The sequence below is a fragment of the Bartonella sp. AA83SXKL genome (assembly GCF_042196965.1).
Lineage (GTDB): Bacteria > Pseudomonadota > Alphaproteobacteria > Rhizobiales > Rhizobiaceae > Bartonella.
Genome location: NZ_JBHIRG010000001.1, coordinates 115,344 through 173,014, shown reverse-complemented (window position 1 = coordinate 173,014; position 57,671 = coordinate 115,344). Strand labels below are relative to the sequence as shown.

At 36.9% G+C, this 57,671-nt stretch carries 37 protein-coding genes and 1 pseudogene (2 of these 38 cut by a window edge); 16 read left to right on the top strand and 22 right to left on the bottom strand.

Annotated features, from left to right (window positions below; genetic code table 11):
- The 7 genes from ACFINO_RS00590 to gyrB form a co-directional block, all read right to left on the bottom strand.
- Positions 1-844, bottom strand: the 5' portion of a protein-coding gene (locus tag ACFINO_RS00590; protein WP_375654780.1) for a bifunctional folylpolyglutamate synthase/dihydrofolate synthase. The gene continues 476 nt to the left of window position 1, outside the view; the window shows 844 of its 1,320 coding nt (coding positions 1-844); its start codon is at positions 842-844; its stop codon lies off the left edge, out of view.
- A 4-nt stretch (positions 845-848) separates the two neighbouring features.
- The gene (accD, locus tag ACFINO_RS00585; protein WP_012754464.1) at positions 849-1,769 is read right to left on the bottom strand and encodes an acetyl-CoA carboxylase, carboxyltransferase subunit beta; all 921 of its coding nucleotides are present in this window, start codon (positions 1,767-1,769) and stop codon (positions 849-851) included.
- Positions 1,770-2,675: 906 nt separating this feature from the next.
- The gene (locus ACFINO_RS00580; protein WP_375633662.1) at positions 2,676-3,395 is read right to left on the bottom strand and encodes a sulfate transporter family protein; all 720 of its coding nucleotides are present in this window, start codon (positions 3,393-3,395) and stop codon (positions 2,676-2,678) included.
- A gap of 1,887 nt (positions 3,396-5,282) precedes the next feature.
- Positions 5,283-6,704 (bottom strand): bifunctional phosphopantothenoylcysteine decarboxylase/phosphopantothenate--cysteine ligase CoaBC, encoded by a 1,422-nt coding sequence (coaBC, locus tag ACFINO_RS00575; RefSeq protein ID WP_375654778.1) that lies wholly within the window; start codon positions 6,702-6,704, stop codon positions 5,283-5,285.
- Between the two features lie 68 nt (positions 6,705-6,772).
- Positions 6,773-8,359, bottom strand: a complete 1,587-nt coding sequence (gene ubiB / locus ACFINO_RS00570) for a 2-polyprenylphenol 6-hydroxylase (RefSeq protein WP_375633664.1) — start codon at positions 8,357-8,359, stop codon at positions 6,773-6,775.
- 2 nt (positions 8,360-8,361) lie between these two features.
- Positions 8,362-9,144 carry a bifunctional demethylmenaquinone methyltransferase/2-methoxy-6-polyprenyl-1,4-benzoquinol methylase UbiE gene (gene ubiE / locus ACFINO_RS00565; protein WP_375654775.1) on the bottom strand — a complete coding sequence of 261 codons (783 nt, stop codon included), beginning with the start codon at positions 9,142-9,144 and terminating at the stop codon, positions 8,362-8,364.
- 118 nt (positions 9,145-9,262) lie between these two features.
- Positions 9,263-11,695 (bottom strand): DNA topoisomerase (ATP-hydrolyzing) subunit B, encoded by a 2,433-nt coding sequence (gene gyrB / locus ACFINO_RS00560; protein WP_375654773.1) that lies wholly within the window; start codon positions 11,693-11,695, stop codon positions 9,263-9,265.
- Positions 11,696-12,952: 1,257 nt separating this feature from the next.
- Here gyrB and ACFINO_RS00555 point away from each other — a divergent pair.
- Positions 12,953-13,858 carry a transporter substrate-binding domain-containing protein gene (locus ACFINO_RS00555; RefSeq protein ID WP_375654771.1) on the top strand — a complete coding sequence of 302 codons (906 nt, stop codon included), beginning with the start codon at positions 12,953-12,955 and terminating at the stop codon, positions 13,856-13,858.
- Between the two features lie 11 nt (positions 13,859-13,869).
- On the opposite strand, the gene ACFINO_RS00550 is transcribed toward ACFINO_RS00555, so the two are convergent.
- Positions 13,870-15,402: a YifB family Mg chelatase-like AAA ATPase gene (locus tag ACFINO_RS00550; protein WP_375636377.1), complete on the bottom strand. Its 1,533-nt coding sequence runs from the start codon at positions 15,400-15,402 to the stop codon at positions 13,870-13,872.
- A 408-nt stretch (positions 15,403-15,810) separates the two neighbouring features.
- Between ACFINO_RS00550 and ACFINO_RS00545 the strand changes: the two genes are divergently transcribed.
- From ACFINO_RS00545 to ACFINO_RS00535, 3 genes and pseudogenes are all read left to right on the top strand, one after another.
- Positions 15,811-17,775: an autotransporter assembly complex family protein gene (locus tag ACFINO_RS00545; protein ID WP_375654769.1), complete on the top strand. Its 1,965-nt coding sequence runs from the start codon at positions 15,811-15,813 to the stop codon at positions 17,773-17,775.
- Entirely contained in the window at positions 17,775-22,433 is a 4,659-nt protein-coding gene (locus ACFINO_RS00540; protein WP_375654767.1) for a translocation/assembly module TamB domain-containing protein, read from the top strand. Before ACFINO_RS00545 ends, ACFINO_RS00540 begins: the two co-directional genes overlap by 1 nt.
- A 455-nt stretch (positions 22,434-22,888) precedes the next feature.
- Positions 22,889-23,166: pseudogene (locus ACFINO_RS00535) on the top strand (Arm DNA-binding domain-containing protein); the annotation flags it as partial.
- A gap of 1,528 nt (positions 23,167-24,694) precedes the next feature.
- On the opposite strand, the gene ACFINO_RS00530 reads toward ACFINO_RS00535, so the two are convergent.
- The gene (locus tag ACFINO_RS00530) at positions 24,695-26,461 is read right to left on the bottom strand and encodes an ABC transporter ATP-binding protein (protein WP_375654765.1); all 1,767 of its coding nucleotides are present in this window, start codon (positions 26,459-26,461) and stop codon (positions 24,695-24,697) included.
- 597 nt (positions 26,462-27,058) lie between these two features.
- On the bottom strand, positions 27,059-27,577 hold the full coding sequence (infC, locus tag ACFINO_RS00525) for a translation initiation factor IF-3 (RefSeq protein ID WP_375617486.1): 519 nt from the start codon (positions 27,575-27,577) through the stop codon (positions 27,059-27,061).
- A gap of 196 nt (positions 27,578-27,773) precedes the next feature.
- On the opposite strand from infC, the gene ACFINO_RS00520 reads away from it, so the two are divergent.
- The 3 genes from ACFINO_RS00520 to dapE all read left to right on the top strand — a co-directional run bounded on the left by ACFINO_RS00520 (position 27,774) and on the right by dapE (position 30,726).
- Complete coding sequence (locus ACFINO_RS00520) at positions 27,774-28,553, top strand: alpha/beta hydrolase (RefSeq protein WP_375612802.1); 780 nt, start codon at positions 27,774-27,776, stop codon at positions 28,551-28,553.
- Between the two features lie 31 nt (positions 28,554-28,584).
- Entirely contained in the window at positions 28,585-29,331 is a 747-nt protein-coding gene (locus ACFINO_RS00515) for a M48 family metallopeptidase (RefSeq protein ID WP_375611379.1), read from the top strand.
- A 222-nt stretch (positions 29,332-29,553) separates the two neighbouring features.
- A complete protein-coding gene (gene dapE / locus ACFINO_RS00510) occupies positions 29,554-30,726 on the top strand; it encodes a succinyl-diaminopimelate desuccinylase (RefSeq protein WP_375617489.1) in 1,173 nt (390 codons plus the stop codon).
- A 1,624-nt stretch (positions 30,727-32,350) separates the two neighbouring features.
- Here dapE and hemW read toward each other — a convergent pair.
- Complete coding sequence (gene hemW / locus ACFINO_RS00505; protein ID WP_375633670.1) at positions 32,351-33,550, bottom strand: radical SAM family heme chaperone HemW; 1,200 nt, start codon at positions 33,548-33,550, stop codon at positions 32,351-32,353.
- Complete coding sequence (rdgB, locus tag ACFINO_RS00500) at positions 33,547-34,194, bottom strand: RdgB/HAM1 family non-canonical purine NTP pyrophosphatase (RefSeq protein ID WP_375654762.1); 648 nt, start codon at positions 34,192-34,194, stop codon at positions 33,547-33,549. Before rdgB ends, hemW begins: the two co-directional genes overlap by 4 nt.
- Before the next feature lie 514 nt (positions 34,195-34,708).
- Here rdgB and hrcA point away from each other — a divergent pair.
- Positions 34,709-35,779, top strand: coding sequence for a heat-inducible transcriptional repressor HrcA (gene hrcA / locus ACFINO_RS00495; RefSeq protein WP_375633672.1), 1,071 nt, complete (start codon positions 34,709-34,711; stop codon positions 35,777-35,779).
- 124 nt (positions 35,780-35,903) lie between these two features.
- Positions 35,904-36,566: a nucleotide exchange factor GrpE gene (gene grpE, locus ACFINO_RS00490; RefSeq protein WP_375633673.1), complete on the top strand. Its 663-nt coding sequence runs from the start codon at positions 35,904-35,906 to the stop codon at positions 36,564-36,566.
- A 106-nt stretch (positions 36,567-36,672) separates the two neighbouring features.
- Here grpE and thpR read toward each other — a convergent pair whose 3' ends face one another.
- From thpR to ACFINO_RS00460, 6 genes are all read right to left on the bottom strand, one after another.
- Positions 36,673-37,212 carry an RNA 2',3'-cyclic phosphodiesterase gene (gene thpR / locus ACFINO_RS00485; RefSeq protein WP_375633674.1) on the bottom strand — a complete coding sequence of 180 codons (540 nt, stop codon included), beginning with the start codon at positions 37,210-37,212 and terminating at the stop codon, positions 36,673-36,675.
- 625 nt (positions 37,213-37,837) lie between these two features.
- Entirely contained in the window at positions 37,838-38,131 is a 294-nt protein-coding gene (locus tag ACFINO_RS00480; RefSeq protein WP_012754483.1) for an HPr family phosphocarrier protein, read from the bottom strand.
- Positions 38,132-38,148: 17 nt separating this feature from the next.
- Positions 38,149-38,547: a PTS sugar transporter subunit IIA gene (locus tag ACFINO_RS00475; RefSeq protein ID WP_375606142.1), complete on the bottom strand. Its 399-nt coding sequence runs from the start codon at positions 38,545-38,547 to the stop codon at positions 38,149-38,151.
- Positions 38,548-38,683: 136 nt separating this feature from the next.
- Positions 38,684-39,148, bottom strand: a complete 465-nt coding sequence (locus tag ACFINO_RS00470; RefSeq protein WP_375612806.1) for an HPr kinase/phosphatase C-terminal domain-containing protein — start codon at positions 39,146-39,148, stop codon at positions 38,684-38,686.
- Positions 39,149-39,171: 23 nt separating this feature from the next.
- Positions 39,172-40,956 carry a stimulus-sensing domain-containing protein gene (locus ACFINO_RS00465; RefSeq protein ID WP_375636362.1) on the bottom strand — a complete coding sequence of 595 codons (1,785 nt, stop codon included), beginning with the start codon at positions 40,954-40,956 and terminating at the stop codon, positions 39,172-39,174.
- A gap of 39 nt (positions 40,957-40,995) precedes the next feature.
- Positions 40,996-41,718: a response regulator transcription factor gene (locus ACFINO_RS00460; RefSeq protein WP_005774392.1), complete on the bottom strand. Its 723-nt coding sequence runs from the start codon at positions 41,716-41,718 to the stop codon at positions 40,996-40,998.
- A 386-nt stretch (positions 41,719-42,104) separates the two neighbouring features.
- On the opposite strand from ACFINO_RS00460, the gene lysM reads away from it, so the two are divergent.
- The gene (gene lysM / locus ACFINO_RS00455; RefSeq protein WP_375606145.1) at positions 42,105-42,560 is read left to right on the top strand and encodes a peptidoglycan-binding protein LysM; all 456 of its coding nucleotides are present in this window, start codon (positions 42,105-42,107) and stop codon (positions 42,558-42,560) included.
- Between the two features lie 110 nt (positions 42,561-42,670).
- On the opposite strand, the gene ACFINO_RS00450 is transcribed toward lysM, so the two are convergent.
- Entirely contained in the window at positions 42,671-43,225 is a 555-nt protein-coding gene (locus ACFINO_RS00450; RefSeq protein ID WP_375633676.1) for a copper chaperone PCu(A)C, read from the bottom strand.
- 959 nt (positions 43,226-44,184) lie between these two features.
- Between ACFINO_RS00450 and dnaK the strand changes: the two genes are divergently transcribed.
- From dnaK to lepA, 5 genes are all read left to right on the top strand, one after another.
- Entirely contained in the window at positions 44,185-46,077 is a 1,893-nt protein-coding gene (gene dnaK / locus ACFINO_RS00445) for a molecular chaperone DnaK (protein ID WP_273790233.1), read from the top strand.
- 158 nt (positions 46,078-46,235) lie between these two features.
- On the top strand, positions 46,236-47,378 hold the full coding sequence (dnaJ, locus tag ACFINO_RS00440) for a molecular chaperone DnaJ (RefSeq protein ID WP_375611466.1): 1,143 nt from the start codon (positions 46,236-46,238) through the stop codon (positions 47,376-47,378).
- A gap of 1,730 nt (positions 47,379-49,108) precedes the next feature.
- Entirely contained in the window at positions 49,109-50,014 is a 906-nt protein-coding gene (argB, locus tag ACFINO_RS00435) for an acetylglutamate kinase (RefSeq protein WP_375654871.1), read from the top strand.
- A gap of 32 nt (positions 50,015-50,046) precedes the next feature.
- On the top strand, positions 50,047-50,961 hold the full coding sequence (locus ACFINO_RS00430) for a DMT family transporter (RefSeq protein WP_375611392.1): 915 nt from the start codon (positions 50,047-50,049) through the stop codon (positions 50,959-50,961).
- A gap of 1,199 nt (positions 50,962-52,160) precedes the next feature.
- The gene (lepA, locus tag ACFINO_RS00425) at positions 52,161-53,966 is read left to right on the top strand and encodes a translation elongation factor 4 (protein WP_375633739.1); all 1,806 of its coding nucleotides are present in this window, start codon (positions 52,161-52,163) and stop codon (positions 53,964-53,966) included.
- Between the two features lie 572 nt (positions 53,967-54,538).
- On the opposite strand, the gene dapD is transcribed toward lepA, so the two are convergent.
- Entirely contained in the window at positions 54,539-55,387 is an 849-nt protein-coding gene (gene dapD / locus ACFINO_RS00420) for a 2,3,4,5-tetrahydropyridine-2,6-dicarboxylate N-succinyltransferase (protein ID WP_375654759.1), read from the bottom strand.
- A gap of 106 nt (positions 55,388-55,493) precedes the next feature.
- On the opposite strand from dapD, the gene ACFINO_RS00415 reads away from it, so the two are divergent.
- Positions 55,494-56,357 carry an LOG family protein gene (locus ACFINO_RS00415; RefSeq protein WP_375654757.1) on the top strand — a complete coding sequence of 288 codons (864 nt, stop codon included), beginning with the start codon at positions 55,494-55,496 and terminating at the stop codon, positions 56,355-56,357.
- Between the two features lie 32 nt (positions 56,358-56,389).
- Here ACFINO_RS00415 and truA read toward each other — a convergent pair whose 3' ends face one another.
- Together truA and fmt are read right to left on the bottom strand one after the other, a co-directional pair.
- Positions 56,390-57,133, bottom strand: coding sequence for a tRNA pseudouridine(38-40) synthase TruA (truA, locus tag ACFINO_RS00410; protein WP_375654755.1), 744 nt, complete (start codon positions 57,131-57,133; stop codon positions 56,390-56,392).
- Between the two features lies 1 nt (position 57,134).
- A protein-coding gene (gene fmt / locus ACFINO_RS00405) for a methionyl-tRNA formyltransferase (protein ID WP_375654753.1) crosses the window boundary here: on the bottom strand, positions 57,135-57,671 show its 3' portion. Its footprint extends 393 nt past the window's final position; 537 of the gene's 930 nt are visible here — the last part of the coding sequence; its start codon lies off the right edge, out of view; its stop codon occupies positions 57,135-57,137.

Genomic DNA, 57,671 nt, shown 5'->3' with positions numbered 1-57,671 from the left:
TGGCTTGTTCTGAAAGTTGAAAGCCCGCTTGATAGACTGCTTCAAGAGATGCGCCAGCATTGGCAATTTGGTGGCCTCCAATAAGGTTAGGAAGGGGAAGATCCATGAGACCTTGATTGTTTTGAAAAACCATACGTCCATGTTCTTTATAACTTTGATAATCTTGATCAAATAGAGAATAAGGTGCTTTATTTTTATCGGCAAGGGGTATTAAAGTAGCAAGAGTTTCTTCATAATTTTGCTTCCCGATGACTACTGGAACGTTTGGTTTGATAATTCCCCCCTTTTGAAAAGCGATTTGAGCAATTGTGTTTCCAAGAAAGTTCTCATGATCATAATCGATGGGCATAATAAGCGATACAGCTGGTTTGTTAATGACATTGGTAGCATCAAAACGTCCTCCCAACCCAACTTCTAAAATGACAACATCAGCTGGATGTGTACTAAACAGCATAAAGGCAGCGGCTGTAAAAATTTCAAAAATAGTAATCGGCTCTTGACGATTTACTTTTATAATTTCACGGATTGTCTCAGCCAATTGGTTTTCTGTAACAAGTTGACCACCTCCTTTTTGACCTATCCGGCAGCGTTCATTCCAGTTGACGAGATGAGGTGAGCTATAGACATGAACGCAGTATCCTGCACTTTCTAAAAGAGCACGGCAAATTGCTGAGGCAGATCCTTTGCCATTTGTTCCAGCGATGTGAATAATAGGGGCAAGTTTTAAATGTGGATTACCAAGACGCTCTAAAAGGTGAATAATACGCTCTAAAGAAAGATCAAATTTTTTCGGATAATTTTTTAGTAAATCATCTACCACCTTTTGTATTTGGCTTTGTTGCATAAATTTAAGCTGCTTTTGTTGTAGAAAGCGATGTTTGAGAGTCTGTAGGGGATGGATCGGAAGGGTTAAAAACAGCAGGGCGTTTCATCATCAAACGTAAAAGACGCGCAATCGTTGTTTTCATTTCTAAACGTGATACAACCATATCAATCATACCATGTTCGAGCAGATATTCACTACTTTGAAAACCTTCTGGTAGGGTTTCGCGTATAGTTTGTTGAATCACGCGTGGACCAGCAAAACCAATCATAGCGCCAGGTTCGGCAATGTGAATATCACCAAGCATGGCGTAAGAAGCAGTAACACCACCGGTGGTTGGATTAGTCAGCACAACAATATAGGGAAGTTTTGCTTCTTTCAACATTTCAATCGCTACAGTTGTACGAGGCATTTGCATCAACGAGAGCGTTCCTTCTTGCATGCGTGCGCCACCAGAAGCAGAAAAAAGAACCAGCGGACGCCTTTCGGCAATGGCAGTATCAAAAGCTTTGATAATAGCTTCTCCTGAAGCCATACCGAGTGATCCACCCATAAAGGCGAAATCTTGAACGGTTGCAATGATTGGTAAGCCTTCAATCGTACCACGTGCACTTAAGATATTATCATCAACACCAAGTTTAGAACGATAATCTTTTAACCGGTCAATATAGCGTTTTTCGTCACGAAATTTTAAAGGATCTGTTACAACTTTTGGATTTTCAAGAGCTGTATAAACACCATCATCAAAAAAATGCATGAGACGATTTTTAGCGCTGATACGCATATGATGACCAGAATTGGGAGCTACAAATTGATTAGCTTCCAGATCTTTATGGAAGATCATTTCACCACTGGTAGGATCTTTAATCCATAGATTTTCTGGAATTTCACGGCGCCCCAATATAGAGTTAATTTTAGGACGAACATAATTTGTAATCCAGTTCATCTTTATAACCTTCCTTTAAATATTACACATCTTTCGCATGATTTGAAAGAATATGAATCTAAGCAGTCACATTTGCTTTACCGGTGGAACAAAGGAGTCTATTTAATACTTTTATCAGTGTACGTATAGCTTGTTTTTTAACTTTTTATTTTTTTACTTTGGTATTAAAATTCACTCCTTGCGATGGTTAACAAATCCCTTATTTTTTAATAAAAATGAATATCCAATTAATCACTCGTATCAACGGTTCTGAAGAAAAGAAACCTTATAATATAAGGCGTTAATAAGGCTAAAATAATCCATTTAAAATACTGTATAAGACGACATCATATTAGCGAAACGCTAACATCAGAGCAAGATTTTTTTCAAAAGGTTTTTTTAAAGCGCGTGCTTTTCACAATTAAAATAGAATACCCTCAAAAATGCTATTATATTACTCATTCATGTGCTTGTTTTAAAGACATTTTTCAATAATCTCCAAAACTCTCTTATGACGGTTCTCAGAAGAGCATATACTCTCCATGAATGGTATAAAATACATTATGCTCTTCATTTTTACTGAAATAGAAGGTACAAATCGATACCATCATACTCTTTTCCAGTTTTAATTTGACGATAATGTTTGCATTAAGAGGATTCATATAAAGATATTTCACGCCTTTTTGAAAGTACTTTTATCCGCACACCACCTCCGTTTATGACATATTAACAAACGATTTCAATTGACCTAATATGAATAGGATTAAAATGAAAAAACCTCATAATATTTAGGTTTTTCACTCATGTTGTGAAACGATAAGTTATCATTATAAATCAATATATTGCTTTAATAAAAGATAAAGCATAAAATTTTATATTATGCTTTCTTTGGCTGGCAAGTTTTATTAACCTTAAAGTCAAGGAACACTATTTTTGTGTAATGCGTGCCATGGTCTTTTGGGAAAGCATTTTGTGTAAATATGTCATAAAGGCGGCTGCAAAAAGCGGTGTTGCTAAATTAAGAATTGGAATCGAAACAAAAAGCGCTATCAATAATCCTGCGCCAAAAACCGTTGTGTAATGAGTATGTAAAAAAGCACGGGCATCTTGTTCTGTTCGAAAACGGTAAGCCGCAAACAAGAAATATTCATGACCGAGCAAATAACCATTAATAAGATAAAAAGCAATTAAATTAATACCTGGTATGAAGAATAAAATAAAAGCAATTCCATTACCAAGAAGGCTTAAAATAACAAATTTAAAGGAAATGATAAGAGAACGCTGAAACGGCAAAGCTTGTCCAATAGGCTCGTTTGGGTAATCCTCTTTTTCAATGATTTCAGCAGCAGAGTCAATGAAAAAACCACCAATCATAGCTGAGATCGGTGCAATCAAAAAAGCCAACAAAAGAGCCAAACCAAGATTAAAAATGATAAGCATGCTAAAACCAATCCATCCCGCCCAACTAGGGAGTCCAGGAAGAAATTGAGCAATCCAGGGCCAAAAGTAAGACACAAAAAGTTGGTGCACACATAACCATAAAATGGTGAGAATGAAAAAAGTAACCCCCAATGCTTTCAGTATCATAATACGATATTGCGAGGTCATAAGACGTTGTAAAGCACGATAAGCAGCAGTAAAAATCATAGATTAATAAACTAAGGAAAGAAGCAAAAAAAACAAGAAATATATTTAAAGTATGTACAGTGTAATTTTTTCTTTCTTTGAATTACAAGATTTTTTTCAAGAACATTATAAAAAATGGTTAAGGTTTCTTTGTTAAAAATAAAGTTTGAATAAATAGAAATTTTGATTTTTAAAAACAAAGAAGAATTTAAAAAGTATCTATTGTAGAAGAAATTTTTAGTATTTTTGTACATAGTGTAGATTATTGCGTTTATATGATATATGTAAAAAATTAAGGAATAAGAACTATTTGGGAGAAAAGTTGTTTACTTCTATTTATTCAGTAGAGTTATCTAACTTCGTTTATCTAAGTGTTTAATTGTTTTGCACAATTCCTAAAATTCTGTACTTTTCTACTATTTGGCGGCATGCTTTTGCCTCTCGCTTTCAAAAAAATATTGAGTTCAATGGAATAGGGATAACGTAGTAGCTCCGTAGATATTCTAATTTTGGGCAACAGAATGATTAATATGATAGAAGTGGAAAAAATAAGCTTAGGCGATTGATCGTCCGATCCCATAGAAGAGCAGTTTTTTGAGAAGAAGCAAAGAAAGGGAGAAACCACGGATGCTTAAAAATGATGAGATTTTGAATTTTAAAAGCTATAAGTGCAATGAAGTAAGCATTCATTGAAGCACTTTTCATACAAGTGGTGCACTGTATCAAATAATTTTTAGATAATAACACCACTAATTTATCGAAGAGAATTGATCATTTTTAACTTGAATAAGAATCCCAAATATAGAAATATTCTTTAATTTCAAAGACTCTATTCAACATCAAAAAATTATTTACGTACACATTATAGGCGAGACCAATGTATGGATACAAAGCTTTCAATAAAGGAATAAAAATGCTTCTCATGAAACATCACAATGTGAGGATATCATGGATAAAATTCTAGTTTTTGTGGTCTTGGTATTCTGGAGAGAGGACACACACATTTAATTTTAAAGACCGATCACTGAGAAAAATAATAAAGGCTTCAGTTTCATAAACTTATAGACAGTGGTGCAGTGAATTTTGTCTACACTCTTTATAAGCGTCAGTGTGAGATATGCTTCAAATTGCATTGAGATATTATAATATCATTGATTTATACATTATTTTTCATAGCGAATAAGAGCTCAAAATAAAGTTTTCATATTTTCTCATTAGCTGCTCTCATCATGAAACAATCAAAATCATTTATTTGCATATCATAAATATGACCGATATGTGGATAAAAACATTGAAGAAAGAAAATGCTTTTTATAAATTTTATCCATTACAAGAGCTTTGTCAAAATTGATGGTAGCCAAAGTGAATGATAGCTTGTTTTTTATAAGCTGGCGAGACAGTGGTGCAATAGATCCTACTTTATGAAGGCTAGGGTGAGATAGGATTTTTTAAAAAAACATTTCCCAACGCTCATCACACCCATTTCGCAACAGCGTTTGTGAATGGTATATGAGTAAAGCTCTCGTGAATAATATAAAACTTATAGGGCATCACTAACTTTACGCTTAATAAAAAGAGCACGCTGGCACCATCATCCTCAGTGTTTGTCCGAGACAAGCCCTTGGTTCTTGAGACGGTCCATTATAAGCGCTTTTAGTTCTTTCTGAAACGTTTTGTATTCATACAGTTATCCTTGTTTACAACGTGCAAGAAAATGATTTTTATTGATTCAACATGAGAGAGATTGGGAATGAGAGAATCTTATGATATTTGGGATTCTAATTTAATATGAACAATGCGATATTATCATTATAAACCAGAAATATTATATACTAATTGAGATGGATAGACACCTATTGTCAGTTCTATTTTATAAGGTGTTTTAATATCAACGCGTTTGAAGAGTTCTTATTTGCAAAGGGGTATATTTTCCTCATGAGGAGTAGGTGTTTTGGGGGCAAAAAATGATACAATCACGTTTGCTAATTTTTGCGCTACGTGTTGTTTACTCATATGGGGCCATTGTTCAACTTTTTTTCTACTTACGAGATAAACTTGATTTGTATCAGCGCCCATGACACTTGTACCATCTAGTTGAAGAGAAATATCATTAGCAAGAATGAAATCAGCTCCTTTTTCAACACATTTTTTTTGTGCATTGGCAATGATATCACATGTTTCAGCAGCAAAACCAATGACCAATGAGGGGCGGTTTGGAGCGTGTCCAATCGTTGCTAAAATGTCAGGATTTTCAACCATATGAAGGGATGGTGGTATTTTATGAGCATTCTTTTTAATTTTGTGTAAAGACTGCGTTTGACTGCGCCAGTCACAAACAGCGGCAACAAAGATAGCACCATCAGCAGGCAATGCGGTTTGAACGGCTTGTAACATCTGTTGTGCTGTTTCAACATGAATGGTTTTTACTTCTTGTGGGTCTGCGAGATTAACAGGTCCACAAATAAGTGTTACTTTTGCACCCAAATGTGCAAGAGCGGTTGCGATGGCATGACCTTGTTTACCTGAAGACCGATTAGCAATATAACGCACTGGATCAATTGGTTCATGAGTAGGGCCAGAGGTAACGATGAAATGGCGGTCAGAGAGAGGTTTTTCATGCACATTCAAAAGATTCTCTATGGTAGCGACAATAGTTAAAGGTTCGCTCATGCGTCCATATCCCATCTCGTCACGTTCAGCCATATTTCCGATTTCTGGTCCGATGATATGAACGCCATCTGCGCGCAATTGTGCAACATTGCGAATAGTGGCTGGATGCGTCCACATGGACGGATTCATAGCGGGTGCAATCAAGAGTGGACAGCGTGCCGCTAAAAGAATGCAATTAGCCAGATCATCTCCTATGCCATTGGCTATTTTTGCAATACGGTTGGCTGTAGCAGGAGCTAAAATAATCAGGTCAGCATCACGTGCTAATCGGATATGTCCGATATCGTGTTCTTCTTCGCGTGAAAATAAATCAGTATATACAGTACCACCGCTTAAAGCTTCAGCGACTAAAGGCGTAATAAATTTTTGCGCTGCTTTTGTCATCACAACTTTTAAATGTGCTCCACGTTCTTGTAAACGGCGAATCAAATCAAGTGCTTTATAGGATGCAATACTTCCACCAATAATAAGAAGGAGAGATTTTGATTTCAATGATTGCATTTCAACAGCGCTAGCATGAAGGGGTTGTGTGGTGAGAAGAGAGGGATTGCTTAAAAGGCGCCGGACTTCTTCTTCCATAGAAATACCATTTTGCGCGGCGCGTATGCGCAAAGCTTCTTTGGTTTCAGGAGACAGGTTACGAATGGTAATACTGGCCATAAAATACCTCCAAGAAATAAAATGATTGCAATGATTTCATTGTTGATATTTTTAGCATATTAAGGAGATTAGAAAAGATGAAAAAAGTAAAAAGTAAGACAAGCGCAACAAAGTGCAATGATGAAAAGACTATAACGACCATAACGGTTTCTGTGACTTTGTTCTACAGCAAGTTGTTTGAGGGTAGCATGAGAAAGATTAAAACCTGTTTTTCTCATTTGATTAAAATCTTCTTCTATTTGTTGGAAATTTTGAACCAATTGTGGTGTTTTGCGTGCCAGCGAAAGGAGAGCTTGTGCTCCTTCACTAAAGTCTTTTGCAACGCCTACGGGTCCTAAATTTTTACTAATCCATTCTTTGACAATGGGTTCAGAAGCTTTCCACATATTAAAAGTGGGGTCTAATGTGCGGGCAACACCTTCCACGACAACCATCGTTTTTTGCAGCAATAAAAGTTCAGGTCGCGTTTGCATGTCAAATAATTCAGTGACTTCAAACAATAAAGTGAGCAATTTAGCCATGGAAATGCTTTGTGCTGATTGTCCGTGAATTGGTTCGCCAATAGCGCGGTTGGCTTGCGCAAAGCTTTCAATATTATGGTGTGAAGGAACATAGCCTGCCTCAAAATGGGCACGTGCAACTCGATGGTAATCGCGGGTAATAAAGCCGTAAAGAATTTCAGCAAGGAAATGCTTTTCTTTTTTTCCAAGCCGTCCTGTAATACCTAGATCAACAGCGACAATACATCCTTTTTCATCTACAAATAAATTACCAGGATGCATATCGGCGTGAAAAAAACCATCACGCAGTGTATGACGAAGAAAAGATTGAATAAGCGTAATAGCAAGCGCCTTCAAATCAAATCCTGCTTCTTTGAGTTTGGAAGTTTCGGATATTCTTATACCATCAATCCATTCCATTGTAAGAACATTACGTCCTGTCCGTTCCCAGTCAATACGTGGAACCCGAAAGCCTGTATCATGTTGAATATTTTCAGCCATTTCAGATATAGCTGCTGCTTCTAAGCGTAAATCCATTTCAAGTCGTGTTATTTGTGCTAAAGTATCCACCACACAAACAGGACGAAGCCTTCGAGAGGCAGGGATATAGCGCTCTTGCAAATGAGCAATGAGATAGAATCCTCTAAGATCTTTAGAAAAACGTGCTCTGATATTGGGACGAATAACTTTTACAGCACATTTTTTCTTATGGCCAGTTTCATCACTGTATTCAGCTGGATGAACTTGAGCAATAGAAGCGGCGGCAATGGGGGGATAAAAATTTACGAATAAATCATCAATAGAGCGACCAAGAGAACTTTCAATTTGAGCAATAGCGGCGGTGCAAGAAAATGTTTGGACACGATCTTGTAGTTGTGACAAATCTTCCGCAATATCACGGCCGACAATATCAGGCCTTGTTGCAAGAAATTGACCAAGTTTTATGTAAGAGGGTCCAAGCTTATTAATGGCATATGAAATATTTTCAGATCGCTGTTTCTTTTTTGTTTTGCGTCGTGCTAATGCACTCGCTATACGATGACATAGCGCTGGAAATCCTTGAAGATCATCATGAGGAAGAGCACTTAAAACACCTTCACGTGTTAAAACCCATCCTGCACGCATCAATTGAAAGTAAGGGGAAATTTGCACCATTTTTAAATTTTCCAACCTGAATGCAGCGCTGCAATCGCACCGGTGAGATTGCGGTACGATACCCGCGAAAACCCCGCATGCTTGATCATATGGGAAAAATCATCTTGCTTAGGAAATTTGCGGATAGATTCAACCAAATAACGATAAGCATCGCCATCATTTGCGATAAATTGACCCAGCTTAGGGATAGCATGGAAAGACCAAAGATCATAAATTTTATCGAGCCAAGGCATCTCGACATTTGAAAATTCTAAACATAAGAAACGTCCACCGGGCTTTAAAACACGAAAAGCTTCTCTAAGAGCTTGATCAATATGAGGAACATTGCGAATTCCAAAAGCAATCGTGTAAGCGTCAAAGCTTTGATCTTCAAAAGGTAAATTTTCTGCATTGGCTTCAACAAAATCAATCAGAGGGGCAAGACCATTTTTTTGTGCGCGTTTTTTGCCAACGCTGAGCATTGAGCCATTAATATCAAGCACTGTAGCATGGGCTTTTTGGCGTGAAGCATTAAGAATACGAAAAGCAATATCACCTGTACCGCCAGCGACATCAAGAACTTTCCAATGAGAAAGTGCTGGTGGGGAAAGCCAAGCAATCATGGAATTTTTCCACACACGGTGTAGCCCTAAGGATAAGATATCATTCATCTTGTCATAATTTTCAGCAACAGAATGAAACACATCATCCACCATGAATTGTTTTTGTGTTTCATCTACTCTTGTAAAACCAAAAGAGTGCTCCATGCCACCCTTGGTTCCTACACGTTCTGTTTCAATTGCCATGTATATGATCTTCCTTATTTTTCTTTTATCGTAAATGAAATAGAGAGGGAATGTTCAACTACGAAAAAACAACGTATAAAACTACGACGTTTACACAGCCAAAAACAGAAGAGTACCTTTAGATATCAAGATTGGCAACGCTTAAGGCATTGTCTTGAATAAAAATACGTCTAGGTTCAACTTCATCACCCATGAGACGAGAAAAGAGTGAATCTGCATCGGTTGCATCATTAATTTTTACTTGTAAAAGAGAACGTGCATTGGGATCAAGCGTTGTTTCCCAAAGTTGTTCAGCATTCATTTCCCCAAGACCTTTATAACGTTGAAGAGTAACACCTTTTTTACCGTTTGTAAAAATGCTCTCTAAAAGGCTCATAGGACCAAAAATACGCTCTGTTTTATCTTTGCGACGTAAAAGAACAGGAGGATGATATATGTCGATAAAATTTTGGGAAATGCGATCAATTTGGCGTGCGTCAGTTGAATTTATAAGTCCCACATCAAGCGTAACAACATCTTTAACACCACGCAAAATACGCTCAAAACATAAACTTCCATCTGCTGTATATTGTCCACTCCAACCTTGTTCCATATCATCAGCAATCAGATTAAGGCGGTGTGCTGTAGTATCTGCTATTTTTTGCGCTTTTTCTTGTGTTGCAAAGACTTCAAGATTAAAAGCGCCAGCAATTGCTGCTTGTTCAACAATATTACGGTCATAACGGGTATGAAGACCATTTAAAAGTTGACGTAATATACGAGCATCTTTAGCGAGTTGATACAAATCAGCCCCTGCACGAACTTCTCCCGTTGAAAGCTCAAGCGTTGTTTCTTCTAATCCAGTATCGATCAAGAATTCTTCAAACGCTGCTTCATTTTTAATATATTGGGAAGATTTTCCACGCGACACTTTATAAAGAGGAGGCTGAGCAATATAAAGATGTCCACGTTCAATCAACTCGGGCATTTGTCTAAAAAAGAAAGTGAGCAGCAGAGTACGAATATGGGCTCCATCAACGTCCGCATCCGTCATGATAATAATCTTATGATAACGTAATTTATCCGGTGAAAATTCATCCTTCCCGATAGACGTTCCAAGAGCTGTAATAAGTGTTCCAATCATATCAGATGAGAGCATGCGGTCGAAACGTGCTCGTTCAACATTGAGGATTTTACCACGAAGGGGTAAAATTGCTTGATTTTGACGTGAGCGCCCACTTTTTGCTGAACCGCCAGCCGAATCCCCCTCGACAATAAAGATTTCTGATTTTGCGGGATCTCGTTCTTGGCAATCGGAAAGCTTTCCTGGTAGAGAAGTGATATCAAGCGCCCCTTTTCGTCTTGTGAGTTCACGTGCTTTGCGTGCTGCTTCACGTGCTGTTGCAGCTTCTACCACTTTACTAATGAGAAGTTTTGCTTCATGAGGATGTTCTTCCAGCCATATTGAAAGACCTTCATTGACCAAACTTTCAACAATAGGGCGCACTTCAGAAGAGACTAACTTATCCTTTGTTTGTGAAGAAAATTTTGGATCAGGAACTTTGACAGAAAGAATAGCTGTTAATCCTTCACGGCAGTCATCACCGGTTAAGTTCACTTTTTCTTTTTTAGCAATACCTGAAGATTCAGCATAGCCATTAATTTGGCGTGTAAGGGCACTTCTGAAACCTATCAAATGAGTTCCACCGTCACGCTGAGGGATATTATTGGTAAAACACAAGACCTTCTCATGATAGGAATCATTCCACCATAGAGCAACATCAACGCTTATACCATCCTTTTCACTTGCAATATAAATAGGAGTATCAAGCAGAGCTTTTTTTGATTGATCAATATATTTCACAAACTCTATTAATCCACCTTCATAATGCAATTCAACGGATTTAATATCAGCATGACGCTCGTCAACAAGAAGAATATAAACCCCAGAATTTAGAAAGGCTAATTCCCGTAAGCGGCGCTCCAAAATTTCAAAATCAAACTCAACCATAGTAAAGGTTTCAGAGCTTGGTAAAAATCTAATTTCTGTTCCACTTTCTTGATCGCAATCGCCAATAACTTTTAATGGAGCATCAGCTACCCCATGGGTAAATGATATTTCATGAATTTTACCATTGCGTTTGATTTGCAATTTAAGCCAAACGGATAATGCATTCACAACAGAGACGCCAACACCGTGTAATCCGCCTGAAACTTTATAAGAATTTTGATCAAACTTTCCGCCGGCATGAAGCTGTGTCATAATAACTTCAGCTGCAGAAATACCTTCTGTTGGATGGATATCTGTCGGAATTCCACGTCCATTATCACGAACAGAACAAGAACCATCAGCATGGAGTGTGACGTTTACAAGAGTTGCATGACCGGCTAAAGCTTCATCGATAGCATTGTCTACAACTTCATAGACCATATGATGTAACCCCGATCCATCATCAGTATCACCGATATACATACCAGGACGTTTGCGTACAGCATCAAGACCTTTGAGAACTTTGATAGAAGCGGCATCATAGTTATTGCTTTGTGCTGGTGAGGTTATTTCATCACTCATAAGTTAGTCCATTCCTGTGTTCAATTTACAATATTTTATCCGCTTTTTTTAAAGCTCAATGTTCTGATCAGTTATTTATGGAATAACCACATTAAATATTTACCGTATATCAGATCTAGATTCAATATCTGTCGATATATAATGGAGAGAATGATAAAATGATAGTGTACTGTTATGCTGTAAAACACTAGGGCGGTGATATAAGGCGAATAAACACTTATGACTTATACAAAAAGCTGTTTCATAAACGATGCTATTTACTTTGTTTATTTTTGCATATACGTTCTGTTTCAGAATTAGTTATGCATTTTGTGTTACACTAATAAAGGTCTCACTTGTTTTATCCATAAATCAATTTTTCAATCCTAATTCTACCATATATTTAAAACAAAGATTGCGAGCTCTCTAAGCAGTTCAAACTTTTGTATGTTAGATTGAGGCGAAAATATTATGTATATTGGTTTGTGTCATCTTTAAAATGTGAAAAAAGCTTCATTTGAGGAAAATATAAATGCGTAAATGTAAAAACATGTTTCCACGATCATCTTTATATTCAACTTTACAATTTAAAAAAACGTCTTACGGTGATGTTTTTGAATAATGAGGGTAATGACGCATTATCTTACGCTTTTGTTTCTTGTATTCTCGTGAGGTTGCATCGCTCATTCAAAACAAAACGCCATTGTACTGTTTATTCACGCGCTTTTTTAAGGAGCATCTTTCAATGTTCCCAAACTCATTTTACAACGATATTTGAATAGTATAACGCAAAATACCCTGTGAATACTACAAGATTTATGTCCCCCATCTTTCCCATCGTGACAATAAAGTGCAAATCAGAATCATCATTTTATTTTTCAGCTTTTAAATGTTGGTGCAACCTTAATGTTGAGAAAACCCTCGGCATTTGAGGGGTGTTTTTACTCTTTTCTTCAATAGTATCTATATACTTCCCAGGTTGTGATACGCAAGGAAATGGTCTTAATATTTTAAGGTACGCGGGATATTTTGATAAAATAAAGTGTACCACTAAAGTATATACAGCTTATTTCTTATATTAAAAAATTAAATCGCTTTTCTCTAAAATTACTTTCTTATATATTCATTTTGGAAAATTAACATCAGAAATCTAAGCATTTTCAATGGTTTCAAAAATAGCAAGAATTTTATTTATTAAACGCCAGATATTTTGGTGAAGTGCGTTAGATAATAGTTAAGAAGTGTTGCATCTTAGTTTTGAAAAATGGGGGAGAGATTTTGAAAATAAAAAAATCTATATATGTGAAACATCTTCAATTGCGTTTACAGTACTTTTTATTCAATAATCCATACAATATTTTTATTCGTATTTTATTTGTAGCAGGGGGGGTTCTATTTTCCTCTTACGCAGAAGCTGAAAGTCTGCCTTCTTTTTTTGATTCGCATGAACATTTGGTACAACCTGATACAACGGATATCTTTCGTTTGCGTTTTGTAACAAGTTTTGATTTTCCTCCTTTTAATTTTATTGATCAATCGGGGTATCTTGCAGGTTATAATATCGATTTATTGCGCGCTATTTGCTCAAAATTAAAATTAGAGAAGCTTTGTGAAATAGAAGTGATTCCTTGGAAAGAGCTTGTAGAACATGTTAAAAATGGTGGTGCAGAAGTCATTATTGCGGGTTTAAAAGAAACAAGTAAAACCCAGCAAGATCTTGTTTTTACAAAGTCATATTTGCGCTTTCCAGCGCGATTTGTTGCTTCTCGACGTTTAAATCTCGATGAGCCAATAAGCGATCAATTGATACATTTAACCAGTGGTGTTTTGTCTAAAAGTGTTCACGAAAAACTCTTTCAACATTATTTTCCTAAAGCCAAATGGCAAGGGTTTAAAAAGAGAGAAGAGCTCTATAAAGCATTACAAGAGCGTAAAATTGACCTTATTTTTGATGATGGATTTGCTTTATCATTATGGTTCAAAAAACAAAAATCTGTTGATTGCTGCCATTTTGTTGGGGGGGCATATATGGCGCCACAGTTATTGGGGCAAGGAATGCAGCTTGCTGTTGCAAAAAAGAATGAAAAATTGGTTGATATACTCAATTATGCGCTGAAATCTCTAGAAGAGGATGGTAAACTTACAGAACTTTATTTGCGTTATTTTCCAATAAGTTTTTATTGATGAGTAGTTTTTTAATTAAGGGCTGTTAATCTTTCTGCGCCTAGTCGATAGGAAATAGCTTCTGCGAGATGATAGCGTGAAAGAGTATCTGATCCGTCAAGATCAGCAATTGTGCGTGCAACTTTGAGAATGCGATGATAAGCGCGTGCAGAGAGGTGCATTTTTTCACTCACATCTCGTAAGAGTATAGTCGCACTTTTATCAGGAATGGCAATCTGTTCTATAATTTTGGCAGGGCAATCGCCATTGGTACGAATATGATCAAACCCCATTGTTGAAAAACGTTTAGCTTGAATGGTACGGCACCGTGCGACGCGTTTGGCAACGTCGCAGCTTTTTTCTGATTGTTCTGGTTGCATAAGGTCTATAGCCGTCAAAGCAGGGACATCAATCCGTAAATCAATTCGATCAAGCAGAGGACCAGAAATACGGGACTGATAATCGATTTGACAGCGTATCCCTTTAGGGCAAACATGGTCTTTTTCGCCTGCCATACCACAACGGCAAGGATTCATTGCGGCAATAAGTTGGAAGCGAGCAGGATAGCTAATATGGTGATTAGCGCGGGCGATAACTGACACCCCACTTTCTAAAGGTTGACGAAGAGAATCAAGAACCTGTGGAGAAAATTCAGGCAATTCATCAAGGAATAACACACCATTATGAGCAAGGGAGACCTCTCCTGGTCGTCCTTTAAGCCCTCCACCAATCATTGCGGCCATGGAAGCAGAATGATGTGGGGAACGAAAGGGGCAATGAAGTGAAATGGTATTATGAACCGTTTCTCCTGTAATAGAAGCAATCAGAGAGACATCTAAAAGCTCACGGCTATCAAGAGGTGGCAAAATGGAAGGTAAGCGTTGCGCTAGCATAGATTTTCCAGCACCAGGGGGACCTACAAACAAAAGGTTATGGCGTCCAGCAGCACAAACTTCTAAGGCACGTTTGGCTGTTTTTTGTCCTTTGATTTCGCAAAGATCTGGAAGTCCAGTTTCGATAGTATATTGGCGCGGTTGTGGACGTTTTTGAATTTGGGTTCCTTTGAAATGGTTGACTATAGTGAGCAGAGTTTCTGGGGCAAGAATATTTATTTCTGCATTTGCCCATGCTGCTTCAGGTCCACATTGGAAGGGACAAATCAGTCCTTTATCGAGTGATAAAGCTGTCATGGCAGCTGGTAAAACACCATTAACAGCGGTAAGTGAACCATCCAGTGATAATTCTCCTAAAATGATATAGTCTTGAGCTACTTCGGGAGGGAGGATTCCCATAGCAAGCATTAAGCCTACAGCGATTGGCAAATCATAATGCGATCCCTCTTTAGGCAAATCAGCTGGTGCAAGATTAATCGTAATTCGTTTAGTAGGCATAGAAAGTCCACAAGCGTGGAGGGCTGCTTGTACACGTTCACGGCTTTCTGCAACTGCCTTATCAGCTAATCCAACAATAGCCATTCCTATTTTACCAGACGAAATCATAACCTGTACATCGACAGGGACTGCTTCTAGACCGCGAAAAGCAACAGTTGTAATACGTGCGATCATTTATTTATTTTCCCCCTTTAGACTTGGTAGAGACAATCATATCTATTTATAAAAATCAAGAAGCATCTCTATAGCTTTTTTTATAGAGAGAACTATATACGTGGGCAGTTTTTTAGCATTCCCATGGAAAGTCATTTGTACAAATTTAACCATGATGATATGGGACGCAATAAAACATTTATAATAAGCTAAATAAATATGTTAAGAAAAAAAGAATGAGGCTGTTCGTGTTATACAACAGTGCAGAATTTTATGAAAATATAAGGGGAGGATAACGTTATGTATCGCAGAGTGTTATTTGATGTGATAAAACGTGTAAAATGTGCAAAGTAATTATATTTACCTTTCTTATTTTTATATTATTTAAAGCGTAGTAGATGCAAAGTGTATTATAAGGTATCTGATTTTATGGTATACCAGACAAGAATTTTGTTAAAATCAGGGACTGTGCGCTGTGTATTTATAGGCTTGTGTTTTGCTTTTTCTTTTCCACAGCCACTTGCTGCATTTGATTTTTTCGGCATCCCTCTTTTTGGTCAAAAGAAAACAAATTCTTCTTCACATTATGCCAAAAGTACAGAGAAATTTTATAAAGTTGATGTTGTTGCACCGCCAGGTGCACCATTAGAAGGTATAAAAATAGTTAAATCTGTTTCTTCTCTTGTTGCTGATAAAGAGAAAGCATCCGCCAGTTCTTCTGGTTTGCTCGCCAAGGCGCGTTCAGATTATCGAGCAATTCTTTCTGCTCTTTATGCTGATGGACGCTATGGTGGTGTTATTAGTATTAAAATTAATGGCTTAGAAGTCGCTGATTTAAGTCCGGTAACTCAACTTCCAGCACGGTCTAATATTGTTATTACAATTAATGCTGGTCCACAATATGTTTTTAGTATTGCAAATATTGATAAAGTAGCTCCGTTTGAAAAACGTAAAGCGCATAAAATGCCCACAATTGAAGAATTGGGCTATAAAGTTGGGGCTATTGCTAAATCTGAAACCATTTTGAAAGCAGAAAAATGGGCGATAGAAGGATGGCGGCAACAAGGTTATGCTAAAGCTAAAATTATGAAGAGTGAGGTCGTGGCTGACCATGCTGCGTTGCGTGTTGAAGGACGGATTGTTGTTGCTCCTGGACAAAAGGCTTATTATGGTCCTTTAAGTGTGCGTAATATAAGTAAGAAACCACGTGTAGATTCAGCTTATATCGCGTGGATGACCGGATTGAAACCAGGGCAGATATACGATTCTGATGCGTTAGCTAAGGCAAATGAACGTCTTGCGCGCCTTGGTGTTTTTCGTGCTATCAATATACGTGAGGCTGATACTATTAATCTAGATGGTAGTTTACCGCTTGCACTTGTTGTACAAGAACGTAAACCACGTCGTTTTGGTGTAGGCGGTAGCTATTCAACTTTAGACGGTGCTGGTTTTGAGACTTATTGGATGCATAACAATCTTTTTGGTCATGCAGAGACTCTTAAAATTGAAACAAAAATAAGTGGTGTTGGTAGCAATAAAAAGCAATCATATAATTTTAAAAATTTTGATTATCTTTTTGGTGGCACATTTGTAAAGCCCGGTGTACTCACGCCAGATACAGATTTCAGGTCAGAATTAAAAATACAACAAGATGTTTTAGAAAATTATACGACAAAAGCCATCAAAGGAAAATTAGGTATTACGCATATTTTTAATGGTAATCTATCGGGACAGGCTGCTGTAGAAGTTTCAAATGGTTATTCACGTGATATCTATTTTGGGAGCCGTAATTTTACAACAATCGGTTTCCCTAGCGGTTTGATTTACGATAGTCGTAATAATAAGTTTAATGCAACAAAAGGTTTATATGGTGAAGTTTTCATTGAGCCTTTTTATGAGATGCGTTTTAGCAACTTTGTTGCAAAAGTAACAGCAGAAGGTCGTTCTTATTGGGCGTTGGATGAAGGGGATCGTTTTGTTGTTGCTGCGCGGGCAAAGCTTGGTACAATTCTTGGGAATGATACAGCACAAGTACCCGCAAATACGCTTTTTTTTGCTGGTGGTGGGGGCTCTGTTCGTGGTTATGCTTACCGTAATATTGGTATCAAAACAGAAAATGATGGGGTTGTTGGTGGACGGGCGCTTATTGAGGGGTCAGCAGAATTGCGTGTTTCTTTAAATGATAAAATAGGGTTTGTCAGTTTTCTTGATGGAGGTTTAGTAGGGGAAAAGGCGAATTTTGATTTTTCTCAAAAAATTAAATGGGGAGCCGGTATAGGAGGTCGTTATATGACGGGTCTTGGTCCTTTACGCGTTGATTTAGCCTTTCCTTTAAAGAGAGAGAAGGGTGACCCTCGCATTGGTTTTTATGTAGGTATAGGGCAAGCATTTTAATGAAAAAAGGTGTACGTTTATCAGCTTTCTTCTTTGTATTTTTGTTTTTTTGGGTGGGTGGTTTTGTTTTTGCGCAAAGAGGAGACATTCTTCCCTCTAGCGAAATGAAAACAGATGATCGCTCATGGTTTGTTTCTTTAATTGAACGAAAGCTTTCAGCACCTAATCGTCAAGTTCGTTTACACAATATGCAAGGGACACTGTCTTCTCAAACATCAATTGATACTATTACTGTCAGTGATAAAAAAGGGGTTTGGCTTAAAATTACCAATGCTAAAATGGATTGGAATCGTCTAGCGTTGCTGAGAGGGCGGATGGATATTAACCAGCTTTCGGCAGAACAGGTTACATTTTTACGCAAACCGCAAGGCAATTCTTCTTTTGTTTCTTCCCTTGAGACGGGTAAGTTCTCTTTACCAAAATTGCCGCTTGCTCTTTCTATCAATACGCTTACAGCTCAACATGTGACATTTGAACAGAATCTTTTTGGTTTTTCTGCTGATATGTCCTTAAAAGGCAATTTCACCTTAGCTGGTGGTAATTTTGATGTCGATATAGCGGCGCATCGTTTAGATGCACCGGGTTCTTTTTCTGTTCTCACCAAGATATATGATAGTAATCGTAAAGCTCAAATTGATATTTCTGCTAACGAACCACAAAATGGTATTTTGGCGAATATTTTTAACATTGAACAACGTCCAGCATTAAGTCTCGTCGTGAAAGGTGATGGTACTTTTGATGATTTGGTTATCAAACTTTCTTTAGAGTCCGATCATCATTCTATTTTAGATGGTAATGTTATTCTTGCAAGTGTTCCAGAAGGACAGAGTTTTTCTACGAAATTAGAGGGAACACTGAGCCCTTTAATACCTGTTCAATATCGTAGTCTCTTCGAATCTGATATAACATTAAAAGCAAAGGCAAGAAGAACAAAAGAAGGTGTGACACACCTTGATCAGATGGTTATTCAGAACAAAGCAATGAATGTTATAGCCAATGCTGAAATAACCGCCGATGGATTCTTGCGACGGCTTTTTGTTGATGGCAAAATGGCTCTTGATAACGAAAAGGAGTCTGTTCATTTACCTATATCAGAAGTGCCAAAACCTGCGAATACTCTTGCTTTGAACATTGACTATGGTCGCGAAGGTCAACAATCTTGGAATGGGCGGTTGGTTGTAAATCATTTAAGCAATAAAAATATTTATATTCGCGATGCAATTTTTGATATGGGAGGAGTAAGCGAAAATCTTGATAATGCAGCTTCTCGTCATGTTGGTGTTCAGGTTAAAGGGACGCTTCAAGGGGTTAAAAAGATTAAGGGAGCGTTAGTAGAAAATTTAAGCCAAGCGGTTCATGTGCATTTAGATACGGATATTGTTTCGAACAAACCAATTTTGATTCATGATCTGAGTGTTACGGCTCAGAGTTTTTCTTCTTGGTTAAAAGGGACAATGGAGAATTTTGTTTTTAAAGGCGATCTCGGTTTAAAAGCTCAAACATTAACTCCTTTGGAAGTGTTCAGTAAACAATCACTTTCTGGTAGTACAGATATTAAAGCCAAAGGAACGATCAATTTATTGAGTGGCATTTTTGATCTCCAATTATCAGGAATGGCTGACGATATGAAAATAGGCGTGCAGTCTTTTGATCGTTTATTCAAAGGAAACATCACTCTTTCAGGTGGTGCTACTCGAAATACGAAGGGTTTCATTTTTCGTCATTTTAATTTGAAAAATCAATATACAAACATAAAGGCTAATGGTTATTTTTCAGATGAAAGCGCTAAAATGGATCTATCTGCTGAAATATCTGATTTGTCCAAATTAGATCCAAAGATAAGCGGTGCGCTTACGATTGAAAGTACGGCGAGAGGGCGCAATAGCCATATAAAACTAAATACACGTGCCCATATTGCTGAAGCATTAATCGTAGGGAAGAAACTTCAAAACACAACATTTAACATAGATGTACTTGTAGATAATACAGCACCAGTTACTGCTTTAACGGGGGGGGTAAAAGGTGAAGGAATTTTTGCTAAGAAACCTTTGCATTTATCGGCCTCTTTTAAAGATTCTCATAAAATTCGAAAACTTGAAAATATCGATATTAGAGGGGGAAGTGCAAAAATAACGGGTGATCTTTCTCAACAACTTGGCGGTTTTTTGAAAGGAGCGCTGCATATTGATGCCGATGATATTTCCGTACTTTCAGCGTTATTTTTGCAGGATGGTAGTGGAAAAGTAAAAGGAGATTTTATTTTTGATGAACAAAATGGCAGACAAAAAACCAATGTGAAGGCGCATGTTAACCATTTGAATTTTTCCAAGAATAAAATAAAAAAATTGGCAATAGATGCTGACATATTCGACCCTTTTGGCATGACTCAGTTTGAAGGAGTTATCAATGCAGAACATATTCAAACACCTTTGGTAATGGTCAATCGTTTAAATGCTCACGCCGATAGGAATAATGGACAAACGGTTTTTACTGTCCAGGCGATGTTGCATGATACTCTCAATGCACGGCTTTCTGGTCGTTTAATGGTTGAGGAACTTCCAGAAAGTATAAAACGAGAAGTGCAAATTGAAGCTGTGGACTTAAAACAACACACTTTTCATGCAACATTGCCGAAGCCATCTATAATTTCTTTTGATAAAGATGGAATGACAATCAATGAATTAGGAATTGCAATAAATGGGGGCAACATCATCTTAGCAGGAAATATTCAAGATACCCTGAATTTACAACTTACAATGAATGCCCTTCCTGCTACTTTAGTCAATTTGTGGAAATCCGATCTTGGAGCAGCAGGGAGTGTAACAGGGCAGGTTATGATTCGTGGTCATTTAAAAAAACCTGATATAACTTACGATATAAAAGGTGAGGGACTGACAACCGTTGCTTTTCAAGATAAAAAAATTATGCCTTTTTCTTTTTCTGCTACGGGAAACACTGTAGATCAAAATCTTACTTTGAATGCAAATTTAACAGGAGAAGGAATACAAGCACAAGCTCAGGGGCGTGTATCTCTAGAGAAAAATGCGCTTGATCTTCATATTAATTTGCAAAATTTATCTGCACGTTTGGCGAATGGTTTTATTGCAGGACAAGCGCTTGATGGGACAGTAATAGGTAAAGTTGATATTGATGGAACAATGAAGGATCCATCTGCTCATTTTGAGCTTTCTAGTCAAAATTTAACCGCTATGACGCATAAAGGACCGATGTCAATCAATATAAATGCTCGTGGTTCTTATAAAAAATCGACATTTCATATTGAAAATATGATAGCTACTGGAGATAAAGGATTAGATCTTTCCATCCATGGGCCTGTATCTCTTAATGGTTCAGAGGCAAAATTAAACGTTAAAGGGATAATGCCTCTTGATTTTGTTAATCTCTTATTAGCTAAGCGTGGTGCACATATAACGGGTACAGCAAGAATTGATACAGCTCTTAATGGGTCATTATCAAAGCCACAATTGATAGGAAATATTTCTATAGGCGACGGTAGCTTTTTTGATTCACAAACAAATGTAGGATTGAATAATATAACGATTGAAGGCAAATTGAAAGGTGATCATATCCTTATAGAAAAAGCTTCAGCTTCTTCGTTTGAGGGGGGAGGAATTTCTGCTTCAGGTCGTATCTCTAATGGTCTAGAGACAGATTTGATATTTCATCTTGATAATGCCAATTATAATGATGGTTCTATGATTCTGGCAACATTATCAGGTGAGATGACAATGACAGGTCATTTTTTAAATAGTCTTGTTCTTGGTGGTGATATCATCGTTGAAAAAGCTGAAGTTTTTGTTCCTGATCATTTTAAAAGTGCCAAGTTTCTTGATGTTAGAAATAAGAATTTAACTAAATCGATTCAAACAACACTTGAACGTGCTGATGTTAAGAACACGAACAAAAGCAAAAGCCGTATAGTTACACAAGAATCTTCATCTGTCGTGCTATCAAATATGCGTATTACAGCACGCAATCAATTTTTTGTACGCGGAAAAGGCTTAGATGCTGAACTGGGAGGACGCATTAATCTAGCAGGTCCATTGAATGATGTGCATCCAGTTGGTGAATTTAGAATGATTCGTGGACGTTTTGATATCCTGTCGCAACGTCTTAATTTTGATCAAGGACAAGCGAGTTTTAGTGGTAATCTTAATCCTACGGTTTATTTTGTAACCAACAATAACAGTGGTGATATTCGCGTCGCTGTAACTGTAAGTGGGACGGTTGATAATCTTGATATTAATTTTTCATCACAACCAAATTTGCCTCAGGATGAGATTTTGGCGCGTTTGATTTTTAATCGCTCTCTTAATGAATTATCACCATTTCAGATTGCTCAACTTGCAGCAGCAGCGGCTGATCTTGCAGGTAGTTCTAATACATCTTTGTTGAATACTTTACGAACTAAAATTGGACTTGATGATCTTGATGTTATCGTTAATGAGAAGGGGAATACAGGCTTACGTATTGGACGCTACATACACAATAATATTTATTTGGGCTTTGAAGCAGGGTCTGATGGAACGACGAAAGGGACAATTAATTTAGATATTTCGCGTCATCTCAAAGCTAAAGGTGCCATAGGAAATGAACAAAATTCTAGTATAGGTCTCTTTTATGAAAGAGATTATTAAAGATTGAATTTAAAAAAACAATTTCTTCGTTTTTTGTCTCTCATTTCTAAATCTGAGGAAGAAGAGATAGACTAGAAATCCTATAAAAGAAGAAGCTTTTTGTTGAGGCGTGAAGAGATATATCTGAAATATTCGATTTTTTGTTTATGCTATTCTCTAAAGGGAAAAAATCTTCACGAAAGATAGTATGTTATTTTGCTGCTATATATTTATTTTAGAGAAATACCTTACCTTGTTTTCAAGCCCATATCGTGCTGTTGCCTAAAGAATGGAGTGTGTGCAATATATTGATTTATAAAGATAATTTATTGTTATTCAACTTGAATTAGAACTTTGAATATTATATGATTCTCTCATTACTAATCTCTTTCGTATTGAATCAATCAAAACCATTCGGCTTGCATGCTACAAGCGGAGAATCCTGTGTGGATAAAACTATTAAGAAATGACTAAAAATGCCTCTTATGAATCATCTCGAGAACTAAGAGCTGTCGCAACATTAGGGACTGGCGGAATAGTGTGAATGGTGCCGGCTTGTTACTCCATAAGCGTAAAGATAGGGCAGCTTAATGGATTTATCATTATACAATTCACGGACGTTATCGCGAAATGGGCTTGGGGAAGACTTTGAGAGAGGTTTCTTTAAAACAAGCACGTGAATTTGCAACACAATGGCATTCTGTTTTTATGTGAAGGACATGATTCCATTAAAGAACGTGATAAACAAAAGCGTTAAGCGGAGAATTCATAAGACATCGATTTTATTGTCAAACGCATTTAAAGCAATATTTTTTAATAATAAAAATTACCTATTATTTTAGATTTTTGTTTATTGTGTCTTGAATGAGATCACTTTTCTTATCACGAATAGCTCCGCGAACAGAATACTCCAAAATATAACATTATTGTATTGCAAGTTTATGTATTTGTTTTAAAGCAACATTTCTCAGTGTGCGCTTGAGTCTATTTCATAAGATTGCTTGTGAAATGGTATAAAGTACCTCTTATGAATGGTATAAAATCCACACTACCGTTATTAATAAAGGTATAAGTATTTACTAAAGCTATAAGCCGGCATTATCATTCTATTTTTCAGCTTCTCATGTTGCTGACAATCTTTTCACTTGAAAGTGTAGAGGTATTTTTATTGCTTATCTTAAGAGTTTTTATGCATATACCAATATCTCTTATGACGTACAACAAGCGCTTTTGATTGATTCATCATAAATATAAAGAAAATTTGCAATAAGCAAATTACATCTTATCTTTTGTTTAAGATATAAAATAACAAATTATTATTATAAATCAAAGTATTAAAATGTATATTAAAAGATATTTTTGTAAAAATATTTATCAGAGTTATATGTCGTATTTTTCTATTTTAGCGGTTAAAAGAAAGAGGAATGTCATTTTGCTTTTCATCTGTTTTTTTGCATATTGAAATTATAGCCTTATATAAGCACTAACGTTGTGCATTTATAAACTCTTCAAGCAGTTAAAGTATTGGAGGAATATCATTTTAGTTTCTAAATGTAGAAAAAACAGCAAAGCTTGCTTTAAAGCAAGCTACAACAGTAAAAAAGTTTTATAATAAAACCTCTCTTATTTTTTCAATGTTTTTCTTTTAAACGGAGTGTATCTATAATTTGCAACACAATTTATAATTGTTAGCTTATTCTGTTGTACCATAAAAGACCGACATTTGAGGTGTGGTGATATAAGGTATGTAAGCCTTTTTGACACAGTATTCTGAAAGCACGTGGTGAATATTTAGGGTAAGCCTTGTATAAGTGAATCACATAAGTTGTTATCAAGTGGAATGAGCTCAATAAAAATCTAGATTGTTTACAGATCAGATTGGGTAGAGTCTTTGTCCTTTAAAAGTTGTGTGGAGAAAAGAATTATCAGTGCAGGGATAAACACGGATAAAGGTTGTATTGATCCAGATTCATTATCATCCGCGATAATTTTTTCAAACCTTGATGCTCTCTCTTTCAGGATTCACAACACTTATGAATGTTTCAACACTTATTTTAGGAAGGGAAGGGGTTTTTGAAATTTCATGGTTAAAGTCAATTGCATTCAACAAAATAGCGAGTAAAGTTTTCATTTAAATCCAAGAAGTTTATTTTAAATAAACCATAAATTCTTCGCAAACTTTGATTAAAGTAATGCTTTTTCTTGGTAACAAGTCTTTTTTATAAATGGAGCATTACCTTCTATCCATTTTTTATTTCAAATTTTATTTAAGGATCTAGAAATTAGGAGGTATGTTTTTTGAACTGGATATTATGAAGTTTTTTATAAAACCCATGTTCTTTTGCTAGCAATTCTTTTTGAGTACCTTGTTCAATTAGTTGTCCATTTTGTATGACCACAATTTTATGAGCACGAGCAATCGTTGAAAGGCGATGAGCAATAATGATCGTTGTGCGTCCTTTAGTAAGGTGATGAATAGCTTCATTAATTTGTGCTTCGGTGTGTGAATCGAGCGCACTCGTTGCTTCATCAAGAATCAGAATTTCACTATCGTGAATCATTGCTCTAGCGATAGCGAGTCGTTGTTTTTGCCCCCCTGAAAGATTACAGCCATTATCACCTATCTGTGTATCATAACCATTTGGCAAACTCATAATAAAGTCATGAACATTTGCTGCTTTTGCTGCTTCGATAATTTCGTCATCACTAGCTCCTTCTTTTCCAAGTCCGATATTATATTTAACAGTTCCTTGAAAGAGAAAAGTATCCTGTCCTACATAGGCCATCAGGTTTCTCAGAGAGCGAAATGTTGTGTAGCGAATGTCTTGATCATTAATCAATATGCGTCCTTTTGTGGGGTCATAGAGGCGCATAATAAGGTTGATAAGGGTTGATTTTCCCGAACCGGATGGTCCCACCAATGCTGTCATTTTTCCGGCTTCTATTTCTAGGTTGATGTCTTTCAATATCATTTTGTTATTAGTGTATGCAAAAGAAACATGTTCGAAACGAATAGTTCCTTGCGTTTTATTCAGATCTTTAGCTTCTTTATGTTCTACAACTGTAAGGGGACAATCGAGTATTTCAAACATCGTACGGATATTGACCAAGCCAGATTCAATTTTAACACGTACATTTGCTAGTCTTTTTGCGGGTTCATAAGCTAAAAGTAAAGCAACAATAAAGGACATAAATTCACCTTGAACACCTGCGCGTTGGGTTGCAAGATAACCGGAAAAACAAATAATACCTGCAATGGCAACACCCGTGAGTGTTTCCATAATTGGATTGGTAATAGCTTCGAGTGTTGCAATACTGTTTGTTTGTTTTTCAACATCACAAATGGCTTTGTCCATCCGTTTTTTCATGACTTCTTCTAGTGAAAAGGCCTTGATGATTCGAATACCAACAGCCGTTTCCTGTACGATTTTGATAATTTCACCAAGTGAAAGGAGCTCTTTTTCCATCAAGCTGCGAACGCGTTTTAAAGCCATTCGAACGCCTAAAAAAGCTAGTGGTCCTACGATTAAAGTAATAGAGATTAACACAAAGTTTTGAATGAACATGACAAGCAACAGACCACTAACGGAAAGTAAATCACGTACAAAAGTTGTGATAATAGTATCAATTATATTACGTACGGCTGTCGCATTATGAGTTACACGAACAAGAAGATCAGATGAAGTGTTATTATGATAAAAAGAGACTCCTTGTTCCATAAGTCGTGCAAAAATTTTACGCTGTTGTTCAGCAATAATACTATTGCCTGCTTTGTTTAGAAAGTAAGTTTGGAAAAAAGTTGCAACTCCTTTGAGAATAAAGATAAAAGCAATGAAGCTAGAAATCAAAACAATCATAGGAAAATTTTGTGCATCAATAATCTGATTAACAACATCCCGCATAATCCATGCACTGGTTGCTGTGGTACAAGAAATGATGATCATTGAGAAGATAGCCGCACTATACCAACGCATATGTTTACGAAAATTTTCTCGCAAAAGGCGGATAATAAGATGTTTGTCAAAAGAGGAAATTTGTTTTTTAGCCATGAAGAGCTTCTATATTCTCTCATTATTTTATGCAAGATTGAAACACTCTTAATTAAGAAGCCCCTTAATCTTTTTTACAAAAATAGCTTTTTCTTTCAAGGTTCATCACATCAATTTCACGACGGTGAGAGTGAAGAATGTAGTGCAAAGTTTCTGTGAAAGGTATAACGAAAATTCGTTGTTCATCATTATTTTTAGTTTTCAATAAAAGGTACCGGCGAGTTTCATTATTGTATTTACCAATTTCCATATTGTGATAGTCTTTGGCACTTGAAATAGTTCACAAAAAACATTTCTGCTTTTTTGATAATTTTTATGTATCATCTCCATTTGTGATGTGTAAGCAAACAATTTTGCCGCATTGCATGATACAGAGAGCTTGAAATAAGAAGACCTTACGATGTTTGAGTTTTCTCATTTAATATGCAAAATAATGAATTCTTCTTATAAATCGATCAAGCATTATTAAACTCTTAAAAGGATTTATACACATTTATAAAACCTTAAAAGCACCACAAAAACTCTATGTGGTGCTTCTAAATAATACTATACACATCATTTTGATGAATTGCATGCGAATATTATTCCAATGCAAAACTATTTAGGTGCTATCACCATCATCATTTGCCGGCCTTCAAGCTTTGGCTCCAATTCGATTTTAGCAATTTCACTTGTATCTTCTTTCACACGCTGAAGAAGCTTTAATCCAAGATCTTGGTGAGCCATCTCACGACCACGAAAACGCAAAGTAATCTTTACTTTATCACCATGATCAATAAAGCGATGAACAGCCTTGAGTTTGACTCCATAATCATGGACATCAACATTTGGGCGCATCTTAATCTCTTTGATTTCGATGACTTTTTGCTTCTTACGTGTTTCAGCAGCTTTTTTTTGGGTTTGATATTTTAATTTTCCCAAATCGATGATTTTACATACAGGTGGCTCCGCATTTGGTACAATTTCAACCAAATCAAGTCCCGCATCTGCAGCCATAGCAAGAGCTTCTTGTATCGAAACAACTCCCTGATGTTGTCCCTCATCATTGATAAGCTGAACATGAGGTACCCGAATATCCTGATTTGAACGTGGTCCGTCTTTTTGGGTAGGTGTCATTTTAAACGGTTTACGAATGGTTTATGCTCCTTAAATTTTGATTCAACTACAGTTAATTTAATATACAATTATGTACCTAAAAACAACTATAATTCGTGTTATTTTCATTATTTGATTTATTACTTTTTGGAATGATTTAGATTATAAAAGTTTTTCTCTTAATTTAAAGAAATTGTTTTATGGAGGATAAAGAATCATGGATCAAAATATTCCTTGTCAGTTTTTTTCATTTGAGAACACCGCACTTGCAGTACGCTATCGCAAGGGGCGCCAATCTCCAGGTTTGGTTTGGCTTCCTGGCTATCAATCCGATATGTTAGGAAGTAAGGCAACGTTAGTTGATCAGTTTGCTCAGAAGAATGATTTGTCTTGTTTACGTTTTGATTATTCTGGACATGGAGAATCTGAAGGTGATTTTTTTCAAGGAACAATTTCGCGTTGGGTTAAGGAAAGTTTAGCGACTTTTGAAACCTATTGTGAGGGTCCACAAATTTTGATTGGTTCCTCTATGGGGGGGTGGATTGCGCTAAGGCTTGCAATGATGCTAGCACAGAAAAATAAGAAGCTTGCTGGCATGATATTGATTGCTCCAGCACCTGATTTTACACAAACATTGGTGGAACCAAAATTAGGCCCAGAAGAATGGAAGATTTTGGAGGAGAAAGGCTATATTGAACGACCTGCAGTTGATGATACAGAGCCAATGCCCTTTACAAAAACATTGATTGAAGATGGGCGCGAAAATTGTGTTATGAAAGGATGCATTGATGTTGGGTGTCCAGTCCATATTCTACAAGGGATGGAAGATGAAGATATTCCCTATCAGCATACATTGACTTTACTTGATCATTTACCTCTCCATGATGTAACATTGACACTTGTTCGTGATGCAGATCATCGCTTTTCTCGTCCACAAGATTTAGATTGCCTTGAAACAGTATTGAGATCTTTTATTAATCAGATTAATGCAAAGTAAGGGGTACATTTATTGATGAAGATAAAAATATATGAGCATTTCTAAACAGCATTTTATTTTTTCTGAGCGCTCTGTACCTGTACGGGTGCGGGAAAATAAGTATGCGCGCCGTCTTACCTTACGTATTGATGCCAGAAGTCAGGAGATTTGTGTAACAACACCACCAGCAATAAATCTCTATGCGGTTGAAAATTTTATTGAAAAGCATCGATCTTGGATTGAGGCACGTCTTGCTCATGTACAAATCTCTCATAAAAATGCTTATCTCAAAGAGGGGGCGACAATTCCCTTATTGGGTGTTTCTCATACCATAAAACATAGAGAGGGACGTGGAGTAACAGAAATCATTACAGCAGATGCGGAGCAAGGGCCTGAAATTATTGTTTATGGTCAATTAGAATATCTTCCAAGACGCATTGCTGACGTTTTAAAAAAACAAGCGGCGCTTATTATAACGCCTTTGGTGGCACATTATGCTCATCAGGTAGAGCGTAAAGTCAAATCCATTTGTTATAAAGATACGAGAAGTCGTTGGGGCTCTTGTTCAATAGATAAGCGTCTTTCTTTTTCTTGGCGCCTTATTATGGCGCCAAAAGAAGTTGTGGAATATGTTGTTGCCCATGAAGTTGCTCATCTTGTTGAAATGAATCATGGGCCAAGATTTTGGGCTCTTTGTGAAGAGCTATGTCCTGATAGTAAAACATATCGTGCTTGGTTGAAAGAAAATGCTCCTAGACTGCATGCAATTAATTTTGATTCATATAATTTAGAGGCGTAAAAAACTTTCAAATGAAGGCAATATTTAACGGAACTTTTTGTTGAGTGTTTTGTTGTGTGTGTGCTTGCTCATGTATAATGAGGAAGCCATTGAAGCTCTCAGCACGATTGTTCTCCCCTGCTTGGTTTGCTGAGTGTCTTCAATGTTTTTACTTTATCTTTTTTGTAATTCAGCGTAATAACCCTAAGTTCCGATGACTTATAAAAAATGGGAAGGTTTTTTATGTCTGTTCTTACAGATCCACTTCAGCTATTACAGGCACTTATTCGTTGTCCTTCTGTTACACCTCATGAAGCAGGGGCGTTATCAACTTTGGAACAATTTTTGAAAAAAATGGGATTTCATGTCGAGCGCCCTATTTTTACGGATAAAAATACAGACAATGTTGAAAATCTTTATGCAAAAATGGGAAGTGAAGGACCCCATCTTATGTTTGCGGGTCATACGGATGTCGTACCGCCAGGTGCATTGGAAGATTGGACTTATCCACCTTTTGAAGCTGTCATAGATCAAGGAAAATTATATGGGCGGGGTGCTGTTGATATGAAGGGTGGAATCGCTTGTTTTATTGCGGCTCTAGCGCGAGTTTTTGAGAAACGACCCATTAAAGGAAGGGTAAGCCTTTTAATTACTGGTGATGAAGAGGGGCCTGCTGTTAATGGTACGGTAAAACTTCTCAAATGGGCAGAAAAAAAAGGTGAAAAATGGACTGCGGCTCTTGTGGGGGAACCAACAAGCGTAAAGACTGTTGGTGATATTATCAAAATTGGTCGCCGCGGATCGATTTCTGGTATTATTACCGTGAAGGGTTGCCAAGGTCATGTTGCTTTTCCAGAGCGGGCTGCTAATCCCTTGCCTTTGGCAAGTAAGCTTATTCAAGCATTGACACAAACTGCTTTAGATAAAGGGACAGAGAATTTTCAACCTAGTAATCTAGAGCTAACAAGCATCGATACCGGTAATTTAACAGTCAATATTATCCCAGCGCAGACAACAGTTCGTTTTAATATACGCTACAATGATCTTTGGACAAAAGAAACACTGGTGGAGGAAATTGAAAAGCGTCTTGCTTTGGTGCAATCAAAAAACAATGGTAACCAATATCCCTCTTATCAGCTTGAATGGATTCCAAGTTTAGGGGATGTTTTTTTAACCAAAAATGATAAACTTATTCAAACTTTATCCAATGCTATTAAAAGTGTAACAGGGAATATACCAGAATGTTCCACTTCAGGTGGTAGTTCGGATGCGCGATTTATTAAGGATTATTGCCCAGTGGTTGAATTCGGCTTACCAGGGCAAACGATGCATATGGTAGATGAGTGTGTGTCCCTTGATGCAGTGGAAACGCTTACTACTATTTATGAGCGTTTTATTATTGATTTTTTTTCATAAAGAAAAGATTGCTGGTTCAAAAATACTTTTATCTTGTTGTGCCATAAGATATTACCATTTAAGGTATGGTGATACGAGTTCCGTAAAACTTAATATATTAAGTGGTTTTAGAGTAAGTGATGAATATTCTTAAGTTGGGATTCTTGTCTGTAGAATCTTTAGTTAATTGAATTACATAATTGGAAAGCCAAAAGAGGACTGCTTGAAGAAGCAGAACTATTTAGACCATATTAGATTGAAAATATTCGTTCTTTAAGGTGTAGAAAGGCAGTGCAATCATATATGGAAAACAATGAATATTATATCATCATTGTGTAGTGACAGGTTGAAGCCATGAAGACACACAAAAACATGTTGCTATTGTAAAAAGTTTGTACAACATAAATGCGCTCATTCACAGCTCATGTTTTAATATGGTTTCTGAGCTCTCACAAAAGGTACCTCTTATTTCAATTAGACTCTCTTAGAATAAAGACTATAGGAAAAGCGCTTTAAGTTTATTTTATTTCATATATTTTGCTCTGCTTTTTTTGTCCCCAAGAACTTCCGTTGCAATATCATTACGAGATAGAAGGTGAGCTTATTTAATCAGCTTTAATATTGGTTATGATAAAGGTACACAGAAATTCTTTTGTAGCATCACGTTGACTTCTTTAGCCAAGGATTGTCCTAGTATTATTCTCAATTTTTTAATAAAATAACCTTAAAGGACGCGTATAGATACTCATAAGCATGTACGCATACAAGTGAAATTATATGGGATTAATGTCATTTCGCTCGCTAACAAAGCAATCTCGATTCATATTTGGTATATTTGCCATTTGAGTGCATTATTTGTGTAATAAAGCTCATGATGTTGCTGTTATCTATAAATCAACACCAATCATACAGCCGCGTATCTCAAATAAATATTGGTTCAGTATTTTTTGCGACAACAGCTTTTATATGCCAGAATAGGATAAAAGTATTGTGTATATCTATTTTTTATAATCTCTGAAACAGACATACAACCACAACCTGATTGAGGGAAAATATAAAAGGTATAAAGGTGAAAATCAGCGTGCTTTTTTACTCTCCTTTTTTATTCGGCTTTACGGTTTTCAAAAGTAACTAGAGTAATATCTTTTTAAATAATCAGAGACTGATGCATGGCTTCATGCTTATTTCTCTGGTTCTTTAAATGGTGCCACGATTTCATAAAGAACAATACATTATCGTATTATGCATTCACATACTTGTTTTAAAGAAATTTTCTCAATGTTTATCACATTTATGCCACTACGGTGCTTATGAATAGTGTAGTATAAAATTTTCCGTGAAGCGTATAAAGTCTACAGTGCCTCCTCATCTTTATGTTTATGAAAAATAAAGTTAGAGCACCATACATTTTCTAGCTCAAAATATTGCAATAGCTTTTAGCATTTAAGAGTGTTCATCAGAGGCCTTTTTACTCCTTTTTATAGTTTTTATCCACATGCTTCTCCCTTTTTAAGGTGTAAGCAAATGGCGGTAACTAGCTTGCTATAAATAGTTTTGAAATGAGAGAATCTCACGATATTCTAATCTCACCTTTGCTGTGAAAAATGATAATTATGATTAAAATAAGTATGTTGTTATAAAAACTTTAGTTTGCGAGTTGGCTGATGATGTGATCAAGAACAATACGTCCTTTGGTTGTTGCTTTTAAGCGTTGGTTATCCACCATTTCTATCAATTCTTGGTGTTGTAAATCGATCAGTTTTTCCATTGGAATGCGTTTAGGGCTTAAGGTTTCATAGCGTATAAGTTCTAAGCCTTCGCAAAGGCGTAATCCCATAAGGAGCATTTCATTTGCCTGTTGTTCAGTGGTTAAATGTTCTGTTTCAATACAGCCATGTCCTGTTGTTTCTACCAAATTAAGCCACTGTTCGGGATGCTTTTCATTTATTGTGACATAACGTTCGCGGTTTTCAAGGTGTGATGACAATGTTTTTGAACAGAAATAGGAATGATTCGGTGTATGCTCAATGAAACGTCCATGTGCTCCTGGACCAAAGCCTGCATATTGGTGATAACGCCAATAAAGAAGATTGTGTGCTGATTCGGCACCGGGCATTGCATGGTTTGAGATTTCATAGGCAGGAAGTCCATTTAGTGCCGTTATTTCTTGAGTAAGATGATACAGATCTGTTGCTAGCTCTGATGGGGGAAGGATAAGTCTTCCTGCATCATGAAGCCGTTTAAAGGCAGTTCCTTCTTCGATTGTCAATTGATAAAGAGAAAGATGGTCCGCTGCTAAATCAATTGCTTGTACAAGTTCAGATTTCCATTGTTCAAGGGTTTGTTCGGGACGGGCATAAATGAGATCAAAGGATAAACGTGGAAAAATTTTCCGTGCTAAAGTAATGGCGCAAAGAGCTTGTTCCACATTATGGAGTCGGCCAAGTTTGCGCAATGCTTTATCATTGAGCGCTTGTATTCCTAGAGATAAGCGATTAACACCTGCCGCACGGTATCCACGAAAGCGCTCTGCTTCCACACTGGATGGATTGGCTTCTAATGTAATTTCAACTTTATCATCGACTACCCATTTTTTTGCAAGTGCTTGCAATAGGGCATCGACAGTCTGTGGCTCCATAAGAGAAGGGGTTCCTCCACCAATAAAAATACTTGTAATATGGCGTGGGCCTATTTTGTGGTATTGCGTTTCTATTTCGCGCTTAAAGGCGGTGACAAAACGTGGTTGATCAACACCATGGATGCGAACATGCGAATTAAAGTCACAATAAGGACATTTAGCTGCACAAAAGGGCCAATGAATGTAAATGCCGAAAGGTTCATTCATGAGAATGCTAAAAGGTTTTCTGCCAAAAGTTTGAAAGCACGTGCGCGATGCGAAAGAGGGGGAAGATCATTACGTTTCCAGTTGTGTTTTTGCTCTGTTGACATTTCTCCAAAGGTATTTTCATATCCATCGGGTAAAAAAATAGGATCAAAACCAAAGCCTTTGTCTCCCCGTGGAGGCCAAATGAACGTTCCTTCAACGCATCCGCGGAAGTAATCTGCATGAGCATCAGGCCATGCAATGCAAATGATGGATATAAAACGGCATTTCCGTTGACTTTTTTCTCGTGCTCCGACTTTTTGGAGTTCATTTTCTATTTTTTTCATAGCTTTTGGAAAATTACGTGTACCATCGGCTTGAATTGCCCAATCAGCGGTATAAACGCCTGGCGCACCCTCCAATGCATCTACCTCTAAGCCTGAATCATCAGAGAGTGCAGGAAGTCCTGTTTTTTTTGCTGCTGAAAAAGCTTTAATATAAGCATTTTCTTCAAATGTTTTTCCCGTTTCTTTTGGTTCTGGCAAGCCCAGTTCTTTTGCCGATTGTATTATTAAACCGAAAGGCGTAATTAAAGTAGTGATTTCATGCAATTTTCCGGTGTTATTTGTAGCAATGACAAGTTTTTTATCTGCTATGCTTCTCATATAGATTTCTCCAAAAATGAAAGGGGAATTATTTTTGTGCTAAAAACCGGTTTAAATGCTCATACACACACATTCTGCTTGATTTTACATGATATGATTATTTTACACGTTTTATGATATTTTATTCCAATAAAAATTTTTATCTTGCACGAAGATAATCTTGCAAAGATAAGAAAGACATGTCTTTTTTATGATAGCATTTTATGGTAAATTTCCAATTTTCTGCTTGCTCTAAAGGGTGAAATTTTCTATTTACAGCGGTTTTTAATCAATCTAGATTTTCTTGACAAGTCCCTACAGCAGACCACTTTACAGATCAACTCTTAATCTTAAATATTTCTCACACACTCTAACAAAAAATATTTCCCGCGTAATTTATCAAGCATCACTCTGAAAGGTAGCATTTTACAGCTCAATAGGATAATATGTTTTTATACTACTTTAGACTATTTGACCAAACCTTGGCAAAACTTATATAAGAGATGAGGATTTTAGAAGTAGTGAAACAATTGTGATGAAGCACAAAACTATTGATAATGAACTAAAATATCTTGATGAACGTTCGCGTGATATTTTTCGCCATATTGTTGAAGCTTATCTTAATGATGGTGAACCTGTAGGATCACGTAATCTTTCGCGGCTTTTACAACAGACATTATCGCCTGCGACGATTCGCAATGTGATGAGTGATCTTGAACATCTCGGTTTGATTTATGCACCACATGTTTCTGCGGGTCGAATGCCAACACAATCAGGTTTACGCTTTTTTGTTGATGCATTTATGGAAGCGGGTGATTTGCCAAACGAAGAGCGAGAAAATATTGAAATGCAAGTCAAAGAGGCTGGTCATGCACAATCGGTTGAACATTTTCTTGTTCAAGCAAGCCGAGTTCTTTCAGATCTTTCACGTGGGGCAGGGCTTGTTTTAGCAACAAAACAAGAAGGAACATTGAAACATATTGAATTTGTGCGCCTTGATAGGGAGCACGCTCTTGCCGTTTTGGTGACTCAACAAGGTGAAGTTGAAAATCGTATTGTTCATTTACCAGAAGGGGTTACTCATGCACAATTGACGGAAGCAATGAATTTTCTCAATGCCCATATCCAAGGGCGTACATTGAGTGAAGCTAAAGGGGAAATTGCCCGCTTATGCGCAGAAACACGGGCTGCACTTGATGATTTATCGCATCATCTTGTTGAAACGGGATTAGCTCTTTGGGGAGGAGAAGGTGCTGATCATAAAATACACCTCATTGTTCGCGGGCGTAGCAATTTACTTGAAGATGTGAAAGCAGAAGAAGATTTAGAACGATTACGCCATTTGTTTGATGATCTTGAAACGCGTGAGAGTATGGCACAGCTTCTCGATTTAACGGATGAAGGTTCTGGGGTTAGAATTTTTATTGGTTCAGAAAATAAGTTATTTTCACTTTCTGGTTCTTCTTTAGTTGTAGCACCTTATCGTGATTCACAACAAAGAGTCATTGGTGCTTTAGGTGTTATTGGTCCTACACGGCTTAATTATGCAAGGATCGTGCCCATGGTTGATTATACAGCTCAACTTGTGTCACAGTTATTGCGTTAAAACGATGCAAGTAAGTATTTGTACTATAAAAGCTCATTGTATTATATACATCGATACCCCTTGATTTTTGTCTGTAGAATTTCGATATCGAGAATAACGAATCTTATGAAGGAATAAAATTTTTATGTCTGATGAAAAAAACAAATTTACTGACGCTTCATTTGAAAATTGTGATTTAAAAAATCCAGCTGATCGTAATACACTTAAACAGGCAGCCGATGAATTTTTAAAAACACATAAAACAGAGGAACACGAAGTCGTTGAAACAGAAAGCAATGAGATTAGTGATCTTTTAGCCTCTTTGCAGGATGAAAATAAAGAATTGAAAGATCAACTTTTACGTCTTGTTGCAGATATGGAAAATCTTCGACGCCGTACTATGCGAGATGTGGCGGATGCAAAGGCTTATTCCATTGCTAATTTTGCACGGGATATGTTATCGGTTTCTGACAATCTCAATCGTGCTTTGGAAGCTATTCCAGAAGGTGCACGGGAGAGTGATGCTGGTTTGAAATCATTGGCAGAAGGCGTTGAAATGACTGAACGTGCCATGATGGCAGCATTAGAACGTCATGGGGTGCAAAAAATTCATCCAGAGGGGCAAAAATTTGATCCTCACTTTCATCAAGCGATGTTTGAAATTCCCAATGCTGATGTTCCAGATAATACTGTTCAACAAGTGGTTCAGGCAGGTTATATTATCGGGGAAAGGGTGCTGCGTCCAGCTATAGTGGGTGTAGCTAAAGGAGGAGCAAAAGAAGCTTCTGTTGAAGCTGATTCGGATTAAAACACATCAATAATAAATCTCTAACATAAAATGCAGTATTCCCTGCAATCACACATATATGAAGTCTTTTCTTAAAGGGGTTTTAAAGGGTGTTATAAACACCCTTTTATCTTTGAAGCGCCCAACTTCCTTTTACAATATAGGGAGCCTTATTTAAGGGAGAGGCCGATAACAATAAAACAAAATGATCAACCTCAAAAGGAGGAACAAAAAAATCATCTTGAAAAGATAGATAATAAGAAAGATCTTTAAGATTAATATCAAATATTCGTGCAAGAGTGATATGCGGAATAAATAGTCTTTTATCAGGCTTTAACTCTAATTTATTCCGGATATATTGCGTCTTTTCATGTAAAAGAATAAGCTTTTCACAAGGTTCAATGCGAACCACAAGAGAATGAGGAGCATTTTCTGAACCAAAAACTTCAAAACCTTTTATCTGTAGCGTAAAAGAAGGAAGTTCTATAGTGTTAAAGGTATGCATAATTTCATCTGCTAAGGAGCTTTCAACTTCGCCAAAAAAAGATAAGGTGACATGAAAATTTTGCGGGTTGATCCATTGCGCTTTTGGTAAGCCATTTTGCAATGATACGAGGGCTTTTGTTGTTTGTTGAGGAATCTGAAGAGCACTAAATAGACGACCCATGATATTATCTCCTTATAATGAAAGATGCTATCTCAAGCGCAATATAGATAATAAGGGCGGGGCACGTATCACAGAAAACAAGGCAATAGTATAGAAAAAGAATGTCTAAAAAATGCTTACTATAATTATGAGCGTACAAAGCTTATTCGTTTTAAGAAATGGTTATGACATTGATAAGAATTGCGTTTTCAGGATCTGTATCACAATGATGTGCAATGGAAGATTACTTGTGTATTATAAAGGCTACAAAGTTAGCAGAAAATAAGAAAAGTTGATAGATTTTTGATGTGCGAAATTATTTTGACGTTTATCTTTAGTCTAAAATAAAGCATACTTTAATACAAGGTGAAGAGTTCTCTTTTCTGTAAAAATTTAATTATATGATTAAATCGGGGAATAGCCATAATACGCAAAACTATTCAAATTGGTCAAATAATGTTAGGAAAGGAAGAAAAAAATCGAGCATAACAAAATTACTATAAGCTTTTACATTTATGATAATTATGCCAATCTATAATGGATATGAATATTGGTATAAAAGCGGGAAGAGAAATTAAAATTCAAAATAATGATGGAAAGTTCCTATTTTCTAAGAATCATCATCCTTGTTTATGATGAAAAAGCACTAGTTTTCCTCTCCAAAGTTGTTATTGATGAGCTTTTCAAGAGCATTAAGAGCATCTGTTGCTTCTGGTCCTGAAACACGAATGGTGAGGTTGCAACCGGATGAAGCCGCTAGCATCATAAGTCCCATAATTGATGATCCGCCAACAATTTTTCCGTCCTTTTCAACTTCAACAGTAACATTAAAATTGTCAACAGTTTGTACAAATTTTGCAGAAGCACGTGCATGCAATCCACGTTTATTACAGATATTGAAATGACGACTTATACATGGGAGGGTATCTTTGGAAAACATTGGTATTTTATTATCCGCTATAAAATTATACTTGGTACATTAATGTATTTACGCCCTGCTTCTTGTGCTATTCTTAACGCGTCTGATAATGAAATATCAGGACATTTGCGAATAGAAATCAGTTTAATAAGCATGGGCAAATTAACACCCGCAATCATTTCAACGCGTCCTTTTTCAATAGCAGGGATAGCTATATTTGATGGTGTTCCACCGAACACATCTGTTAATATGATGACGCCATGATCCGTATCTGTATCGGTTACTGCGGCTATAATATCACCTCGGCGCTGATCTATATCGTCATCGGGATAAACGCATATTGTTGCGAACTTTTCTTGTACTCCAACAACATGTTCCACGGCATGTAAAAATTCGACAGCCAGCTCACCGTGCGTTACAAGCACGAGTCCAATCATTTACGCAAACTCCTGTTAACTAATAAGACCCGACCATAGTTGGTGGGAAAGACATTGTACAAGGCTTTATCTTGCTGCCAAGAAAAATTTGCAAAAAAAAGGCAAAAATTGTGATTTTTTTATCTTTAGAAAAAAATTAGACAGATTTTTGCCATATTTTTCTAAACAAAAATGCTTCAATAGCTTGACAAATGGCTGTACAATCGGCTTCACGAAGAGAGGGAAGTTTTAAAAGAGGAATGTGCAAATTTTCAAATTGAAAAGTTTTATTTGTGGAAAAACGTTCATATTCCGGACCGAGAAAAATAACGCAATCGATAGTTGTGTGCTTTTTAAATTCTATCATATAAAGACCAACGCCACGAATCTCGATGCCACCCTCTAAATTATCGGGAGTGTATCCGTGAAGCTTTCCATTTTCCGCACGCAACATTGTATAATCATCACTGATAAGCTTCGCTTCACGTTTTGACCACTCAGCGCGGTCAAGCAAAGAAAGGGTGATGGTTGATTTTCCTGATCCCGATGGACCTATAATTAACAGCCCCTTGCCGCCCAGTTGAAGGCAATTTGCGTGGAGTATTTCACATTTTGTTTTCATGCCTTTTACTTTGGATAAAAGATTTATTTAGCAAGCGGAAGCATAATAGTAAAACGTGCACCAGTTTTACACTTCCCAAGTGTAGGATCGATAATATTTTCGGCTGTAATTGTCCCATTATGAGCCTCGATGATTTGCCGACTAATAGAAAGGCCAAGTCCAGAGTTTTGTCCAAAAGCGTCTTCATTTGGTCGATCTGTGTAAAAACGTTCAAAAATGCGTTCAATATTTTCTGAACGAATACCTGGGCCATTATCTTCAATGGTTAAAATAAGGGTTGAAGCATGACTTTTCATAGTAATGCAAATTTTGCCACGATTCCGAGGAATAAAAGAACGCGCATTTTCAAGAAGATTTGAAATCACTTGTCCTAAACGAAGTTCATGTCCCAATACAAGATAAGCTTTTCCATGAGGACGTGGGACAATATTAAGGCTTATATCAATAGTTTGCGTATTACGATACACTTCCTGAACAGCATGAACAAGACTTTCCAAAAGCGGTGTCATATCAACAATCTCTGCGGTTTCTCGTGCAAGCTCTGCATCGAGTCGCGATGCATCAGAAATATCTGTAATCAACCGATCAAGGCGGCGCACATCATGTTGAATAATTTCCAGCAATTTCTCTTGTGCTTCTTCATTTTTAGCCAGAGGGAGCGTTTCAACAGCACTGCGTAGAGAGGTGAGAGGATTTTTTAATTCGTGGCTTACATCAGCAGCAAAGCGTTCAATGGCTTCAATACGCATATAAAGGGCATTAGTCATATCACGAATAGAAGTTGAAAGGTGACCAATTTCATCTTCACGCATTGAAAAATCAGGAATTTCTACACGCTGATTATTGCCATTACGCACTCGATTAGCCGAGGCAGATAATTTACTTAATGGATGGGCAATCGTATGGGCCAAAAAGAGAGAAAGAACCAAAAGTACGCTACCTACAACGGCAAAAACTTTAAAGATAACCAGTCTTTCGCCTTTTACAATGTTATCAATATCGGAACCAGTGGTTGAAAGAAGAAGAGCTCCAACCACTGCGCGATAGCGTTGAACAGGAACGGCAACAGAAACAATTAATTGCCCTTGTCTGTTGCGTCTTTTAGCCGTAGCAAGAGATCCGTTTAATGCGCGGTACACTTCTGGATAAGCAATACCACTGGTTTTTGTTTGTTCTCTGTCAAGAGCAATACCTTTGCCATAAAATGCGCTTGAATACCATGAAGTAAGGCGATCCCACATGTTTTGTTCTGTTTTAAGTGGGGGTAAATCATAACTAAAAACTTCTCCACTAGAATAAAGAACGCGCGAATCAAGAAGGAGAGTAGCATCACGATCATAGATACGTGCTCTTGTCGTTTTAGGTGTAATAAGACGCCGTAAAAGAGGGGCAACTTGCTCAGGGTTAATAGGAAAATCCCAAGAATCGGTTGATTGAGGAGCGGGTGTAACGCTTTCACCAGTCTGTAACTCTAAGAGTTTTTGAGGGTCAATGAGGATAGAATTTGTATCTACTGTTGCAGAAGCAGCAATAGCCCCAGCAATAATTTTTCCTTGGGTACATAAACTTTTGATTTTTGCTTCAATTAAACCATCGCGAAATTGGTTAAGGTATAAAATGCCTGTAACTAAAACGGCAAGAGCAGCAATGTTTAATATAACAATGCGACGTGTGAGGCTGGAAAAAAGCAATTGTCTAAAGAGACGTTGTGTTCGAAGATGCAAACGAGCGAACATAAGAAATGGCGTTGAGGATGTACCATTAACGGTTGTTTTTTGTAAAGTTTCCAGTTGAAAATTGTCTGTCATCGATTTGATTGCCATTCAAATTTTTGCGACAAAGTAGTTTTATACCTCGTGGAAACGATAACCTACACCATAAAGTGTTTCAATCATTGCAAAATCATCATCCACTTGTTTAAACTTTTTACGCAGACGTTTAATGTGACTATCAATGGTGCGATCATCTACGTAGACTTGATCACTATAAGCAGCATCCATTAAAGCATCACGACTTTTTACAACTCCTGGTCTTTGTGCTAAGGTTTGCAGAATCAAAAATTCCGTAACGGTTAAAATAACAGGTTTATCTTTCCATGTACAGGTGTGGCGTTCTTGATCCATCACAAGATCTCCGCGTTTGAGAGAAGAGGTGGAAGAAGTTCCTGTAGAAAGCGGTTGGTTACGTGCATTAGAACGGCGTAAAATAGCTTTCACGCGTTCAATAAGAAGACGTTGGGAGAAAGGTTTAGTAATAAAATCATCAGCTCCCATTTTGAGACCAAATAATTCATCAATTTCATCATCTTTAGAGGTAAGAAAAATAACTGGAAGATCAGATTTTTGACGCAAACGACGCAAAAGTTCCATCCCATCCATTCGGGGCATTTTAATATCAAAAATAGCTAAGTGTGGAGGGTGAAGTGTGAGACCCTTGAGTGCAGATGCTCCATCTGTATAGCTTTCAACCCGATATCCTTCTGTCTCAAGCGCAAAAGATAAAGATGTCAAAATATTGCGATCATCATCAACAAGTACAATCGTTTGCGTGATTGTTGGTGTATCTTTCATGGTTTCTTAGACCTTTCTATTGCTGTGGTAGCAAATTACCCACACTTATTTATATGGGAGTTCATATTTTTTTTGCAAAACAAATATGATACAAATTGTAGCAAAGTAAAAAACCTTCTGTCATTACTGTAAAATCTTGTTTTGCTTTCATAATTTATAATGTTTTTACGTCTATTAAGATCCCTTCATTTGAGAGAAAATTTTCATAAAGGCTTTTTTTATCAAGGTTTATTACAAAGTTTATTATTGTATTTGTCTCATAATTGAACAGATGTAGTTTTGATTGTTGAAGTTTAGAAAATCTGCCTATGTGTTTTAAGAGCAAAGAAAAGAATGTGGCAATATATGCACAAAAATTTGTTTCTGCTACACGAAAGGAGGTCGTAATGGGATTTTTTAATTTTATTAAAACTGTAGGGGAAAAATTAGGTATTGGGGACCATGAACCAAAAGAAAAGGATTTTAAGAGAGCATTTGATCATTTTCAACTCGGTACAGAAAAAGTCAATATTCAAGTTGAAGACGGTAAAGCTATTTTAAGCGGTGAAGTTCCAGATAGGGAAACACTTGAAAAAGCACTGCTGGTTGTTGGCAATTCACAAGGTATCTCTTCTGTAGATGTTGATCAATTAAAGGTTATAGATACAACGCCTAGAAAAACTTCTCGCTTTTATGAGGTTAAATCTGGTGATAATCTTTGGAAAATTGCTGAAGAGGTTTATGGAAAAGGGCAAGGTAATAAAAACACATTTATTTTTGAAGCCAATAAGCCAATGCTAAAATCTCCCGATAAAATTTATCCTGGACAAGTTTTACGTATTCCTGAAATTGACCATAGTTAATTCATCAAAGGGGATAATTTTTTACTGATGGCATTAAACAAAAAATAAAGAAGCGTAAAAAATTTCACGCTTCTTCATTTTATAAAGTGTGTATTTATAATAAAAGGAGCTTAGTGAACAGGAGAGGATTTAGAAGGTGATGGTACTTTCATAGCGTTTACAGAGAAATCAACATCAATGGTTCCTGCTTTCTCAAATGTTAATTTTGCGCTAATTTTATCACCTAACTTAAATGGTTGTGAAAGCCCCATGAACATAATATGATCACCGCCAGGCTTAAGCGTGATTTCGCCATTTCCCGGAATTTCAATGCCATTGTGCATTTTTTCCATTTTCATAATATCATTAACGACAGCCATAGAGTGTATCTCTGTTGTTTTTACTCCGTTTGTGGAAATAGAAACCAAACGGTCTGGGGTATTACTGTGATTAATAATGTAGAGATAACCGCTACCAACTCTTATACCTCTAAGTGTTTCGCGTGTCCAAGGATTGAGAATTTCTATGTCGCCAAGTTTATATTGCTGAGCACCTGCTGGCAGGGTTATACCAGCAAAGAGAAGAGCACACACGATATTTATGATAACCTTTTTGTATGGATATTGTGTATGTATTATATTCTTAAAGATGAGATTTGTTATTTTCTTAATAATAGATGTCATCATTGATTTACCCTCCTTCATAAGATTCACACTTTGAATATTTTTTATTTTAGCAGAGCTTTTATTTAAAATAAAAGAAAGAAATGCTAAAATGAAATTGATTTGAATATAAAAATCATAGAATTCTTGAAATTTAAAAGAAGACAGTAAGATTTACAATGACAACACACCTCTTAACGCTTCCGTGTTCATCTCATAAATAGTATTTGCAAATGGTATAAAATCTATGATGCACTACTATTTTACTTAATGAAGATATAATACAGAACAATCATCAACCACTTTACCAATTTTTAATATTATGACAGCTCTTGGCATTTTAAAGCGTTTATACAGAGGTATTTTTAATATTTTCAAAGTTCAAAATTATACAGTTAAGAAAAAACGCTTTAGGTGAATTTAAAGCACAGATTTCAAAAGCCGCAAACAATGAGACCGTTAGAAGGAGAATTTTTGAAAGGAGATCGATAGATAATACCTTTACTGATATGAGCATTAGATATGATGACTATTTTAGTCCAAGGAAAATTTATAATATTTGTGATATAAATTATTCGCCTTTTAAAAAGCTTTTACGTGAGTATGATTTTATCAATGATGAGAAGATCAAGAGCGAGAGTGCAATCATTCTTTTATTTTTTAATTTTTATAGAAAGATATATTTTTTAAGAATCGCAAGAAAAATATATTATACTCTCAAGTCTCTCATAAATATGGTATTTATGGGTCATTAGCGTGCCTATTTTAAAATAAATTTTTTATTTTGGAGATGTTTCTCTCATTATTCTCTTGTAGCAATAAAAGCCTGTTCTTATATACGAGGCAGCAAGGCTTGTTGCGACTTGCAGTTTATTATTATTTATGTTGCTTGAAGCAATATACGGGCTTTAGGTGTTATGAGGAGCTATCTTAAAAAGATGCTTTATGAAGGTTGAGGTAGCTTGCTGAATGGAGATTATAATATGGCAAAAGTAATTGGTATTGATTTGGGGACAACGAACTCTTGTGTGGCTGTTATGGATGGCAAAAACGCAAAAGTTATTGAAAACTCAGAAGGAGCGCGAACAACACCTTCCGTTGTTGCCTTTACTGATGGGGGGGAGCGGCTTGTTGGGCAACCTGCTAAACGGCAGGCGGTGACAAATCCTGAAGGGACAGTTTTTGCAGTTAAACGTTTGATAGGGCGCCGTTTTGATGACCCTATGGTTGAAAAAGATAAAGCGCTTGTTCCTTATAAAATTGTTAAAGGTGACAATGGTGATGCATGGGTTGAAGAGGCGGGAAAGAAATATTCTCCGTCACAAATTTCAGCTATGATTTTGCAAAAGATGAAGGAAACAGCAGAATCTTATCTTGGTGAAAAAGTTGAACAAGCCGTTATTACGGTTCCTGCTTATTTTAATGATGCGCAACGTCAAGCCACGAAAGACGCAGGTAAAATTGCTGGACTTGAAGTTTTACGGATTATTAATGAGCCAACTGCTGCTGCTTTAGCTTATGGTTTGGACAAAAAGGACGGAAAAACAATTGCTGTTTACGACCTTGGTGGTGGTACATTTGATATTTCAGTCCTTGAAATTGGAGATGGGGTTTTTGAGGTTAAGTCAACCAATGGAGATACGTTTTTAGGGGGTGAAGACTTTGACATGCGCTTGGTTGGTTATTTTGCCGATGAATTCAAAAAAGAGCAAGGAATTGATCTGAAGAATGATAAACTCGCTTTACAGCGCTTAAAAGAAGCGGCAGAAAAAGCAAAAATTGAGCTTTCTTCGTCACAGCAAACAGAAATCAATTTACCATTTATCACGGCAGATCAATCAGGTCCCAAGCACTTAACAATGAAATTGACTCGGGCAAAATTTGAATCTCTCGTTGACGATTTAGTGCAGCGTACCATTGAACCTTGTAAAGCTGCGTTGAAAGATGCTGGATTAAAGGCCGGTGAGATTGACGAAGTTGTTTTAGTGGGTGGAATGACACGTATGCCCAAGATTCAGCAAGTTGTGCAGAGCTTCTTTGGTAAGGATCCACACAAAGGCGTTAACCCTGATGAAGTGGTCGCAATGGGTGCTGCCATCCAAGGAGGTGTATTGCAAGGCGATGTCAAAGATGTGTTGTTGCTAGATGTAACACCTTTATCTTTGGGTATTGAAACCTTGGGTGGGGTTTTCACACGCCTTATTGAGCGCAATACCACTATCCCGACGAAAAAATCGCAAGTTTTTTCGACAGCTGATGATAACCAGAGTGCTGTAACGATTCGTGTTTTCCAAGGTGAACGGGAAATGGCAAGTGATAATAAGTTATTGGCTCAATTTGATCTTGTTGGTATTCCTCCAGCACCACGTGGTATACCTCAAATTGAAGTTACTTTTGATATCGATGCGAATGGTATTGTTAATGTTTCGGCCAAAGATAAGGGAACAGGTAAAGAGCATCAAATTCGTATTCAGGCATCAGGTGGTTTAAGTGATGCTGATATTGAAAAAATGGTAAAGGATGCAGAAGAGCACGCGGCTGAGGATAAAAAACGCCGTGAAGGTGTTGAAGCTAGAAATCAAGCGGAGGCTCTTATTCATTCAACTGAAAAGTCGCTCAATGAATATGGCGATAAAGTATCAGCTGAAGAAAAGGGACAGATTGAAACAGCAATATCTGATTTGAAATCTGCGCTTGAAGGCAGTGATACGGAAGAAGTAACAACAAAGATGCAAAAATTAGCAGAAGTCAGTATGAAACTTGGACAGGCTATGTACGAAGCCTCACAAGCAGCGAGCGCTGACACTGAAACAGAGGCAAAGAATGATGATGTTGTTGATGCTGATTTTGAGGAAGTTAATGATAAGAAGAAATAGTGTCAGCATATGTGTTGATTAATTGATAAACCCGGCCTTTGAAATATAAGGCTGGGCTTTATTATTTGAGATAAGTTGCAACTTTGTTGCTAAAAATATAAATTAAAAGCAATATTATCCATAAAGATGGATGACAGAAAAATTATCAGGAATACATGATGAAGGTTGACTATTATGAAATTCTTGGCGTGACTCGCGAATGTGATGATAAAAAGTTGAAATCTGCTTTTCGTAAGTTGGCAATGCAATATCATCCTGATCGCAACGCGGGGGATAAAGAGGCAGAGCGAAAATTCAAAGAAATTGGCGAAGCCTATGAAGTTCTTAAAGATCCCCAGAAGCGTGCTGCTTATGATCGATTTGGCCATGCGGCCTTTGAAAATAGCGGTGGTCAAGGGGGAGCAAATCCCTTTGGTGGTTTTGCTGCTGGTGGTGGATTTGCGGATATTTTCGAAGACTTTTTTGGTGAGATTATGGGAGGGACACACCGTAAGCGTGGTGATAGTCGCGAACGTGGCGCAGATTTGAGTTATAATATGGAAGTGACTTTAGAAGAGGCATTTTCAGGAAAAACTGCAGAAATTAATATTCCCAGTTCCGTTACGTGTGATGTTTGTGAAGGATCAGGAGCGAGAAAAGGCTCTAAGCCGCAAGTTTGTGGAACATGTCATGGATCTGGTCGTGTGCGTGCTGCACAGGGTTTCTTTTCTATTGAGCGGACATGTCCTACATGTCATGGACGTGGTGAAACTATTACGGATCCATGCCCCAAATGTCAGGGGACACGGCGTATAGAGAAAAAACGTTCATTAAGCGTAAATGTTCCAGCTGGTATTGAAGATGGAACGCGTATTCGCCTTTCTGGTGAGGGTGATGCTGGTATTCGTGGTGGGCCCAATGGTGATCTTTATATTTTCCTTTCCATTAAACCGCATGAGTTTTTTCAGCGAGAAGGAGCAGATCTTCACTGTCGCGTTCCTATTTCAATGGTAACAGCTGCTTTAGGAGGAGAGTTTGAAGTTTCCGACCTTGATGGTGTTAAAGCACGCGTTAAGATTCCAGAAGGGACACAAAATGGACGTCAATTCCGCCTTAGAGGCAAAGGTATGCCTATGTTGCGCCGTCAGCAAGCAAGGGGTGATCTTTACATCCATATCACGATTGAGACACCGCAGAAATTAACGCAAGAACAACGTGAATTGTTGCAAAAATTTGAGAAACTCTCAAATCATGAAAATTCACCGCAATCACATGGTTTTTTTTCACGTATGAAAGAATTTTTTGAAAATATTTCTGGTTAAAATATGTGAATGTTCTCAGAATAATTAGAGAGAACTGTGGGAAAGTTATTTTCATTAAGCTTTCTATTGTCTCATTATCTTTGAAAAGCATTTTTTCTTGAAAAGAAAAGAGAGAGATAGCTAATTTAGGATAAACTCCTGCTGTTGATAGTTTTTATATTTCATGAATTTTATGGATAAGTCTTATTTTTGAGTGTCTATAACATTTTAAAAAGGGCTTATCCATATAAGAACGCAATTGAGTGATTGATAATAAATATTGCCAGTGTCATGATAACTGCCTTTATGCATTCAGTATTTTTTGTGTTTATTTTTTCACTCAAAATTTCTTTTTAAAGGCTCTATAATAAAACTATAAAATAGGTAGCGGCTTGCCAAGAAACGCTAAATAAACTGTTAGGCAATGCATCTTTTTCAAATAAAGTATCAACTTCTTATAACCGATTTTATTTTTGGCATTTTTCATAGTTTTAATCACTGCTTCCTTTAAAATAAGGGTTATTTTATTCGGAATAGCTTTTACATGCCTCATCTTAGCTTTTAGCAGTAATCATGTCTGTTTAGATGCGGATTTAGTTTTGTATTTCTGATGTCATAAATAGTTCTTCCAGATAATAAAAAACGCTATAATCAAGTTTATTTTGTTCCAAAGAAATTGTGGAATGAGATAATGTGTGTTGAATGCTAAAGAAGACATAACAAAACAAGTTTTGAGGTATTCGATGTATCTCTCTTGTGGGGAAACAGATTCGATGGAATTCACTTAATTGAATTTATTGGCATAATAAAAAGTTGGTGGGAAGATAGAGGAAGTTACCTTTAAAAAGAAAAAATAAATACAATAAAAAATAGCACAATATGCTTAGAAAACAGCACGATATATTGTTGAAATTGATTAGTGATATGGAAAGGGAAATTTACGAAATGAATCTTTTTTCATAAAATAACATAATTAAAAGAATTAAAAATTCTAAAAAACATTGAATAATTCAAGCATGTATCGCTATGCAGAAAGAAAAACTTAATGACAGATCATGAAAAATGAGAAGTTTTATAAAACCTTACGAAGAGAGTAATCTAAACAATTAAATGCTTTTACGAAGATGCTTCTGAAGAGCTACTCGCAATAAAATCAAAATATATGATAATTTTGCAAAGCCTTTTTTCAATTTTACGATATAAAAAGATAAATTATTATTATAAATCAATTTATTATAATTCTCCATGAGGAGCGTTCAGTTGACATTTCCTCATGTTTAATGATTGAGAAAAAGTCAAATTTTTAAAACCAAAGTTATAGTTTATTGAGATAAGCTATAAAGCGGTTGAGTGATTTCTTATCTTGGGAATATGTTAATTTTATTATGATAAGAAACTTTATTTTTATCTTACAAAATCAATGGTTGTATATATTCCTATTCATTGTTAAGTATCCATAGGGATAAACTAATGAGTTGAATGTACGGCTTAGCTTCAAAATTTTGCTTTTCAATTTTATATATAAGATCATAAAATAATGACATTTTTTTACGTCTATTTTGTTTAATTTTTCGCTGTCAATTTTTAAAGGAAGTATTTTGTATTTCATTTCGTTATTCCTTTTTCGTAATTTAGAGGAAAATTGACGATTTTCAGGGGAGGGGGTGGATAGAGTAAAGTTTGGTTTTATTGTTTTCACTTTTCCTAAATTTCATTAAGAGATGGTAAAAAGTGATGAGGAGGCTCTATTGATGGATGATGCTAAAAACGGTGATGTAGATGTTTTGGAAAAACAAGCAGCATTTTTATCGTCTGCTTTACCTTATATGCAAAAATATGAAAATGAAACGGTCGTGGTAAAATATGGCGGCCATGCTATGGGTGATCCTGATTTGGGGCGAGCATTTGCGCGTGATATTGCTCTATTAAAGCAATCGGGAATTAATCCTGTTGTTGTTCATGGTGGTGGGCCTCAAATTGCTGAAATTTTAATGAAAATGGGGATTGAATCGCGATTTGAAAACGGACTACGGGTAACCGATGAGCGGATCGTTGAAGTGGTTGAAATGGTTTTAGCGGGTTCCATAAATAAAGAAATTGTTGCTCTCATCAATGCTGAGGGTGAATGGGCAATAGGATTATGCGGCAAGGATGGCAATATGGTTTTTGCCGAAAAGGCTTATAAAACTGTCATTGATCCTGATTCGAATATTGAACGTGTTTTAGATTTGGGGTTTGTTGGTGAGCCTGTTGAAGTTGATCGCACATTGCTAGATCTTTTAGCATCTTCTGAAATGATACCAGTTCTTGCTCCTGTAGCTCCAGGACGCGATGGTAAAACTTATAATATCAATGCTGATATTTTTGCTGGAGCTATTGCTGGTGCATTAGAGGCTAAACGCCTTTTATTTCTCACTGATGTTCCTGGTGTTTTGGATAAACAGGGTAAACTTTTAAAAGAATTGACAGTTTCTGAAGCTGAGAAATTTATTAAAAATGGGACAATTTCAGGAGGCATGATTCCAAAAGTAGAGACTTGTATAAAAGCCCTTCAAAATGGTGTGGAAGGTGTTGTCATTTTAAATGGTAAAACTCCTCATTCTGTTTTACTAGAGCTGTTTACCGAACAGGGAGTTGGAACGCTTATTGTTTCATAAATTGTGGGGAAAATTGGAAGAGAAAGTTTTTCATGGTGAATCTAAAACAGTTTAAATATCCTTTATTAAGTAAGCCAGAATTGGCAATATTTACTGCGACAATATTGTGGGGCATTACATTTTTAGTCATTCACATTGCGGTACGCTATAGTGGTCCTCTGTTTTTTGTTGGATTTCGTTTTATTGTTGCATCTCTTATATGTGGGGTAATTTTTTGGCGCTCTATAAAAGGTATAACTGTTTATGAAGTTTTCGCTGGGATGGCGATAGGTTTAGCCATGTTTTTTGGTTATGCTTTTCAAGCAGCTGGACTTCAAACAATTATTAGTAGTCAGTCAGCTTTTATCACAGCGCTTTATGTACCGATGGTTCCAATCTTGCAATGGATTGTTTTTAAAAAACCTCCCCGTTTAGCTTGTTGGATTGGTATTATTTTCGCTTTTATTGGGCTTGTATTTATTTCAGGACAAAAGCCGGGAAATTTTGATTTTTCAAAAGGCGAAATTTTAACTTTGTTAGGCGCTTTAGCGATTGCTGGAGAAGTCATACTCATCGGAATTTTTGCGAACAAGGTTGATAGTCGGCGTGTAACCATTATTCAGTTATTTTTTAGTGGTTTTTTTTCATTTGCTTGTATGCCTTTGATGGGTGAAAGCATCCCTGAATTTTCGTGGGTGTGGTTTAATATTGGTATAGGATTGGCATTAATGAGTGCCATCATTCAATTAGCTATGAATTGGGCACAAAAGTCTATTTCCCCTACGCGTGCGACACTCATTTACGCAGGTGAACCGGTATGGGCTGGTATTGTTGGGCGTTTGGCTGGAGAACATTTATCTCCCTTAGCTTTATTGGGCGGTTTGCTTATTCTGATTGGGATCATTGTGGCTGAATTACAACCTTCACAATGGCGTAAAAAAAATAAAGCAATTAAAAAAATTGATTAGCTATACATTTTTTTATTATGATTTTATTGCATGAGATTTTTTCTTGTAGAGTTTTCATTTTTAAAGCTTTTTTAATATTAAGATGATTAAGAAGTTCTGTAAGTTATTCCAGCTTTTGCATGCCAAATTGAAGAAATAGTATGCTTCTATCTGTTTGCCTAACTTCTGAAACGGGCAGACAACCTTTATTGAGCCAAAGCATAAGGTGATATAAAGGTAAAAATTAACGCCCATCTTTAAATTCGGCTTTACAACTTTCAAAAACATCTACGGTAATGTTTTTGAATAATGAAAACTATGCACTGTCGCACGTTATTTCTTTTGTCCTTTAATAGAGTTACGCTTCTCACGCAAAATAGAACGTCCAAAGTACCCCATAACGTTGTACATTAAATCGTTTTTTAAAAGATAATTTTCTCAATATACATCATATTCATTGACGGTCCACATGAAGTATAGAAAAACCACAGAGCATCATTATAAATCAATGCGTTATCCAATGAATCAAAGAGGATTGGTGTGTTTTATCTTTAATAGAGGAAGGAAGGAGTTATATAAAAAGTATATAAAAACATCACTCAATAGAGCATATTTCTAAAGTTTTAAAAATTGAGAAGAAACTCCCTCGATATTCATGTTATCTTATATAAGATTGCTAAAAAAGAAGATTATTGCATACAAATAAAAAAGCATTTCTTGCGAATTTATTGCAAGCCTAAATGATATACACGCCCATCATATAAATATGATAATACATTGATTTATAATTATAATATATCATTATTCACATTGAGTTAGAACCCTGAATACTGTAAAACTTTCTCACTTCAAATCATTTTCATGTTAAATCAATCCAAATCACTTGCTTACACATCACAAGTGGGTGGGGGGCATGTGGGTAAAGACTGTACAAGAAAGGCATATCTCTTATAAACTTTTTCAAGTGTAAAGGATCGTCGTAATATTGGAGGTTGGCAAAGTGTGTGATGGTGCCAGCTTACTACAGCATATGAGTTATCAAATAAGATGTGAAAGGATCATTTTAGCACCCTTGGATTTAATTTAGCAAACAAAAGCCTCATTTTTTAGGCTATAAAAAGTTGTGTTTTGAGAAGCTTTTTAGGTTTATATTCTTTTGATAGAAGCCGGAGCATAATTGGTCTTTGCGTTTTGTATTATTCTTTGCTAAATCGCCTTATATGACAATAGATCGTAATTATATTCGTAATTTTTCCATCGTGGCGCATATTGATCACGGCAAATCCACTTTAGCTGATCGTTTGATTCAAATAACAGGTGGACTTGATACACGTGAGATGAAAGAACAAGTACTCGATTCCATGGATATTGAGCGTGAACGTGGAATTACTATTAAAGCACAGACGGTACGTTTACACTATAAAGCAAAGAATGGTGAAACCTATATTTTAAATCTTATGGATACACCTGGTCATGTGGATTTTGCTTATGAGGTTTCGCGTTCATTGGCAGCTTGTGAAGGTTCTCTGTTGGTGGTGGATGCAAGCCAAGGCGTAGAGGCGCAGACGTTAGCAAATGTTTATCAAGCCATTGATAATTCCCATGAGTTGGTTGTTGTTCTCAATAAAGTTGATCTTCCAGCAGCAGAACCTGAGCGTGTTAAAGAACAAATTGAAGATGTGATAGGCATTGATACATCTCAAGCAGTAGAAATATCAGCAAAAACAGGTTTGGGTGTTCCTGATGTTCTAGAGGCAATTGTTGCACAATTACCACCTCCACATACAGGCGATGTTGCAAATCCCTTGAAAGCAATGTTGGTTGATAGCTGGTATGACGCCTATCTTGGTGTCATTGTTTTGGTACGGGTGATAGATGGTATTTTAAAAAAAGGACAAACCATTCGTATGATGGGTACAGGAGCAAAATATCCAGTTGAGCGCGTTGGGGTTTTTACACCTAAAATGGTACAGGTTGATGAATTAGGACCAGGCGAGATTGGTTTTATCACTGCTTCTATCAAAGAGGTAGCAGATACACGGGTTGGGGATACGATTACTGAAGAGCGTCGTCCTTGTGAAAATGCTTTGCCTGGTTTTAAGCCGGCGCAACCTGTTGTCTTTTGTGGACTTTTTCCAATTGATGCTGCCGATTTTGATGATTTGCGTGCAGCCATGGGCAAATTACGCTTAAATGATGCGAGTTTTTCTTTTGAAATGGAAACGTCTGCGGCTTTGGGGTTTGGTTTTCGCTGTGGTTTTTTGGGACTTCTGCATCTTGAAATTATTCAAGAGCGATTAGAGCGTGAGTTTAATTTAGATTTAATTGCGACAGCACCTTCAGTTGTTTATCGCATGAATATGAATGATGGTTCTGTTAAAGAGTTGCACAATCCAGCGGATATGCCTGATGTGGTTAAAATTTCTTCCATAGAAGAACCATGGATTCGAGCGACAATCATGACTCCTGATAATTATCTTGGGTCAATTTTAGAGCTATGCCAAGAGCGGCGTGGGGTACAGGTTGGTTTGTCCTATGTTGGAACCCGTGCTATGGTAACGTATGATTTACCACTGAATGAAGTTGTTTTTGATTTTTATGATCGGCTAAAATCGATTTCAAAGGGTTATGCTTCTTTTGATTATCAAATGACAGATTATGCAGAAGGTGATTTAGTTAAAATGTCTATTTTGGTGAATGGAGAGCCTATTGATGCATTATCGATGCTTGTTCACCGCACGATTGCAGAAAAGCGCGGGCGTTCAATGTGTGAAAAACTGAAAGATCTTATTCCTCAGCATATGTTTCAGATTCCAGTTCAAGCGGCTATTGGTGGTAAAGTTATAGCGCGCGAAACGATTCGTGCTTTGCGTAAAGATGTAACAGCGAAATGTTACGGGGGTGATGTTACGCGTAAGCGCAAACTTTTGGAAAAGCAAAAAGAAGGCAAAAAGCGGCTGCGCCAATTTGGAAAAGTAGAAATTCCACAATCGGCATTTATTCAAGCGCTCAAAATGAACAAATAATGAAAAAAGGGTATTTTCTCTCATTGATTGCGCTTTTGCTTTTGTCGATTGGTTCAGGTGTTTAAAGGATACTTTAAATAGAATTGCGCCGTGCTTCATGTTTTTGTGTATTGCGTAATGGTGTCACTTTCTCACGTAAAACAGAATGCTTTAAACAAAATACATTTATGTTGCATATTGGCGTGCTCGTTTTCGTAAATCATCACTCAATACATCAAACTCCATTTCACAACGGGGGCTATGAAAAATATAACGTAAAATACACTGTGAATGATATAAAATCCATTTGGCATTACCGCTTTTACGCGTCAGAAAGGTGCAAAGCGCACCCATCATACTCTTTTTCAGCTCAAAATATTATGACAGTCCTTATCATTTGAGAGAATTCATTAAAAGTATTTCACTCTTTTCTTAAAGTGTTTCTTACCCACACACCAACTGCGTTTGTAACGTGTAAGGAAATGATAGTGATTGATTCACTATGAAAGGATTTGAAATGAGAGAATCCTTGTATTCGAGGTTATTATTCAAGTTAAAAAACGATGAAATATTATTATGCATTAATCTTGTGTCTAAGAACGTAAAAGATCATTAATGGATGTTTTTTCTCGTGTTTTTTGATCAACGCGTTTTACAATAACAGCACAATAAAGGCTAGGTCCTGCTTCACCATTTGGTAAAGGTTTTCCAGGGAGAGAACCTGGTACAACCACTGAATAGGCTGGTACTTCACCAATAAAAATTTCACCTGTTGTACGATCAATAATCTTTGTTGATTTTCCAATAAAGACTCCCATTCCCAAAACAGCACCTTCACGGATAATACAGCCTTCAACAATTTCAGAGCGAGCACCGATAAAGCAATGATCTTCAATGATTGTTGGATTTGCTTGCAGTGGTTCTAAAACACCTCCAATACCAACACCGCCAGAAAGATGGACATGTTTACCAATTTGTGCACAAGAACCAACGGTGGTCCATGTATCAACCATTGTGCCCTCATCGATAAAAGCACCAAGATTGACAAAGGATGGCATCAATATAACATTGGGTGCAATGTAAGCAGAATGACGTACAATGGCTCCAGGAACGGAACGGAAATCAGCACTTTTAAAATCTGCCTCTTGCCAACCAGAGAATTTTGAAGGAACTTTATCCCACCAATGTGTCCCATTGATTCCACCAGTAATAATTTGCATAGGATTAAGCCGAAAAGAGAGCAAAACCGCTTTTTTCAACCATTGATGAACATGCCATTGTCCATTTTTTTGTCGTTCTGCAACACGGATTTCACCTTTATCAAGAAGGTTCAATGCATGTTCAACACTCTCACGTATTTCGCCTTTTGTGGTAGTATCGATGGAATCGCGATCGTCAAAAGCTTGTTCGATAATAATTTCAAGTTGTGTGATATGGGTCATGACGAGAGTTCCGTTAAACAAGTTGAAAGCTTCAAGATTTATTCTCTATGAACTACGCGAAGAAATGTGTTCAGTCAATAAAACGATGAGGAAGTAGGACAGGTGCATGAAAAAAGGCTGTAAAGAAAAAAGAAAAAGGGAGCAAGAAAACTGGACACCACTTCTCCATACGAAGGATGCTCTACAACAGATCCATAAAGTCTCTAATTCAGCACAGGTGCGTTCGTCTACTTATCGTTTAGCCTATATCGATCAAGATTTTATGATGCGTCCAGAGCTGCGCTCACAACGTATTAGTCTTGAATTTTTAAAGCCGGAAATAACCCTTAAAGAATATGATATTCAATCAACAGTTGTTTTGTTTGGTGGTGCGCGTATTCCTGAACCTGGGCAAGCAGCGTGGGCTGCAAAGAATGAAATACAAAAGAAAAATTTGCATGCTATGTCACATTATTACGATGAAGCAAGAGAGTTTGCACGTTTGTGCTCACTTTATTCTGCTACGACACAATATCGTGAATTTGTGGTTGTTACGGGGGGCGGACCAGGAATCATGGAGGCGGGAAATCGTGGTGCTTGTGATGTTGGTGCTCCAACGATTGGCTTGAATATTATTTTACCACATGAGCAAGAGCCTAATTCGTATGTGTCGCCGCATTTATGTTTCAATTTTCATTATTTGGGGATGCGCAAAATGCATTTTTTAGTACGAGCGAAAGCCCTAGCCATTTTCCCTGGAGGATTTGGGACTCTGGATGAACTGTTTGAGACATTAACTTTAGTACAGACGGGGCGTATGAAACAGGTACCAATTTTATTGTTTGGCAAAGAATTTTGGAGCAATACTGTCAATTTTGAGTATCTGTCTGCACAAGGTACAATTTCTCCTACTGATATTAATTTTGTAAAATTTGTTAATACAGCAGCAGAAGCTTTTGAAGAAATTCGTTCTTTTTATAAACTGCTTTAACGACTTTTGAGATGTTCACTCTTGAAGGATCATTAATACTCTACTTTGGTTAAATAAAGTCCTGAGGGGGGGGCAACAACACCACAACGTTTACGATCTTTAGCATGAAGAGCTGTTTCGAGATCTTGAGCTGTCCAACGTCCAATACCCACTTCCATGAGGCTTCCTGCGAATGAACGGATTTGATGATGAAGAAAAGAACGAGCTTGTGCATAAAGGAAAATTTCTTCACCTTCTCTTTGAATATCGAGGCGTTCAAGGGTGCGAATAGGGCTTTTGGCTTGGCAGTGTGCTGAACGGAAAGTTGTAAAATCATGTTGTCCTACAAGCTTTTGCGCTGCTTCATGCATGGCGTCAGCATTAAGAGGCTTTGGCAACCACCACACGCGTTTGGCATTTAAGGCTGGTGGAGAGCGACGATTAAGTATTTTAAAAAGATAATGGCGTTTTATAGCGGAAAATCGTGCATCAAAGTCATCAGGGACATTTTCTACGTTTAGGATTGAAATTGCTTCTCCCTGTTTTCGTAAAAGAGCATTGAGCGCATCACGTACAGTATGGGGATGCCAGTTTTTTTCAAAATCAACATGCGCAACTTGTCCCGTAGCATGTACTCCTGCATCCGTTCGTCCTGCTGTTGTTATGGTCAATTGTTGTCCACTAAAGGAAAAGAGTGCTTGTTCAAGAGCTCCTTGTATAGTGTGAAGTTTTGCTTGACGCTGCCAACCAGCATAATTTGAACCATCATATTCAAGAGTGAGTTTAAAACGTGGCATCTTAAAAAACAGCAGAAATATGAGCACCTCGCAAAAATGTTGCGCACTCAAGAATTTTACCGCCAGATCTTTGGAGAGAGGTTATTTCTATCCGTCCTTGCCCACAATGGATAATCAAAGAATCTGGTTCTATCCGTCCAATTTCAAGAGAAGGACCTGTTGTTAAGCGACTATCAAGAATTTTTACACGTTCTTCTCGTCCACCGATATTCATGTTGCACCAGCAACTAGGAGAGGGAGAGAGCGCGCGAATATGCCTATGAATAAACTCTGCAGGTTTTGTCCAATCAATGCGGGTCTCTTCTTTTCTAATTTTGGCCGCATAGGTAATGCCTTCCTCTGATTGTGGGGTCAGTTTAAGTTGTCCTTTTTCAAGAGTTGATAAAGTCTCTACCATAAGTTCTGCGCCAATATGTGAAAGTCTGTTTGAAAGCTCAGCAGTGGTGGTGTTATCAGTAATGGGGATGGAGCGAGAAAGAGCGATAGTCCCCGTATCAAGTCCTTCATCCATTTTCATGATCATGATACCTGTTTCTTT

Excerpts from the sequence above, each read along its gene's own strand:
- accD (WP_012754464.1), bottom strand. The coding sequence starts at position 1,769 with ATGAACTGGATTACAAATTATGTTCGTCCTAAAATTAACTCTATATTG.
- ACFINO_RS00580 (WP_375633662.1), bottom strand. The coding sequence starts at position 3,395 with ATGATTTTTACTGCTGCTTATCGTGCTTTACAACGTCTTATGACCTCG.
- coaBC (WP_375654778.1), bottom strand. The coding sequence starts at position 6,704 with ATGGCCAGTATTACCATTCGTAACCTGTCTCCTGAAACCAAAGAAGCT.
- ubiB (WP_375633664.1), bottom strand. The coding sequence starts at position 8,359 with ATGGTGCAAATTTCCCCTTACTTTCAATTGATGCGTGCAGGATGGGTT.
- ubiE (WP_375654775.1), bottom strand. The coding sequence starts at position 9,144 with ATGGCAATTGAAACAGAACGTGTAGGAACCAAGGGTGGCATGGAGCAC.
- gyrB (WP_375654773.1), bottom strand. The coding sequence starts at position 11,695 with ATGAGTGATGAAATAACCTCACCAGCACAAAGCAATAACTATGATGCC.
- ACFINO_RS00550 (WP_375636377.1), bottom strand. The coding sequence starts at position 15,402 with ATGATCGCACGTATTACAACTGTTGCTTTTCGCGGTCTAGAAGCAGTC.
- ACFINO_RS00545 (WP_375654769.1), top strand. The coding sequence starts at position 15,811 with ATGGTATACCAGACAAGAATTTTGTTAAAATCAGGGACTGTGCGCTGT.
- ACFINO_RS00540 (WP_375654767.1), top strand. The coding sequence starts at position 17,775 with ATGAAAAAAGGTGTACGTTTATCAGCTTTCTTCTTTGTATTTTTGTTT.
- ACFINO_RS00530 (WP_375654765.1), bottom strand. The coding sequence starts at position 26,461 with ATGGCTAAAAAACAAATTTCCTCTTTTGACAAACATCTTATTATCCGC.
- infC (WP_375617486.1), bottom strand. The coding sequence starts at position 27,577 with ATGACACCTACCCAAAAAGACGGACCACGTTCAAATCAGGATATTCGG.
- ACFINO_RS00520 (WP_375612802.1), top strand. The coding sequence starts at position 27,774 with ATGGATCAAAATATTCCTTGTCAGTTTTTTTCATTTGAGAACACCGCA.
- ACFINO_RS00515 (WP_375611379.1), top strand. The coding sequence starts at position 28,585 with ATGAGCATTTCTAAACAGCATTTTATTTTTTCTGAGCGCTCTGTACCT.
- dapE (WP_375617489.1), top strand. The coding sequence starts at position 29,554 with ATGTCTGTTCTTACAGATCCACTTCAGCTATTACAGGCACTTATTCGT.
- hemW (WP_375633670.1), bottom strand. The coding sequence starts at position 33,550 with ATGAATGAACCTTTCGGCATTTACATTCATTGGCCCTTTTGTGCAGCT.
- rdgB (WP_375654762.1), bottom strand. The coding sequence starts at position 34,194 with ATGAGAAGCATAGCAGATAAAAAACTTGTCATTGCTACAAATAACACC.
- hrcA (WP_375633672.1), top strand. The coding sequence starts at position 34,709 with ATGAAGCACAAAACTATTGATAATGAACTAAAATATCTTGATGAACGT.
- grpE (WP_375633673.1), top strand. The coding sequence starts at position 35,904 with ATGTCTGATGAAAAAAACAAATTTACTGACGCTTCATTTGAAAATTGT.
- thpR (WP_375633674.1), bottom strand. The coding sequence starts at position 37,212 with ATGGGTCGTCTATTTAGTGCTCTTCAGATTCCTCAACAAACAACAAAA.
- ACFINO_RS00480 (WP_012754483.1), bottom strand. The coding sequence starts at position 38,131 with ATGTTTTCCAAAGATACCCTCCCATGTATAAGTCGTCATTTCAATATC.
- ACFINO_RS00475 (WP_375606142.1), bottom strand. The coding sequence starts at position 38,547 with ATGATTGGACTCGTGCTTGTAACGCACGGTGAGCTGGCTGTCGAATTT.
- ACFINO_RS00470 (WP_375612806.1), bottom strand. The coding sequence starts at position 39,148 with ATGAAAACAAAATGTGAAATACTCCACGCAAATTGCCTTCAACTGGGC.
- ACFINO_RS00465 (WP_375636362.1), bottom strand. The coding sequence starts at position 40,956 with ATGACAGACAATTTTCAACTGGAAACTTTACAAAAAACAACCGTTAAT.
- ACFINO_RS00460 (WP_005774392.1), bottom strand. The coding sequence starts at position 41,718 with ATGAAAGATACACCAACAATCACGCAAACGATTGTACTTGTTGATGAT.
- lysM (WP_375606145.1), top strand. The coding sequence starts at position 42,105 with ATGGGATTTTTTAATTTTATTAAAACTGTAGGGGAAAAATTAGGTATT.
- ACFINO_RS00450 (WP_375633676.1), bottom strand. The coding sequence starts at position 43,225 with ATGATGACATCTATTATTAAGAAAATAACAAATCTCATCTTTAAGAAT.
- dnaK (WP_273790233.1), top strand. The coding sequence starts at position 44,185 with ATGGCAAAAGTAATTGGTATTGATTTGGGGACAACGAACTCTTGTGTG.
- dnaJ (WP_375611466.1), top strand. The coding sequence starts at position 46,236 with ATGAAGGTTGACTATTATGAAATTCTTGGCGTGACTCGCGAATGTGAT.
- argB (WP_375654871.1), top strand. The coding sequence starts at position 49,109 with ATGGATGATGCTAAAAACGGTGATGTAGATGTTTTGGAAAAACAAGCA.
- ACFINO_RS00430 (WP_375611392.1), top strand. The coding sequence starts at position 50,047 with ATGGTGAATCTAAAACAGTTTAAATATCCTTTATTAAGTAAGCCAGAA.
- lepA (WP_375633739.1), top strand. The coding sequence starts at position 52,161 with ATGACAATAGATCGTAATTATATTCGTAATTTTTCCATCGTGGCGCAT.
- dapD (WP_375654759.1), bottom strand. The coding sequence starts at position 55,387 with ATGACCCATATCACACAACTTGAAATTATTATCGAACAAGCTTTTGAC.
- ACFINO_RS00415 (WP_375654757.1), top strand. The coding sequence starts at position 55,494 with ATGAAAAAAGGCTGTAAAGAAAAAAGAAAAAGGGAGCAAGAAAACTGG.
- truA (WP_375654755.1), bottom strand. The coding sequence starts at position 57,133 with ATGCCACGTTTTAAACTCACTCTTGAATATGATGGTTCAAATTATGCT.